At 62.5% G+C, this 55,527-nt stretch carries 53 protein-coding genes and 3 pseudogenes; 29 read left to right on the plus strand and 27 right to left on the minus strand.

Features of this window, described 5'->3' with window-relative positions; all coding sequences use genetic code 11:
* Positions 1-376: 376 nt before the first annotated feature.
* Genes cobJ through cobG form a run of 4 tightly spaced genes read right to left on the minus strand, consistent with a single transcriptional unit; the run spans position 377 to position 4,758 of the window.
* Positions 377-2,083: a precorrin-3B C(17)-methyltransferase gene (cobJ, locus tag G7009_RS14535; protein ID WP_181130776.1), complete on the minus strand. Its 1,707-nt coding sequence runs from the start codon at positions 2,081-2,083 to the stop codon at positions 377-379.
* The gene (locus G7009_RS14540; protein ID WP_181130777.1) at positions 2,071-2,802 is read right to left on the minus strand and encodes a precorrin-2 C(20)-methyltransferase; all 732 of its coding nucleotides are present in this window, start codon (positions 2,800-2,802) and stop codon (positions 2,071-2,073) included. Before G7009_RS14540 ends, cobJ begins: the two co-directional genes overlap by 13 nt.
* Positions 2,802-3,428 (minus strand): precorrin-8X methylmutase, encoded by a 627-nt coding sequence (locus G7009_RS14545; protein ID WP_181130778.1) that lies wholly within the window; start codon positions 3,426-3,428, stop codon positions 2,802-2,804. The genes G7009_RS14540 and G7009_RS14545 overlap by 1 nt, the downstream gene beginning before the upstream one ends.
* Positions 3,421-4,758 carry a precorrin-3B synthase gene (cobG, locus tag G7009_RS14550; RefSeq protein ID WP_181130779.1) on the minus strand — a complete coding sequence of 446 codons (1,338 nt, stop codon included), beginning with the start codon at positions 4,756-4,758 and terminating at the stop codon, positions 3,421-3,423. The genes G7009_RS14545 and cobG overlap by 8 nt, the downstream gene beginning before the upstream one ends.
* 100 nt (positions 4,759-4,858) lie before the next feature.
* On the opposite strand from cobG, the gene cbiE reads away from it, so the two are divergent.
* The 5 genes from cbiE to vapC all read left to right on the plus strand — a co-directional run bounded on the left by cbiE (position 4,859) and on the right by vapC (position 8,679).
* Positions 4,859-6,070, plus strand: a complete 1,212-nt coding sequence (cbiE, locus tag G7009_RS14555) for a precorrin-6y C5,15-methyltransferase (decarboxylating) subunit CbiE (RefSeq protein ID WP_181130780.1) — start codon at positions 4,859-4,861, stop codon at positions 6,068-6,070.
* Positions 6,063-7,157, plus strand: coding sequence for a cobalt-precorrin-5B (C(1))-methyltransferase (locus tag G7009_RS14560; RefSeq protein WP_181130781.1), 1,095 nt, complete (start codon positions 6,063-6,065; stop codon positions 7,155-7,157). Before cbiE ends, G7009_RS14560 begins: the two co-directional genes overlap by 8 nt.
* A complete protein-coding gene (locus G7009_RS14565; RefSeq protein ID WP_181130782.1) occupies positions 7,154-7,873 on the plus strand; it encodes a cobalt-precorrin-6A reductase in 720 nt (239 codons plus the stop codon). Before G7009_RS14560 ends, G7009_RS14565 begins: the two co-directional genes overlap by 4 nt.
* A gap of 162 nt (positions 7,874-8,035) precedes the next feature.
* A complete protein-coding gene (gene vapB / locus G7009_RS14570) occupies positions 8,036-8,266 on the plus strand; it encodes a type II toxin-antitoxin system VapB family antitoxin (RefSeq protein WP_181130783.1) in 231 nt (76 codons plus the stop codon).
* Complete coding sequence (gene vapC, locus G7009_RS14575; RefSeq protein ID WP_181130784.1) at positions 8,266-8,679, plus strand: type II toxin-antitoxin system tRNA(fMet)-specific endonuclease VapC; 414 nt, start codon at positions 8,266-8,268, stop codon at positions 8,677-8,679. The genes vapB and vapC overlap by 1 nt, the downstream gene beginning before the upstream one ends.
* 125 nt (positions 8,680-8,804) lie before the next feature.
* Here the strand turns inward: vapC and G7009_RS14580 are convergent, their stop codons facing one another.
* Together G7009_RS14580 and G7009_RS14585 are read right to left on the minus strand one after the other, a co-directional pair.
* Positions 8,805-8,993, minus strand: a complete 189-nt coding sequence (locus tag G7009_RS14580) for a DUF3077 domain-containing protein (RefSeq protein ID WP_181130785.1) — start codon at positions 8,991-8,993, stop codon at positions 8,805-8,807.
* A 25-nt stretch (positions 8,994-9,018) separates the two neighbouring features.
* Complete coding sequence (locus G7009_RS14585) at positions 9,019-9,279, minus strand: hypothetical protein (RefSeq protein WP_181130786.1); 261 nt, start codon at positions 9,277-9,279, stop codon at positions 9,019-9,021.
* Between the two features lie 721 nt (positions 9,280-10,000).
* On the opposite strand from G7009_RS14585, the gene G7009_RS14590 reads away from it, so the two are divergent.
* The 12 genes from G7009_RS14590 (at position 10,001) to G7009_RS14645 (ending at position 23,348) form a co-directional block, all read left to right on the plus strand.
* On the plus strand, positions 10,001-10,393 hold the full coding sequence (locus tag G7009_RS14590) for a DUF2946 domain-containing protein (protein WP_181130787.1): 393 nt from the start codon (positions 10,001-10,003) through the stop codon (positions 10,391-10,393).
* Between the two features lie 47 nt (positions 10,394-10,440).
* On the plus strand, positions 10,441-10,920 hold the full coding sequence (locus G7009_RS14595) for a copper chaperone PCu(A)C (RefSeq protein WP_181130788.1): 480 nt from the start codon (positions 10,441-10,443) through the stop codon (positions 10,918-10,920).
* Positions 10,921-10,939: 19 nt separating this feature from the next.
* The gene (locus G7009_RS14600) at positions 10,940-11,359 is read left to right on the plus strand and encodes a DUF2946 domain-containing protein (protein WP_181130789.1); all 420 of its coding nucleotides are present in this window, start codon (positions 10,940-10,942) and stop codon (positions 11,357-11,359) included.
* 66 nt (positions 11,360-11,425) lie between these two features.
* Positions 11,426-13,489, plus strand: coding sequence for a TonB-dependent copper receptor (locus G7009_RS14605; protein ID WP_181130790.1), 2,064 nt, complete (start codon positions 11,426-11,428; stop codon positions 13,487-13,489).
* A gap of 58 nt (positions 13,490-13,547) precedes the next feature.
* Entirely contained in the window at positions 13,548-14,915 is a 1,368-nt protein-coding gene (locus G7009_RS14610; RefSeq protein ID WP_181130791.1) for a PepSY-associated TM helix domain-containing protein, read from the plus strand.
* 548 nt (positions 14,916-15,463) lie between these two features.
* Complete coding sequence (gene cycA, locus G7009_RS14615; RefSeq protein WP_181130792.1) at positions 15,464-16,879, plus strand: D-serine/D-alanine/glycine transporter; 1,416 nt, start codon at positions 15,464-15,466, stop codon at positions 16,877-16,879.
* A 248-nt stretch (positions 16,880-17,127) separates the two neighbouring features.
* The gene (urtA, locus tag G7009_RS14620) at positions 17,128-18,393 is read left to right on the plus strand and encodes an urea ABC transporter substrate-binding protein (RefSeq protein WP_181130793.1); all 1,266 of its coding nucleotides are present in this window, start codon (positions 17,128-17,130) and stop codon (positions 18,391-18,393) included.
* 209 nt (positions 18,394-18,602) lie between these two features.
* Positions 18,603-20,096, plus strand: coding sequence for an urea ABC transporter permease subunit UrtB (urtB, locus tag G7009_RS14625; RefSeq protein WP_181130794.1), 1,494 nt, complete (start codon positions 18,603-18,605; stop codon positions 20,094-20,096).
* Positions 20,096-21,175: an urea ABC transporter permease subunit UrtC gene (urtC, locus tag G7009_RS14630; RefSeq protein ID WP_181130795.1), complete on the plus strand. Its 1,080-nt coding sequence runs from the start codon at positions 20,096-20,098 to the stop codon at positions 21,173-21,175. Before urtB ends, urtC begins: the two co-directional genes overlap by 1 nt.
* Positions 21,172-22,035 (plus strand): urea ABC transporter ATP-binding protein UrtD, encoded by an 864-nt coding sequence (urtD, locus tag G7009_RS14635; protein WP_181130796.1) that lies wholly within the window; start codon positions 21,172-21,174, stop codon positions 22,033-22,035. The genes urtC and urtD overlap by 4 nt, the downstream gene beginning before the upstream one ends.
* 64 nt (positions 22,036-22,099) lie before the next feature.
* A complete protein-coding gene (gene urtE, locus G7009_RS14640; RefSeq protein WP_181130797.1) occupies positions 22,100-22,798 on the plus strand; it encodes an urea ABC transporter ATP-binding subunit UrtE in 699 nt (232 codons plus the stop codon).
* 31 nt (positions 22,799-22,829) lie between these two features.
* Positions 22,830-23,348 carry a GNAT family N-acetyltransferase gene (locus tag G7009_RS14645; RefSeq protein WP_181130798.1) on the plus strand — a complete coding sequence of 173 codons (519 nt, stop codon included), beginning with the start codon at positions 22,830-22,832 and terminating at the stop codon, positions 23,346-23,348.
* A 283-nt stretch (positions 23,349-23,631) separates the two neighbouring features.
* Here G7009_RS14645 and G7009_RS14650 read toward each other — a convergent pair whose 3' ends face one another.
* Positions 23,632-23,937: a chaperone modulator CbpM gene (locus G7009_RS14650; protein WP_181130799.1), complete on the minus strand. Its 306-nt coding sequence runs from the start codon at positions 23,935-23,937 to the stop codon at positions 23,632-23,634.
* 2 nt (positions 23,938-23,939) lie between these two features.
* Positions 23,940-24,884: a curved DNA-binding protein gene (cbpA, locus tag G7009_RS14655; RefSeq protein WP_181130800.1), complete on the minus strand. Its 945-nt coding sequence runs from the start codon at positions 24,882-24,884 to the stop codon at positions 23,940-23,942.
* A 163-nt stretch (positions 24,885-25,047) separates the two neighbouring features.
* On the opposite strand from cbpA, the gene G7009_RS14660 reads away from it, so the two are divergent.
* Positions 25,048-26,319 carry an Hsp70 family protein gene (locus G7009_RS14660; protein WP_181130801.1) on the plus strand — a complete coding sequence of 424 codons (1,272 nt, stop codon included), beginning with the start codon at positions 25,048-25,050 and terminating at the stop codon, positions 26,317-26,319.
* Between the two features lie 30 nt (positions 26,320-26,349).
* Here G7009_RS14660 and G7009_RS14665 read toward each other — a convergent pair whose 3' ends face one another.
* The 4 genes and pseudogenes from G7009_RS14665 to G7009_RS14680 form a co-directional block, all read right to left on the minus strand.
* Positions 26,350-27,357, minus strand: coding sequence for an AI-2E family transporter (locus tag G7009_RS14665; protein WP_181130802.1), 1,008 nt, complete (start codon positions 27,355-27,357; stop codon positions 26,350-26,352).
* A gap of 100 nt (positions 27,358-27,457) precedes the next feature.
* Positions 27,458-27,649, minus strand: a pseudogene (locus G7009_RS14670) (PsiF family protein); the annotation flags it as partial.
* Between the two features lie 26 nt (positions 27,650-27,675).
* Positions 27,676-27,955 (minus strand): annotated as a pseudogene (locus G7009_RS28240) (PsiF family protein); the annotation flags it as partial.
* A 317-nt stretch (positions 27,956-28,272) separates the two neighbouring features.
* Positions 28,273-29,163, minus strand: a complete 891-nt coding sequence (locus tag G7009_RS14680) for an esterase/lipase family protein (protein ID WP_181130803.1) — start codon at positions 29,161-29,163, stop codon at positions 28,273-28,275.
* Positions 29,164-29,290: 127 nt separating this feature from the next.
* Here G7009_RS14680 and osmE point away from each other — a divergent pair, with 127 nt between their 5' ends.
* Both osmE and G7009_RS14690 read left to right on the plus strand, forming a co-directional pair.
* A complete protein-coding gene (osmE, locus tag G7009_RS14685; RefSeq protein WP_181130804.1) occupies positions 29,291-29,632 on the plus strand; it encodes an osmotically-inducible lipoprotein OsmE in 342 nt (113 codons plus the stop codon).
* A 49-nt stretch (positions 29,633-29,681) separates the two neighbouring features.
* Positions 29,682-30,212 carry a ferritin-like domain-containing protein gene (locus tag G7009_RS14690; protein ID WP_181130805.1) on the plus strand — a complete coding sequence of 177 codons (531 nt, stop codon included), beginning with the start codon at positions 29,682-29,684 and terminating at the stop codon, positions 30,210-30,212.
* Between the two features lie 258 nt (positions 30,213-30,470).
* On the opposite strand, the gene G7009_RS14695 is transcribed toward G7009_RS14690, so the two are convergent.
* Complete coding sequence (locus tag G7009_RS14695) at positions 30,471-32,528, minus strand: AsmA family protein (RefSeq protein WP_181130806.1); 2,058 nt, start codon at positions 32,526-32,528, stop codon at positions 30,471-30,473.
* Between the two features lie 340 nt (positions 32,529-32,868).
* Between G7009_RS14695 and G7009_RS14700 the strand changes: the two are divergent.
* From G7009_RS14700 to G7009_RS14710, 3 genes and pseudogenes are all read left to right on the plus strand, one after another.
* Positions 32,869-33,093: pseudogene (locus G7009_RS14700) on the plus strand (hypothetical protein); the annotation flags it as partial.
* A 128-nt stretch (positions 33,094-33,221) separates the two neighbouring features.
* Positions 33,222-33,854: an HTH-type transcriptional repressor FabR gene (fabR, locus tag G7009_RS14705; protein WP_181130807.1), complete on the plus strand. Its 633-nt coding sequence runs from the start codon at positions 33,222-33,224 to the stop codon at positions 33,852-33,854.
* A gap of 92 nt (positions 33,855-33,946) precedes the next feature.
* Positions 33,947-35,056 (plus strand): AGE family epimerase/isomerase, encoded by a 1,110-nt coding sequence (locus G7009_RS14710; protein ID WP_258197947.1) that lies wholly within the window; start codon positions 33,947-33,949, stop codon positions 35,054-35,056.
* On the opposite strand, the gene G7009_RS14715 is transcribed toward G7009_RS14710, so the two are convergent.
* From G7009_RS14715 to G7009_RS14740, 6 genes are all read right to left on the minus strand, one after another.
* Positions 35,057-35,824, minus strand: a complete 768-nt coding sequence (locus tag G7009_RS14715) for an SDR family oxidoreductase (RefSeq protein ID WP_181130809.1) — start codon at positions 35,822-35,824, stop codon at positions 35,057-35,059. It lies immediately after the preceding gene.
* Positions 35,825-36,719: 895 nt separating this feature from the next.
* Positions 36,720-37,436 carry an ABC transporter ATP-binding protein gene (locus G7009_RS14720; protein ID WP_181130810.1) on the minus strand — a complete coding sequence of 239 codons (717 nt, stop codon included), beginning with the start codon at positions 37,434-37,436 and terminating at the stop codon, positions 36,720-36,722.
* Positions 37,433-38,308: an ATP-binding cassette domain-containing protein gene (locus G7009_RS14725; RefSeq protein ID WP_181130811.1), complete on the minus strand. Its 876-nt coding sequence runs from the start codon at positions 38,306-38,308 to the stop codon at positions 37,433-37,435. The genes G7009_RS14720 and G7009_RS14725 overlap by 4 nt, the downstream gene beginning before the upstream one ends.
* A complete protein-coding gene (gene livM, locus G7009_RS14730; RefSeq protein WP_181130812.1) occupies positions 38,305-39,588 on the minus strand; it encodes a high-affinity branched-chain amino acid ABC transporter permease LivM in 1,284 nt (427 codons plus the stop codon). The genes G7009_RS14725 and livM overlap by 4 nt, the downstream gene beginning before the upstream one ends.
* A gap of 2 nt (positions 39,589-39,590) precedes the next feature.
* Positions 39,591-40,505, minus strand: a complete 915-nt coding sequence (locus tag G7009_RS14735; RefSeq protein ID WP_181130813.1) for an ABC transporter permease subunit — start codon at positions 40,503-40,505, stop codon at positions 39,591-39,593.
* 154 nt (positions 40,506-40,659) lie between these two features.
* Positions 40,660-41,796 (minus strand): branched-chain amino acid ABC transporter substrate-binding protein, encoded by a 1,137-nt coding sequence (locus G7009_RS14740; protein ID WP_181130814.1) that lies wholly within the window; start codon positions 41,794-41,796, stop codon positions 40,660-40,662.
* Positions 41,797-42,254: 458 nt separating this feature from the next.
* Between G7009_RS14740 and pncB the strand changes: the two genes are divergently transcribed.
* Positions 42,255-43,460, plus strand: coding sequence for a nicotinate phosphoribosyltransferase (pncB, locus tag G7009_RS14745; protein WP_181130815.1), 1,206 nt, complete (start codon positions 42,255-42,257; stop codon positions 43,458-43,460).
* Positions 43,461-43,463: 3 nt separating this feature from the next.
* On the plus strand, positions 43,464-44,291 hold the full coding sequence (nadE, locus tag G7009_RS14750; RefSeq protein ID WP_181130816.1) for an ammonia-dependent NAD(+) synthetase: 828 nt from the start codon (positions 43,464-43,466) through the stop codon (positions 44,289-44,291).
* 125 nt (positions 44,292-44,416) lie between these two features.
* Here the strand turns inward: nadE and azu are convergent, their stop codons facing one another.
* Positions 44,417-44,866: an azurin gene (azu, locus tag G7009_RS14755; RefSeq protein ID WP_181130817.1), complete on the minus strand. Its 450-nt coding sequence runs from the start codon at positions 44,864-44,866 to the stop codon at positions 44,417-44,419.
* Positions 44,867-45,214: 348 nt separating this feature from the next.
* Between azu and G7009_RS14760 the strand changes: the two genes are divergently transcribed.
* On the plus strand, positions 45,215-45,802 hold the full coding sequence (locus G7009_RS14760) for an LOG family protein (RefSeq protein ID WP_181130818.1): 588 nt from the start codon (positions 45,215-45,217) through the stop codon (positions 45,800-45,802).
* Between the two features lie 51 nt (positions 45,803-45,853).
* Here the strand turns inward: G7009_RS14760 and G7009_RS14765 are convergent, their stop codons facing one another.
* From G7009_RS14765 to G7009_RS14780, 4 genes are all read right to left on the minus strand, one after another.
* Positions 45,854-46,864 carry a zinc-dependent alcohol dehydrogenase family protein gene (locus G7009_RS14765; protein ID WP_181130819.1) on the minus strand — a complete coding sequence of 337 codons (1,011 nt, stop codon included), beginning with the start codon at positions 46,862-46,864 and terminating at the stop codon, positions 45,854-45,856.
* A gap of 86 nt (positions 46,865-46,950) precedes the next feature.
* Positions 46,951-47,541, minus strand: coding sequence for an HAD family hydrolase (locus G7009_RS14770; RefSeq protein WP_181130820.1), 591 nt, complete (start codon positions 47,539-47,541; stop codon positions 46,951-46,953).
* Positions 47,538-48,407 (minus strand): acyl-CoA thioesterase II, encoded by an 870-nt coding sequence (gene tesB, locus G7009_RS14775; protein WP_181130821.1) that lies wholly within the window; start codon positions 48,405-48,407, stop codon positions 47,538-47,540. The genes G7009_RS14770 and tesB overlap by 4 nt, the downstream gene beginning before the upstream one ends.
* Before the next feature lie 97 nt (positions 48,408-48,504).
* Positions 48,505-49,074 carry a GNAT family N-acetyltransferase gene (locus G7009_RS14780; protein ID WP_181130822.1) on the minus strand — a complete coding sequence of 190 codons (570 nt, stop codon included), beginning with the start codon at positions 49,072-49,074 and terminating at the stop codon, positions 48,505-48,507.
* A 117-nt stretch (positions 49,075-49,191) separates the two neighbouring features.
* On the opposite strand from G7009_RS14780, the gene G7009_RS14785 reads away from it, so the two are divergent.
* Together G7009_RS14785 and G7009_RS14790 are read left to right on the plus strand one after the other, a co-directional pair.
* Complete coding sequence (locus G7009_RS14785; protein WP_181130823.1) at positions 49,192-50,106, plus strand: histone deacetylase family protein; 915 nt, start codon at positions 49,192-49,194, stop codon at positions 50,104-50,106.
* A gap of 148 nt (positions 50,107-50,254) precedes the next feature.
* The gene (locus tag G7009_RS14790) at positions 50,255-51,526 is read left to right on the plus strand and encodes a TIGR03862 family flavoprotein (RefSeq protein ID WP_181130824.1); all 1,272 of its coding nucleotides are present in this window, start codon (positions 50,255-50,257) and stop codon (positions 51,524-51,526) included.
* A 505-nt stretch (positions 51,527-52,031) separates the two neighbouring features.
* Here the strand turns inward: G7009_RS14790 and G7009_RS14795 are convergent.
* Both G7009_RS14795 and yedA read right to left on the minus strand, forming a co-directional pair.
* Positions 52,032-53,363: a DEAD/DEAH box helicase gene (locus G7009_RS14795; RefSeq protein ID WP_181130825.1), complete on the minus strand. Its 1,332-nt coding sequence runs from the start codon at positions 53,361-53,363 to the stop codon at positions 52,032-52,034.
* A gap of 54 nt (positions 53,364-53,417) precedes the next feature.
* On the minus strand, positions 53,418-54,332 hold the full coding sequence (gene yedA / locus G7009_RS14800) for a drug/metabolite exporter YedA (protein ID WP_181130826.1): 915 nt from the start codon (positions 54,330-54,332) through the stop codon (positions 53,418-53,420).
* 153 nt (positions 54,333-54,485) lie between these two features.
* Between yedA and G7009_RS14805 the strand changes: the two genes are divergently transcribed.
* Positions 54,486-54,944 carry an Lrp/AsnC family transcriptional regulator gene (locus G7009_RS14805; protein ID WP_181130827.1) on the plus strand — a complete coding sequence of 153 codons (459 nt, stop codon included), beginning with the start codon at positions 54,486-54,488 and terminating at the stop codon, positions 54,942-54,944.
* Between the two features lie 45 nt (positions 54,945-54,989).
* Here G7009_RS14805 and G7009_RS14810 read toward each other — a convergent pair whose 3' ends face one another.
* Positions 54,990-55,469, minus strand: coding sequence for a LabA-like NYN domain-containing protein (locus G7009_RS14810; protein WP_181130955.1), 480 nt, complete (start codon positions 55,467-55,469; stop codon positions 54,990-54,992).
* Positions 55,470-55,527 lie beyond the last annotated feature (58 nt).

Consider the following 55,527-nt stretch of genomic DNA (forward strand, 5'->3'; position numbering starts at 1 on the left):
GCGATTGCCCCGGCCGGATCAGCTGCCACTTTCGTAGGGCCAACCTCAGCGCCGGGCCGGCCGATCAAGGAACGGGCATTCGGGGTTCGATACTAGTAACTTGGCCTTCGGCTTCTGGAATCTTTTGTGATGCTGATGGCCCTATCGCGGGACAAGCCCGCTCGCCACCCGATGCGCGGCGCAGCGGTTAAATCCCAGTGGCGAGCGGGCTTGTCCCGCGACGAGGCCATCAGCATCACTGACGATTCAAGGCTGAAAGATAACCTCATCACTTGAAGATCGAACGCTTTTCATCACATAACCGGCGTCAAAACAGATCCGCCTGACGTACCGCAGCGGCACCGGGTAATTCCGATGCGCTGCTGTCCCATCCGGCTCAGGGCTTGTTGCCGTACCAGCGCGGGGTGTAGACCCACTGTCCACCGCCTGCCCGGCCGAAGGTGCAGGTAGTCGAGGAACCGACCAGGACCATGGTGCGCATGTCGACCATGTCCGGCTGCAGCTCACCCAGGGTGACAACCTTCAACGTCTGCCCCGGCCTGCCGATGTCGCGGCCGAGCACTACCGGCGTATGCGCTTCGCGATGGCGACGCACGATATCCAAGGCTTGCCCGAGCTGCCATGGGCGGGACCGCGAGATGGGGTTGTAGAACGCTAGCACCAGATCGGCCTGGGCGGCCAGGTCCAGACGTTTCTCGATGATCGACCATGGCTTGAGGTTGTCCGACAGCGACATCACGCAGAAGTCGTGCCCCAGAGGCGCGCCAGCCTGGGCGGCCGTGGCCAGGGAAGCCGAGACGCCGGGCAGGATCTCGAGCTCGACTCGATGCCAGGCAGGATCGGTAGATTCGTGAAGCGCCTCGAGCACGGCGGCGGCCATGGCGAACACGCCTGGATCGCCGGACGAGACCACCACGACCGAGCGGCCCCGCGCCGCAAGCTCGAACGCGTGGCGAGCGCGTTGCATCTCTTCGCGGTTGTCAGTGCAGTGCTGTACCTGATCGTCACGGAATGGCCCGGCCATGCGTACGTACGTTTCGTAGCCCAGTATGTCCTCGGCGCGCGCCAGTTCAGCCTTGACCGCAGGCACCATCAGCTCGGCGGCACCCGGTCCCAGGCCGATGACCGCCAGGCGACCCCGACCCCGGCCGATCCTCGCGGGAACGATCGGTTCAGGGGCGATGGCCATGGCCAGGCCGGATTGGGTCCGCACCTCGGCCCCTCCAAGCATGTGGGCAGCCATGTGCTCCAGGCTTGTTGCTTCTGGGGCGAAGCGCAGCGCTACGCCCAGTTCGCGCGCAGCCTCATGCAAACTCGGCTCTGCCATCTGCGTCTCGCAGGCCAGCAGGCAGGCCAGCGATTGCTGGGCGATGCCGGCGGCATGCAACGCTTCGTGCACGAGGTCGGCAAGGGCCGGGGCTGCCGCATCGACGGCCACCAGCACGGAACGTGGATAGATCCGCAACTCGTCACGGCTGGACGGGCGTAGTGAGCAGCCCACATGAATGGTCCGTTGCGCGGTGTCGCTGGCGGGCAGTTGCGCTGCGTCCAGCCAAGGCGCCGAGCCTTCGATACGTACCATCTCTCCGGCCAGCAGGTCGGACACGAAGCGCTTGCCCTGCTCAAGATCGTCCAGGGCATATCCCTGGGGCGGATTGAGCAGGCAGGTACCGAAACGCAGTTCGCCGCTGGTAGTGATCGCGGGCACCACGTCCAGCGCCTCAGCCATCTCGCGAGCCATAAGGTTCACCCCGGCCAGGCCACCGAGCAGCGGCACGACCGCGCTACCGTCTTCGGCGACTGCCAGGACCGGCGGCTCGACACCTTTTTCCGTGAGCAGCGGCGCCAGCGTGCGGATGACGATACCTGCCGCGCACAGGGCGATGATCGGGGTGTCCTGCTGATACAGCGCACGCAGGGTATCGCCAAAGGATTCGTACTGGCGGTCGACCTGTTCGGTTCGTCCTGCCAGGCCATGGATCGACGCCTGCGGGTACAACGCCTGGATGCGCCGCGCCGTGGCCAGGCTGCCAGGCCCGAGAACGACGATGGCGGGTGCCTTGCGCATGCTCATCCCTGCCATTTTTCACCCGGTACGATGATCAGCGAGAAATACGGAGAAGACTGTGGATCGACATCGTCCAGCGGCACGATCTTCTGGTTGCCCATGGTCGCCCGCTCCACATAGAGCGCACGCTTGTCCAGGCCGAGTTCGGTCAGTGCCTGACGAACCTTGGGGAAGTTGCGCCCCAGCTTCATGACCACCGCCGCATCGGCGTCGGCCAGGCGGCGCTTGAGTTCTTCCGGGGGCAGTACGCCCGACAGCACCGACAGGCTCTGGTTGCGGTAGACCAGCGGCGCGCCGAGGACGGACGCGCCACCGAGCATGGAGCAGACCCCAGGGATCACTTCGGTCTCGAAGCGCTGGGCCAGGCGATCATGCAGATACATGTACGAACCGTAGAAGAACGGGTCGCCTTCGCAGATCACCGCCACATCGCGGCCAGCGTCCAGATGGGCCGCGACGCTCAGGCTGGCTTCGTCGTAGAAGTCACTGATCACCTGCTCATAGGACAGCGGTGCCGGAAGCACCTCGGTCGTCACCGGATAGACCAGCGGCAGCAGGATCTGCTGGCTCTGCAAGTGCGCCTCGATGATGCCAAAGGCGTTGCCACGCTTGCCCTTGGCGACGAAATACGCCACCACCGGTGCCTCGCGCAGCAGGCGCAGGGCCTTGACCGTGATCAGCTCCGGATCGCCGGGACCCACGCCCAGACCGAACAGACGTCCACGTGGCTGCATCACTCCACCTCCGTGGCCAGGGCATTCACCGCGGCAGCCGCCATTGCGCTACCACCGAGACGGCCCTGCATGATCACGAAAGGAACACCTCGGCTGTCGGCGGCCAGCATTGCCTTGGACTCGGCGGCGCCGACGAAGCCGACCGGGAAGCCCAGGATCAAGGCCGGCTTGGGCGCACCGGCGTCGAGCATTTCAAGCAGGTAGAACAAGGCCGTCGGCGCGTTGCCGATCACCACGACGCTGCCTGCCAGGTGCGCACGCCACAGCTCGAGCGCCACCGCCGAACGGGTATTGCCCGCCTCGACGGCCAGGCCCGGCACGCTTGGATCACGCAGGGTGCAGATGACCGGATTGTTCGCCGGCAGACGAGCTCGGGTGACCCCTTCGGCCACCATGTGCGCGTCACACAGGATCGGCGCGCCCTTGGCCAACGCTTCGCGACCGGCAGTCCCGGCACCTGGCGAGAACTGCAGGCCGTCGATGGCATCGACCATGCCGCAGGCGTGGATCACGCGCACGGCGAGTTTTTCCAGATCGGCGGGGATGCGGTCGAGCCGGGCCTCCTCGCGAATGATGCGGAAGGAATTGCGATAGATCTCCTGACCATCGCGGATGTAGTCAATCATCAAGGTGCTCCGTCGGCAGGTCGAGCATGGCGCCTGCTTCTTTCAAGGTAAGGTCGCGCGCGCGCAGGGCACCGAAGCCGGGCTTGCTGGCGTCGCGCAGATACAGGTCGTAGCGGCCCGGGGCGCGGGCCAGCAAGGTCGCCGGGGCGACATGGGCCACGGCGCAGGAACGTTGGCAGCCACTGAGGTGGACGCTGGCGGGTGCGCCGGGCTGAAGCAGGCTCGACAGGATCAGGGCATCGCCCTTGGTATCGGCCAGCCCCTTGGCGCAGCCACTGGACCCCGTACAGGCGACCATGCGAGCGAGGGGTTGCTCATGCTCGCAGAGCAAGCCCAGCGCAGTCATCTGTGCCTGCACCGTCATTGCTGATGCGGGCTCGAGATTGACCAACATCAGGCTCTGCCAAGGAGTGATCCGCAGGCTGCCGTCGCCAGATTCGCGGGCCAGGCGCGCGCCCCCCCTGAGCATCGCAGGCGTCAGCCGGCCCAGAGGTGGAGCGGCGCCGAGCGCGACACGCCGGGGTTGAAGCTGGGGCAACACGCCCAGCCAGGGGCTGGTGGCCGTGGGACGACGATAGGCGAGCACGGCGGCATCGCGGCGCACGTCCAGGCCAAGGCCCTCGATGAAGTGTCCTGGTGGACAGCTTGCCAGCAACTGGCGCATGCGCGATTGCTCCACGCTGGCCAGGTCGAGGAATCGCTCCAGCACCGCCTGTACGAGGCTCACGCCCTCGGCGGCGCGCACCGCGCCAAGGGCCTGGCTCTGCGCCGGGCAGCCCGCCAGGCCGAACGCCAGCCAATCCTGCCCGTCCAGGCGCATCACGGACAGCCACAGGTCATGGGGGTGTTCGAGCATGGCCAGATCTTCGCCGGCATCCAGTTGAACGGCGAACTTGGCCGATAGTTGATGAAAGCGCGGCGTGCCTTCGAGCAGCTCGAGAATCTCCCTGGCCAATGGCCGGGCATCGAAACGCATGGCGCGATCAAGGCCGGCAAGCGGGCTGAGCATGAGGTTGCGCACATCATCGCCAGCAGCATCGCGCGGGCCCAGGCCGGCCACGAGCAACCGCTCGACCAGGGCGCGGTGGTCTGCGCCGATACCGCGGATCTGCAGGTTGCCCCGGTTGGTCGCCTCGATGGTTCCCGAGGCGTGGCGTTCGGCGGCGTCGGCCACGGCATCGGCCTGGTCGGCCAGGAGTACGCCGCCAGGCAGCTTGATCCGGCAGATGCCGCCATCGCGCGCGGCGACGATGCGCCACAACCCCGGACAAGCGGAGGGGCGAGGAGCAATATCAGGGGTGATGGCCTGCTTCAAGACGGTATCCGGCAATCGTGAAAGAGCGCTTCAGTGTAGAAGGCGCGGTATTATGCCTGCTTTGTCCGACAGCATGAAAAGTCTGCGGTCGAACAGCGGTGAATGAGGAAGTGGCATGGCGCCCTGGCTGACAGTAGTGGGTATCGGTGAAGACGGTTTCAGCGGCCTGGGCAAACCTGCCCGGCGCGCGCTGCTGGGCGCTGGAAGGATCGTCGGTAGCCCGCGCCAGCTGGCACTGTTACCTCGTTGCATCACAGGCGAGCGCCTGCCCTGGCCCAGCCCGTTCTCCCTGGCGCCAGTGCTGGCCCTGCGCGGTGAAGCGGTGTGCGTGCTGGCCAGCGGCGACCCGATGTTCTACGGCGTCGGCGCCAGCCTGGTGCGGCAGGTGGCCGCCGAGGAAATGCAGGTATTGTCCACGCCGTCCTCCTGCTCGCTGGCCGCCGCGCGCCTGGGCTGGCCGCTACAGGACGTGCAGGTGGTGTCGCTGGTGGCGCGTCCATCGGCCGCGCTCAATGCTCACCTCTACAGCGGCGTCCATCTGCTGGTGCTGAGCAACGATGGCGACAGCCCCGCGCAGATCGCCGCCTTGTTGCGTGAGCGCGGCTTCGGACCCAGCCGGATGCAGGTGTTCGAGCACCTGGGCGGAGCGCAGGAACGTCGCCTGACGGGTAGCGCCGACGACTGGCCGCATTCCCCGGCGGCCGCGCTGAACCTGGTCGCCATCGAATGCCGCGCTTCAGCGTCCGCGCAGCGCTTGTCCCCTGTGGTCGGCCTGCCGGACAGCGCCTTTCGTCACGATGGCCAGCTGACCAAGCGCGACGTGCGCGCCATCACCCTCGCGCGCTTGGCGCCACGACCGGGCGAGCTGCTCTGGGACGTCGGCGCGGGCTGTGGCTCGATCGGGATCGAGTGGATGCGTGCTCACCCCAGTTGCCGCACGCTGGCGATCGAAGCCGACGCGGGCCGCCAGGCGATCATCGAGCACAACCGCGACAACCTGGGTGTTCCTGGCCTGCAGCTGGTGCGTGGCAAGGCCCCGCAAGCCTTGCAGGGGCTGGAGCGACCCGATGCGATTTTCATCGGTGGCGGCGTGACGCGCGAGGGCATGCTGCAACAGTGCTGGGATCACCTGCTACCGGGTGGGCGGCTGGTCGCCAATGCCGTGACCCTGCAAAGTGAACTGGCCCTGATGAACTGGCGCGAGCGCCATGGCGGCGAGCTGACCCGGATTCACGTTGCCCAGGCCCAGCCTTTGGGAGCCTTCGATACCTGGCGCCAGGCCTTGCCCATCACCCTGCTCGAAGTGATCAAGCCCGCCGATGCGTGAAGAAACCCGCGAACAGGCCGCCCCGCTGCGTAGCGGCCTGACCACCGGCAGCTGCGCCACCGCCACGAGCCTGGCGGCAGCGCGCCTGTTGCTCACTGGCCAATGCGACGATGCCGTGCAGATCATTCTGCCCAAGGGCAAGCAGGTGCAGATGCGCCTGGAGTTCTGTCGTCTTGACGGCGAGCGCGCCGAGGCCGGTACGCTTAAGGATGCCGGTGACGATCCCGATGTCACCCATGGCGCCCTGCTCTACAGCCAGGTACGCCTGCTCGAACAGCCCGGTGTCCGTTTTGTCGCAGGCCAGGGCGTGGGTACGGTGACCCGCCCAGGGTTGGTACTGCCCGTCGGTGAGCCCGCCATCAATCCGGTGCCTCGGCGGATGATCGGCGAACACTTGCAGGCCTTGGCGGACGAATGCGCCTACAACGGTGGCTTCGAAGTCACGGTCAACGTGCGCGACGGTGAACAGCTGGCGCTCAAGACCATGAACCCGCGTCTGGGCATACTCGGCGGCCTGTCGATCCTGGGTACCAGCGGTATCGTCAGGCCGTTCTCCTGCGCCGCCTATATCGCCTCGATCCAGCAGGGCATCGATGTCGCCCATACCAACGGCTATACGCACATCGCCGCCTGCACCGGCAATGCCAGCGAAGACACCATGCGCCAGGTCTACGGACTGCCGGAAATCGCCCTGATCGAGATGGGCGACTTCGTCGGCGCCGTGCTCAAGCATCTGCGCAAGGTGCCCGTACCGCGCCTGAGCCTGTGTGGCGGCTTTGGCAAGATCAGCAAGTTGGCTGCCGGGCACATGGACCTGCACAGTCGGCACTCCAGCATCGACCTGCCACAGCTGGCGGGCTGGGCCGCGGATATCGGCGCCGACCAGGTTCTGCAGAATGCGATCAAGGCAGCCAATACCAGCCAGCAGGCCCTCGCATTGGCGCATGTTGAAGGTATTGCCTTGGGTGATGCCGTGTGCGCGCATGCGCTGGCTTTCGCCCGTAGCATCGTCCCGGCGCAGGTGCAGGTCGAAGTCTTCGCCATCGATCGCCAGGGTGGCATCGTGGGTCGGGCAGCCGCGCAATGAACGGGCGAATCCTGTTGCTCGGAGGTGTCACCGAGGCGTTGGCAATCGCACGGCGTCTGGGCCCGGAGCATGTCTACAGCCTCGCCGGGATCGGTCGCGTGCCTCGGGACCTGGCGTGCCAGGTTAGGGTCGGAGGTTATGGGGGCGCCGAAGGCTTGGCCGAGTACCTGCGTGAGGCGGGTATCGGGCTGTTGATCGACGCTACCCATCCCTACGCGGCACAGATAAGCCGCAATGCCGCTTCTGCTGCCGCAGCGGTGGGTATCCCCTGCTGGACCCTGCGCCGTCCTGTCTGGCAGGCGCAGCCAGACGACGACTGGCGTGAGATCGAGAATTGGGCCGGGCTGTTGCAAGCCTTGGCACCCTTCCAACGACCGCTGTTCACTCTGGGTCGTGAACCGTTGCAGCACCTTGACGAGATCCCGGCGCATCAGTTCTGGACCTTGCGCGCGCTGGAGGCCTGTCCGGGCAATGAGCGTTGTGAAGTGATAGGCGCCCGAGGTCCATTCCTGCTCGAGGACGAGCGCGCATTGTTCGAGCGTGGCCGGTTCGACGTGCTGGTGAGCAAGAACAGCGGCAGTACGGCTACCGAGCCGAAACTGGTCGTGGCACGCGAACGCGGGGTCCCGGTGCTGGTGCTCAAGCGGCCGGAGCTGCCGCGGGTGGATCGAGAGTTCGGTTCTGTAGAAGGGCTGTTGGGGGCGCTTGAGATCTAAAGAGTGGTCAGGCAAAGCGCTGATAGATGTGCTGCTGTGTAATGGGACGAACCTGCCAGTCAGGAGTGGCATCCAACGGCTTTGCAGCGTATATCCCATTGTCATATACATTGTTCAACCTAAACTCTAGACATACATTATCGCTTCCAAAGGAGGTATTTCATGGAGCAAGGTGCTGTCTTCAAAAGCAACCGTAGCCAGGCCATCCGATTGCCAAAATCCGTTGCCCTTCCCGATGACATAACACGAGTCGATATTGTGGCGGTCGGTCGTACCCGCATCATTTCGCCTGCTGGCGAGGCGTGGGACAGCTGGTTTGACGGCGATAGCGCAAGCTGTGATTTCATGGCGGCCCGAGAGCAGCCTGACGATCAGGAGCGAGAAGGATTCTAATGCTCAGGTACATGCTGGACACGAACATCTGCATTTTCACCATCAAAAACAAACCGCAAATCATGCGTGAGGCGTTCAATCGCTATTGTGGCCAGTTGGCAATCAGTAGCGTTACCCTGATGGAACTGATGTTCGGTGCCGAGAAATCCGCTGCCCCTCAACGCAACCTGGCCATAGTCGAGGGCTTTGCCGTCCGGCTTGAAGTCCTCGACTATGACAGCCAGGCCGCAGTACACAGTGGGCAGCTCCGGGCAGAATTAGGCAGGGCGGGAACACCGATTGGCCCTTATGACCAGATGATCGCCGGGCATGCCCGTGCTCTTGGTCTGGTGCTTGTGACTCACAATATGCGCGAGTTCGAGCGCGTCCCGGGCCTGCGACTGGAGAACTGGGTTTTGCCGGACCAAGGCTGACTGCCGAATGTTGGCCGCCAGCCCAGGCCTCCTGAGTCTATCTATTGATGCTTGTTCATCGTGAGCTCCATGTCATTGACGATCGCATTGGCAAATGCTCTCAGATATTGAGCGGCGCCAGGTGCTTACTGGTCCCCTTCGATGGCGCCCTCCCGCACCCGGTGGCGAACGCGTCCCAGAAGGATGGGGAGCTGCTCCAGCGCACGATGAAAGGGCACACCGGCCTGAATGCGAAACAGCTCCTCAGCCGGATCCTGGCTCGTGGAAAATGTTTCAGCGCCAGTGGTAACCAGAGTCTCTGGGTCGTTGAGCATTTCATCACTCCTCGACTTCTTGAGCTCACAGCCTGGAAAGCGAATGCTCGATCAGTGCCTGGGCCATTTCGACCGAGTCCATCGCATTGCCCAGCATGTACTTGCCTGATTCACCGGCATGGCTGCGGCAGTACTCGTCGAGTGTTTCCTCGAGGCCTCTGATCAACTCGCTGGCATAGGCCAGGGCGTCTGGAGGGATCATTTCGGAGTGGATGGAGAAGTAGGGTGTGGCGATGATTTTCAGAGGATTAACGGAGTGCGGTGGATCAGGGACGATCTTTTTCATGGCATAGCTCCTATATCTCTTAAGGATCTGCCTCCGACATCCCTCTCACAGAAGTGGGTGGCAGCCATACGCGGGGTGAGAGACCGGTAGATATAGGAAACCCGGCCAGACCGAAGCCTGCCCGCGCACAGCTGCCATAACTAGCTGCATCGCTATCTACACGGGCTCTCACAGCCGGTCGTCGATTTAACGACTTGGGGAAATTAGCCCGGTAGTGTTTTCATAACAATACAGAACCGGCGGCAACGTGCGTAGGATAATTCTCAAGCATCGAAGACATGAAGGACTTGGTTGCAATTTCAGAAAAGCCTGATGCTTGCACCGAAATGCACCCCGATCCAAACATGCGGCCTGTTGCACTGCCATTCGGATACCCCGCGCCGCCTTCATGCTGAACTACAGAGGAATTCACGGTAGTTGCCGCCTCAGCTCTCTCGCCATCACGGTAGATGTTCCTCAGGTGAAGGCCGATGTTGTCGCGAAGAGCTCAGCCATTTGTCACTGAGTAAGCCATACGGTGTCCCCATGTAGTCTAACTTCCACATCGCGATCGCCCTGACGATAAAGGGGGACTGATTCATGCCGCTTCCTTTAACTCGATGGGCAAAGCCAACCCATTTGAGGCTGCAACGACGCCGGGTGTGTGGCACTTCACCGCACCCCGGCATTTTTGCCTATACTCGGCGCTACAATAGCCCCTGATTCCTGACCGGATCTCTCCATGTCCCCACATCGGCCCACCTTGGCGTGGATCGCCTGCCTGGCAGTGCTGTTCAATCTGCTGGCCATGCCGTTGTCCTCAGCCGCCTCCAAAGGGCCGGCCGAGCAGCTGCTGTGGGGCGCTTTCTGTTCCGGCCTCGCGGGCAAGGCCAAGATCGATGTCCAGGCGCTGGCCAAGATCGACCTCGGCCAGCACGGCGACGATCACGCCAGCCCGCAGCATTGCTGGTGCTGTTCCGGCGCCGCGTCGCTGCTTGGGTTGCCTGGCCATGCCCCACAACTGCGCTGGCCGCCAGCATTCGAGCACGGCACCCTGCCCCGCCTGGCATTCCACGATTCCTCGCCACGCCAGCAATGGCCACCGCTCAATCCACGTGCTTCCCCGATCGCCTGAGTTCGTTGCGCCGCTTCCCACGAACCTGAACAGATCGGAGTTCCATCATGCTCAAGCATGCCCTCGTCGTGGCCGTCCTGCTGCTGCCCGGCGCCTTCGCCAATGCCCATGAATACACCCAGGGAGATCTGCATATCGCACACCCCTGGTCCCTGGAACTGCCACCGAACGCGCCCAATGTCGCGGCCTATTTCATCGTGCACAACAATGGCTCCGAGGATGACCGCCTGCTCGGCGTCGACAGTCCGATCACCGACGATGCGCAACTGCACGAGCATGTGAAGACGACCTCCGGCCTGATGAAGATGCAGCCGGTGTCGAGCGTCGAGGTTGCCGCTGGCCAGGACCTGACGTTCATGCCCAGTGCCTATCATGTGATGCTCATGCAGCCCAAGGACCGTAGCCTGCTTCGCGAAGGCAAACGCTTCCCGCTGACCCTGCACTTCGAGAAGGCCGGCGACATCACGGTGGACGTCGCGGTGCAGAAGCAGGCGCCTCCCGCTCAGGGCCACGACCACGCGCATTGATCGGTAGGCGAATTTCGTCATGAGCCTCTTGCGCGGCCGCAGCGCCTCCACCCACCCCCCACGGCACAGGCGCGCCGGTGGAGGATGGCTGAGCCTGTTCGCCATGTGGATGATCTTCATCGGACCACTGGTTTCCCAGTCGATGCCGATGGAGCACCACGCCGGCATGAACATGCCGATGGCGGAGGGCCACCACCACGATGAAAGTGGCCCTCCTGCGCCTGCCGACGATGGACAACTGCACGTACTGTGGGAAAAGTGCGGTTATTGCAGCCTGCTGTTCAACTGTCCGGCGCTGCCGGAAACCCTCAGCCCCCTGGCCATCGGTGCAGTCGTTGCAACTGCCATCAGCCTGCCTTCTCCGTTACCAGGCCACGCGCGCCAGGCGGTCTTCCCTGGCGCCCGCAGTCGCGCGCCGCCCCTGTCGATCAGCGTCTGAGCATCTTTTACCCGCCAGAGGCCACAGGCCTTTGTGCGTACTCATGACTGATCGACTGGAATCACTATGTCCGGCTGCACGCTCCTGCTTCGTCTTTCCCTGCGAGGGTCCATCGCTACCCTTTGCGGAACGTTGTTCACGCCCCTGGCCCTGGCCTCCGAGCCGAGTCACGAAGGCCATGATCCTGAACTGGCCGAATTGAGCCCGACCGTCATCACCGCCGTCGCTCCAAGCTCGCCCCTGACCATCGTCACCAACCCCAAGGATCCACGCCAACCGGTCCCGGCCAGCGACGGCGCGGACTATCTCAAGACCATCCCTGGCTTTTCGGCCATCCGCTCGGGCGGCACCAATGGGGATCCGGTGCTGCGTGGCATGTTCGGCTCGCGCTTGAACATCCTCGCCAACGGCGGCGTCATGCTCGGCGCCTGCCCGAATCGCATGGATGCCCCGACCTCTTACATCTCCCCGGAAACCTATGACCGTCTGACCGTCATCAAAGGCCCGCAAAGCGTCATCTGGGGGCCAGGTGGCTCGGCCGGGACCATCCTCTTCGAGCGCGAGCCGGAGCGATTCGGGGAGCTCGGCAGCCGGCTCGACGCCAGCGTGCTGGTCGGCTCGAACGGGCGCTTCGACAAGGTCCTGGACACCGCTGTCGGCAACAGTCAGGCCTACGCACGCTTCGTCGGCAATCAGTCACGCTCGGACGACTACGACGACGGCCGCGGTGACGACGTGCCCTCGCGCTGGGACAAGTGGAACGGCGACGCGACGCTGGGCTGGACGCCCGATGCCGACACCCTGCTCGAGCTCACCGCAGGCAAGGGCGATGGCGAGGCCCGCTATGCCGGACGCGGCATGGATGGCTCGCAGTTCAAGCGTGAAAGCCTGGGCCTGCGCTTCGAGAAGTCGAACCTGGGCGAGGTGCTGGACAAGGTCGAGGCGCAGGTCTACTACAACTACGCCGATCACGTGATGGACAACTACAGCCTGCGTACGCCCTCCGGTAGCGGCATGATGGGCATGCCCATGGTCAGCAACGTCGACCGCCGCACCCTAGGCGCGCGAATCAAGGCCACCTGGCGCTGGGCCGACGTGCAATTGATCAGCGGTATCGATGCGCAGACCAATGAGCATCGCAAACGCGGCGGCATGGGCGTCGATGCGCACAAGGGCCAGGCGTGGACCAAGGACGCCGACTTCCATAACTACGGAGCGTTCGGCGAACTGACCTGGTACGCCAGCGCCGAGGACCGGGTGATCACTGGTGCGCGCCTCGACCGCGCCTCTGCCCGCGACTTCCGACAAGGTATCGCCACTGAAGGCGATACGCGTGCGGACACCCTTCCCAGCGGTTTCGTGCGCTACGAGCACGACATGCCGTCGATGGCTGCCACTACCTACATCGGCCTTGGCCACGCCCAGCGCTTTCCCGATTACTGGGAGCTGTTCTCGCCCAGCCAGGGTCCCGCGGGTTCGACCAATGCCTTCGACGGCATCAAGCCGGAGAAGACTACCCAGCTCGACCTGGGCATCCAGTACCGTGGTGAACGCCTGGAAGCCTGGGCGTCCGGCTATGTGGGGCAGATTCGCGATTACATCCTGTTCGACTACCGGCCCGGCATGATGGGCGTGACTTCGCAGGCGCAGAACATCGATGCCCGGATCATGGGCGGCGAACTGGGCGCGGCATACAAGCTGAGCGAGCACTGGAAAGCGGATGCGACCCTGGCCTACGCTTGGGGCAAGAACAGCAGTGATGGCAATGCGCTGCCACAAATGCCGCCACTGGAAAGCCGCCTGGGCCTGAGCTACAGCCGCGAGGCCTGGAGCATGGGAGCCTTGTGGAGGCTGGTCGCGGCACAGAACCGTGTTGCCGAGAACCAGGGCAATGTCGTGGGCAAGGACTATGAAAAAAGCGCGGGCTTCGGTGTGTTCTCGCTCAATGGCGCCTACAAGGTCAACAGGCACCTCAAGCTCAGTGCCGGTGTCGACAACTTGTTCGACAAAGCCTACGCGGAGCATTTGAACCTGGCCGGAAATGCCGGGTTCGGCTATCCGGCAGCCGACCCTCAAGCGGTCAACGAGCCGGGACGGACCTTGTGGACCAAGGCCGACCTGAGTTTCTGATCCTACTTCGGGCGCGGCCTGCAGGTCGCGCCTCACTTGGCTGATATGGGAGTGCTCCATGAGCGGACCACGGATTTCCTTCTACAACCTTGCCTGGCGCTGGCATTTCTACGCCGGGCTGTTCGTCGCCCCTTTCATGATCCTGCTGGCGCTGACCGGGATCGTCTATCTGTTCAAGCCGCAGCTTGATCCATTGCTGTACCGCGACCTGATGGTGGTCGAGGCCGGCCATCACCGACAGAGCGCCGACAGCCTGATGCAACAGGTTCACCAGGCTTATCCCAAGGGCCATGTGGGCCAATACCTGCCCGCAGTGAATGCCCAACGCAGCGCCCAGTTCGTGGTGCATGATGCGGGCCGCGAGCTCAACGTCTTCGTCGACCCCTACAGCGGCAAGGTGCTTGGCGAGCAGGATGCCAAATACAACCTTCAGGCCGTGGCGCGAGCACTGCATGGCGAGCTGATGATCGGGACGGTCGGCGATCGACTGGTGGAACTGGCTGCGGGCTGGGGCATTGTGCTCGTGGTATCGGGCGTCTACCTCTGGTGGCCGCGAGGACGAAAGACTGGCGGGGTCTTCTGGCCACGCTTCAATGCCCGTGGACGCCTGCTCTGGCGCGACCTGCACGCGGTGAGCGGATTCTGGGGCGCTGGGTTGCTTCTGTTGATGCTGCTCAGCGGCATGACCTGGACCGGCCTATGGGGCAAGCAGTACGCCGACTTGTGGAATCGCTTCCCGGTCGCCATGTGGAACGATGTGCCGCAGTCCGACCAGCAGGCACGCGAGCTGAACGAGGCACACCGCCAGACCGTGCCCTGGGCGATGGAAAACACGCCCATGCCGCAGTCCGGCGCCCATGCCGAGCATGCCGGCCATCACATGATGTCCAGCGCACCGGCCGCGCCGCAGATGAGCCTGCAACAGGTCGAGGACATTGCCAATGTGCGCAAGGTCGAGCCTGGCTACAGCATCACGATGCCCACTACCGCCGAGGGCGTCTTTACGATCGCGGTCTTCGCCGACGATCCGCGCAACGACGCGACCCTGCACGTTGACCAGTACACCGGCAAGGTCCTGGCCGACGTGCGCTGGCAAGACTACGGTCCTGTCGCGCGGGCTACCGAGATGGGGGTGATGCTGCACGAGGGCAAGATGTTCGGGCCGGTGAACCAGCTGATCATTCTGCTGGTGTGTCTGATGATTTTGCTGGGTGCTGTGAGCGGGTTGGTGATGTGGTGGAAACGCCGGCCAGCCAATGGCCTTGGCGTGCCACTGCTGCGTCATGATCTGCCACGGTGGAAGGTTGCCACGGCGGTGATGCTGGTGCTGGGGATCGGCTTTCCGCTGGTGGGGGTGTCGATGCTGGTGATGTGGCTGGTGGATAGCCTGGTGGTGCATCGGCAGCGGGTGTTGCTGCGGGTTTGAGGGGGATTGAGCCGAGTCCTTTCAAAAGGTCTGTTCTGGGCGTTTCGGGGGCTGCGATAGTGGGAAGCGCCTGGATGCCGGTGCTTCCACGACCAGCTGGTTGGAAAGTCGATTGCATTGCCAGGCAAGGCCTGCGGCCTCGATCGCAGGCAAGCCAGCTCCCACTGAGGCCCGAGGTGCCCAAAGTGCAGCGGCGTGTCAGATAGGCCGGCCCTGCGTCTGTAGGCAAGCCCTTCAGAAACTACGACGAACGCAAGCATCAGCATCCACTGACACAGCGCTGCACCTTGGGCACCTCGGGCCCCAGTGGGAGCTGGCTTGCCTGCGATCGAGGCCGCAGGCCTCGCCTGGCAATACAGCCGCGCCTGCACCCCGTTGCTTGCGGGAACGCAGGAATCCAGACGAAATCGTCCCCACACCAAAACCCGTTCAACCCTACGACTTTGTTTCCAATTGAGACGACGTGTCATGCCCTCAGCCGAAACCCACGTGATAGCCTATCCGGCTGTTCCCGCACAACAAGACTGACCCTCAATGGAATGCAGCCAATGACCCGGACCTCATCCACTCCTCCCGATGAGCAACACCTGCAACGCAACCTGACCAACCGCCATATCCAGCTGATCGCCATCGGTGGCGCCATCGGCACCGGCCTGTTCATGGGCTCGGGCAAGACCATCAGCCTGGCGGGACCGTCGATCATCTTCGTCTACATGATCATCGGCTTCATGCTGTTCTTCGTCATGCGCGCCATGGGCGAACTGCTGCTGTCGAACCTGAACTACAAGTCGTTCATCGACTTCTCCGCCGATCTGCTGGGTCCCTGGGCCGGCTATTTCACCGGCTGGACCTACTGGTTCTGCTGGGTGATCACCGGGATCGCCGATGTGATCGCCATCGCCGCCTACTCGCAGTTCTGGTTCCCCGACCTGCCGCAGTGGATACCCGCGCTGACCTGCGTCGGTATCCTGCTGTCGCTGAACCTGATCACCGTGAAACTGTTCGGCGAGGTCGAGTTCTGGTTCGCCATGATCAAGATCGTCGCGATCCTCGGCCTGGTCGCCACCGGCCTGTACATGGTCTTCACCGGCTTCCAGTCGCCAAGCGGCAGCACCGCCAGCCTGGCCAACCTGTGGAACGACGAAGGCATGTTCCCTCATGGCGTGATGGGCTTCTTCGCCGGTTTCCAGATCGCCGTGTTCGCCTTTGTCGGTATCGAACTGGTGGGCACTACCGCCGCCGAAGCGAAGAACCCCGAGCGTACCCTGCCGCGGGCAATCAACTCGATCCCGGTGCGAATCATCGTCTTCTATGTGCTGGCGCTGATCGCCATCATGGCCGTGACGCCCTGGCGCGACGTGGTACCGGGCAAGAGCCCGTTCGTGGAGCTGTTCGTCCTGGCCGGCCTGCCGGCCGCGGCCAGCATCATCAACTTCGTGGTACTGACCTCGGCCGCGTCCTCGGCCAACAGCGGGGTCTTCTCCACCAGCCGCATGCTGTTCGGGCTGGCTCAGGAAGGCGATGCACCCAAGGCGTTCGAGAAACTGTCGCAACGCAGCGTACCGGCCAATGGCTTGTACTTCTCCTGCATCTGCCTGCTGCTGGGGGCAGTGCTGATCTACCTGATTCCGGACGTGGTCGAAGCCTTCACCCTGGTTACCACGGTGTCGGCGCTGCTGTTCATGTTCGTATGGACGCTGATCCTGCTGTCGTACCTGAAATACCGCGCCCAGCGCCCCGCCCTGCACCAGGCCTCCAAGTACAAGATGCCCGGCGGGCGGGTGATGTGCTACGTCTGCCTGGCGTTCTTCGCCTTCATCCTGGTGCTGTTGAGCCTGGAAGACGACACGCGCAAGGCCTTGATCGTCACTCCGGTCTGGTTCGTCCTGCTGGTCGTGACCTATCAGTTCGTGCGTAGCAAACGTCATGCGCGTAGCGTCGTACGCGACACGCAAAACAACTGAGGTCCCCATCCCTGGAGGGATCCATCCCTCCAGCAGACAAACTACAGGCAAACGAGCGCACAGCATCAGCGTGAGCCAATGCTGTGCAATCGGCCCTGGCTGCACCACCATGGATCTTCCTATCCCCCCTGCAGTACCCTTCAACCCCCGCCATCATTGGCCTTGCCCACTTGTACACAAGTCGGCACACCACTTGCACTAGCCCTCTCCCGAGTCGCCACACCCTCGAACAACAACGGAGAGAGCACATGAAGCGTCGCAGTCTGATCAAGGCCGTCACCCTCAGCGCCGGCCTGGCCGCCATGGGGATGAGCTGGACCCTGCAAGCCGCCGAGACCATCAAGGTCGGTATCCTGCACTCGCTTTCCGGGACCATGGCGATTTCCGAGACATCGCTCAAGGACATGGCCTTGATGACCATCGACCAGATCAACGCCAAGGGCGGCGTCAACGGCAAGATGCTCGAGCCGGTGGTCGTGGACCCCGCGTCCAACTGGCCGCTGTTCGCCGAGAAGAGCCGGCAGTTGCTGACTCAGGACAAGGTCGCGGTGGTGTTCGGTTGCTGGACGTCGGTGTCACGCAAGTCGGTGCTGCCCGTGTTCGAGGAGCTCAATGGCTTGTTGTTCTACCCGGTGCAATACGAAGGCGAAGAGCTGTCGCCGAATGTCTTCTACACCGGCGCGGCGCCGAATCAGCAGGCGATTCCGGCGGTGGAATACCTGATGAGCGAGGACGGCGGCGCTGCCAAGCGTTATTTCCTGCTTGGCACCGACTACGTCTATCCGCGCACCACCAACAAGATCCTGCGCGCTTTCCTGCACAGCAAGGGCGTGGCCGACAAGGACATCGAAGAGGTCTACACGCCGTTCGGGCACAGCGATTACCAGACCATCGTGGCCAACATCAAGAAATTCTCGGCGGGCGGCAAGACGGCGGTCATCTCAACCGTCAACGGCGATTCCAACGTGCCGTTCTACAAGGAACTGGCCAACCAGGGCCTGAAGGCTACCGATGTACCGGTGGTGGCCTTCTCGGTGGGGGAAGAGGAATTGCGCGGTATCGACACCAAGCCCCTGGTCGGCCATCTGGCGGCGTGGAACTACTTCGAGTCGGTGGATAACCCGACCAATCAGCGATTCGTCGCCGACTGGAAGGCCTACGCCAAGGCGAAGAACCTGCCGGGCGCCGATAAGGCCGTGACCAACGATCCGATGGAAGCCACCTACGTGGGCATCAACCTGTGGGCGCAGGCGGCGGAGAAAGCCCAGTCCACCGACGTCGACAAGGTTCGCGAGGCCCTTGCCGGACAGAGCTTCAAGGCGCCCTCCGGCTATACCCTGACCATGGACAAGACCAATCATCACCTGCACAAGCCCGTGATGATCGGCGAGATCCAGGACGACGGCCAGTTCAGCGTGGTCTGGGAAACAGAGAAACCGCTTCGCGCGCAGCCTTGGAGCCCGTTCATCCAGGGCAATGACAAGCGTCCGGATTATGCGGTGAAAGGGAATTGAGTAGGCGGGGCCATCTGTAGCGCCCCGATTCGCTGGCAAGCCAGCTCCCACAGGTTCGGTGTCGAGTCCAGGAACACCGCTGTACCTGGGCAGCCCCAAAGGGTTGGAGTGGCGTCCAACTTCCTGGGGCAGTCCCACCTGTGGGAGCTGGCTTGCCAGCGAAGAGGCCAGCACAGGCGACAACAATCCAACCTCTGCCGAGATACCCCATGTCCAAGGCCTTCTACACCCTCCTGCTACTCCTGCTCCTGCCCCTGGCAGCGCAGGCCAGCGAAGGTGAATTCTTCATCACAGCCAAGCCCACCGACCAGGCTCGCCTGCTCCAGAACTGGGCGGCGCAACCCGATCCGGCCCGACTCGCCCTGCTGAGCGCGCTCAAACAAGGCCGGATCGGCGCCGACGACAGCCGCAAGGTCCGCCTGAACAATCGCTTGCGCGGGCTGATCGACAACGCGCTGGCCAGTCACCAACTGCTCAGTGAAGACGTGGCGGTGCGCCTGGCTGCCGCGCAATATCTGCAGAAGAGCGCGCAACCGGCACAAGTCGCCTTCCTCGACCGGCGCCTGGCGAGCGAACCCGACAAGGGCGTCAAGGCAGCGTTGGCCCTGGCGTTGGCCAGCCTGCAACTGGGCGCCAGCGAGCCCAGGGTGCGTTTGGCGGCCGTGCGCCTGCTGGGCGAGACCGGCGACCCACAGGCCCGCACCCGCCTCGAAACGCTGCTCGAACCCGGCGTGGAGAGCGATTCCACGGTGCGCACGGCGGCCCAGACCAGCCTCGCCCAGGTCGAACGCAAGCTGCTGATCGGCGAGCTGCTGGGGCAAGCGTTCAGCGGGCTGTCGCTAGGCTCGATCCTGCTGCTCGCGGCGCTGGGGCTGGCGATCACCTTCGGTCTTCTGGGCGTGATCAACATGGCCCACGGCGAAATGCTCATGCTCGGCGCCTATGCCACCTATATGGTCCAGGTGCTGATGCAACGCCACCTGCCCGGGGCTATCGAGTTCTATCCGCTGGTCGCGCTGCCCGTGGCCTTCGCGACCAGCGGCGGGGTCGGCATGCTGCTGGAACGCACGGTCATCCGCCATCTTTACGGTCGCCCGCTGGAAACCCTGCTGGCGACCTGGGGCATCAGCCTGATCCTGATCCAGGCGATCCGCCTGCTGTTCGGCGCGCAGAATGTCGAGGTGAGCAATCCCGGCTGGTTGTCCGGTGGGCTGCAGGTGCTGCCCAACCTGGTCCTGCCCTACAACCGCCTGGTGATCATCGGCTTCGCCCTGGCGGTGGTGCTGCTCACCTGGCTGCTGCTCAACCGCACGCGGCTGGGCCTGAACGTGCGCGCGGTGACCCAGAACCGCAACATGGCGGCATGCTGCGGAGTGAGCACCGGCCGAGTGGACATGCTCGCCTTCGGCCTGGGCTCCGGTATCGCAGGGCTTGGCGGCGTGGCGCTGAGCCAGGTCGGCAATGTCGGTCCTGACCTGGGGCAGAGCTACATCATCGACTCCTTCCTGGTGGTCGTCCTCGGTGGCGTGGGTCAGCTCGCCGGGAGCCTTTGGGCCGCCTTCGGCCTGGGTATCGCCAACAAACTGCTGGAACCGCAGATCGGTGCCGTACTCGGCAAGATCCTCATCCTTGCGCTGATCATCCTGTTCATCCAGAAGCGTCCGCAAGGCCTGTTCGCCCTCAAAGGACGGGTAATCGACTGATGAACCAGCCTCTGCTTGTCACCGCCACCCGAAAAGCCGGACCACGCCTGTCGCTGGCCATCGGCACCGTCGTCATCCTGGTGCTGCTGGCCTTGCCTCTGCTGTCGCTGTTGCCTGCCGGGCACAGCCTGCAGGTCTCGGCCTATACCCTGACGCTGGTGGGCAAGATCCTTTGCTATGCCATCGTCGCCCTGGCCCTCGACCTGGTCTGGGGCTATGCCGGGCTGCTGTCGCTGGGGCACGGTCTGTTCTTCGCCCTCGGCGGGTATGCCATGGGCATGTACCTGATGCGCCAGGCCGCCGGTGAGGGTCTGCCGGCATTCATGACGTTCCTGTCCTGGACCGAGCTGCCCTGGTATTGGGTCGGCACCCAGCATTTCGCCTGGGCGCTGTGCCTGGTGGTGCTGGCACCTGGCTTGCTGGCCCTGGTATTCGGCTGGTTCGCGTTCCGCTCACGGATCAAGGGCGTGTATTTCTCGATCATGACCCAGGCCCTCACCTTTGCCGGGATGCTGTTGTTCTTCCGCAACGAGACCGGCTTCGGCGGTAACAACGGTTTCACCAGCTTCCGCACCATCCTCGGCTTCGACGTGGCCTCGCCAGGGACGCGAGCGGTGCTGTTCCTGTTGACCGTTACCTTGCTGCTGGCCAGCCTTTACCTGTGCTGGTGCCTGACCCGCAGCAAGTTCGGCAGGCTGCTGACGGCCGTGCGCGATGCCGAGAACCGCCTGATGTTCTGTGGCTACGATCCGCGCGGCTTCAAGCTGCTGGTGTGGGTATTGAGCGCCGTGCTCTGCGGTCTGGCTGGCGCGTTGTACGTGCCGCAGGTGGGGATCATCAACCCCAGCGAGATGTCACCCACCAACTCCATCGAAGCGGCTGTCTGGGTCGCGTTGGGCGGACGCGGCACGCTGATTGGCCCGCTGCTCGGCGCTGGCCTGGTCAACGGCATGAAGAGCTGGTTCACCGTAGCCTTCCCCGAGTTCTGGCTGTTCTTCCTCGGGGCACTGTTCATTCTGGTCACCCTGTACCTGCCCAAGGGCGTGGTCGGCCTGTTGAAAAAAAGGAGCCAGTCATGAGAGGCATCCCCCTGCCCGTCATCCATCCCGAGTTCATGCTCGAACCGGTGCTCGACGACCTGGGTGCCGGCCGCGAAGCCATCGGCCTGGGCCGCCCCCGTGGCAAAGGCCTGGACGCACGCCACGGGACCGTACTGAGCCTGGAAGATATCAGCGTCAGCTTCGACGGGTTCAAGGCCCTCGATGCCTTGGACCTCTACATCGCCTTGGGCGAACTGCGCTGCATCATCGGGCCCAATGGCGCTGGCAAGACCACGCTGATGGATGTGATCACCGGCAAGACCCGGCCCACGACCGGTAGCGCCTGGTTTGGCGATACCCTCGACCTCACGCGCATGAGCGAGGTGCAGATCGCCCAGGCCGGAATCGGTCGCAAGTTCCAGAAGCCCACGGTGTTCGAGGCGTTGACCGTGCATGAGAACCTGGAGCTGGCGCTCAAGACCGACAAGTCGGTCTGGGCGAGCCTGGCGGCGCGTCTGGACGACAGCCAGCGCCAGCGCATCGACGAAGTGCTGGCCACGTTACGCCTGCTGCCAATGGCCCACCGTCAGGCCGGGCTGCTGTCGCATGGGCAGAAGCAGTTCCTGGAGATCGGCATGTTGCTGGTCCAGGAGCCGCGACTGTTGCTGCTGGATGAGCCAGTGGCGGGCATGACCGACGCCGAGACCGAGTTTACCGCCGAACTGTTCAAGGGCCTGGCCGGCAAGCACTCGCTGATGGTGGTAGAGCACGACATGGGCTTCGTCGGCAGCATCGCCGACCATGTCACGGTCCTGCATCAAGGCAGCGTGCTGGCGCAAGGATCGCTGGCGCAGGTGCAGGAGGATTACCGGGTGATCGAGGTGTATCTGGGGCGCTGAGGCGCAACGGGCTACAGAATGAATGGCCAGGCCTGGTACGGCTGGCCGCAACGAGGAATGGCACATGCTTCAGGTCAGTGAACTGCACCAGTATTACGGCGGGAGTCATATCCTTCGCGGAGTCTCCCTGGAGGCCCGGATCGGCGAGGTGACGTGCCTGCTCGGGCGCAACGGGGTGGGCAAGACCACGCTGCTACGGTGCCTGATGGGCCTGGTGCCCGCTCGCGAAGGCAGCGTGCAATGGGAAGGCAGGCCCATCACCTCGTTGAAGCCGCAACAGCGGGTACACGCCGGGATCGCCTATGTGCCACAGGGTCGCGAGATCTTCGCGCGCCTGACCGTCGAGGAAAACCTGCTGATGGGGCTGTCACGCTTCCCTGCCCGCGAAGCCAGAGAGGTACCAACGTTCATCTACGAACTGTTTCCGGTGCTGGAGCAAATGAAACACCGGCGCGGCGGCGACCTGTCCGGCGGCCAGCAGCAACAGCTGGCCATCGGTCGTGCCTTGGCCAGCCGACCTCGCCTGCTGATCCTCGACGAGCCTACCGAAGGTATCCAGCCGTCGGTGATCAAGGAGATCGGCATGGTGATCCGCACGCTGGCCAGCCGAGGCGACATGGCCATCGTGCTGGTAGAGCAGTTCTATGACTTCGCCGCGGAACTGGCCGATCATTACCTGGTGATGGCACGCGGCGAAATCATCCAGAAGGGACGAGGTGAAAACATGCAGAGCGAGGGTGTACGCGGGCTGGTAACCATTTAACCTGCACCCAGTTCCCTTGCGAGAAGCAGTCATGAGCCATTCGATCCGCGACGCCCTGCCCGACGACATGCCGGGTGTCCTCGACATCTACAACGACGCCGTCCTCAACACTACCGCGATCTGGAACGAGAACCCGGTCGACCTGGCCAATCGCCAGGCCTGGTTCGAGGCACGCGCCACACAGGGCTATCCGATCCTGGTGGCGGTGGATGACAGTGGCGTGCTGGGATACGCCTCGTTCGGCGACTGGCGCCCCTTCGAGGGTTTTCGCTTTACCGTCGAGCACTCCGTGTACATCCGTAGCGATCAGCGCGGCAAGGGCCTGGGACCCGTCTTGATGACGGCGTTGATCGAGCGGGCCCGTGCCTGCGGCAAGCATGTCATGGTCGCCGCCATCGAGAGCGGAAACGCCGCCTCGATCAGGTTGCACGAGCGCCAAGGCTTCGTGACCACCGGGCAGATGCCGCAGGTGGGAGTGAAGTTTGGCCGCTGGCTCGACCTGACCTTCATGCAGTTGATGCTCGCTCCTGGAGCGCAGGCTCGGAAATGACTTCCAGCAATCACCTGGTCGGCTAGGCTCGATGCCGGTCGGTCAAGGAAAGCATTCGATTCCTAGAGGCTGACCTTGTCTCTCGGACTCTGAAATCTGTTGCGTTGCTGATGGCCTATCGCGGGGCAAGCCCGCTCGCCACCGGTGCGCAGTGCACCGCTTTAGGTGGCGAGCGGGCTTGCCCCGCGATAGGCCATCAGCAACGCAACAAGTCCCGACCCCGAGCACTGGATGCTTGCTCTTAGCTGACTGGTATTGGACTGTGCCGCGGCGGCAGTCATCTTCACATCTGGGTAAACCTGCCCAGACGCTGGCGCAGCATGCTGTTCTCGGTGCGCAACTGGTGTACTTCCTCCAGCAGCTCCAGGGCCAGCGCCACGCCTTCCCACTCCAGCTCCAGCTCCTGGTGCAGCTTGGCCGCGCGCTTGAGCACCACCGGGGCTCGGTCATCGAAGACCCAGTCTTCCGGCGTTCGCCCCGATGGTTCCAGGATGCCGTGCTCGACGATCTCGATCACGCAGTCGGCCGTGAGATCGGCCTCCTGGCAGAGGGTTCGCATGTCCAGTTGAACGATCAGGGTGCTGCTCATGATCAACTACTCCATTGTGTCCTCGGGTTGAACGCAGCCTTCTCGGAAAGCTTGGTCCAGAGTTCTCGGGTGGCGTCATCCGACTTCGTGGGCATCACCACCTTCAATTGCGCATAAAGATCGCCGCGCTCGCCCTGCTTGTTGGCCAGACCCATGCCCTTGACCCGCAGTCGCTGACCGCTCTGACTGTCCGGGCGGATGGTCAGGTTGATCTTGCCGGTCAAGGTCGGCACCGCCACCTTGGTCCCCAGGGCTGCTTCCCAAGGGGCCAGAGGCACGGTGATGATCAGGTCGTGTCCTTCGACATCGAACAGTGGATGCGGCGCCATGCGAATGGTCAGGAACAGGTCGCCATTGGGACCGCCACCGACGCCCGGCGCGCCCTGGCCCTTGAGGCGAATGCGCTCGCCGTCGCTGACGCCCGCGGGGATCTTGACGTTCAGGGTCTTGGTGCTGAAACCGGTTCGCTGGCCATGGGCATTGTGCTGAGGTACCTGGAAACTGATCTGCTTCGATTCCTTGTTAAGGGTCTCCTCAAGGAAGACCGCCAGTTCAAGTTCCACGTCCTGCCCTCGCCTGCTGGCACTTTGTTGTTGGCCGCGACCGAAGGGGCTGCCGCCACGCGCGCCGAAGATCGAGCTGAAGAAGTCGGAAAAATCGCCGTTCTCGAACCCGCCGCCTGCGCCGCGGCTTTCCCAACCGGGCGGTCCCTGGAACGGGCGGCCATGCTGGCCGTACTTGCGCAGCTCATCGTATTCGGCGCGTTTTTCGGCATTACCCAAGGCCTCGTAGGCCTCGTTGGCCTCCTTGAATTTCTCCTCGGCGTCGCGCTCTTTGCTCACATCGGGGTGATACTTGCGGGCCAGCTTGCGGTAGGCGGCCTTGATGGCCTTGTCATCCGCCGTCGGCTCCACGCCCAGTATCTTGTAGTAGTCTTTGAAGTCCATCTAAGGGCTCGCTATCGAAAATTGTGCAATGCATCTGAAGATAGGGGCCAAGCATAGCCTTTCAAGGTGCGATTGGCTTCGTCGCTGGAAGACAATCGGTCTTGCTTCTGCCGTCCACTGGCATAAACTGCGCGGCCGTTTTGCCTCCGGAAGCCTTTTCCTCATGTCTGACGTATCCTCGGCCCGTGCCTGCGGCATCGATTTTGGCACTTCCAACTCCACTGTTGGCTGGCACCGTCCCGGCGTCGAATCGCTGATCGCCCTGGAAGACGGCAAGATCACCTTGCCCTCCGTGGTCTTCTTCAACATCGAAGAGCGTCGCCCCGCCTATGGCCGCCTGGCGCTGCACGAATACCTGGAAGGCTACGAAGGGCGCCTGATGCGCTCGCTCAAGAGCCTCCTGGGTTCCAAGCTGATCAAGCACGACACCAGTGTGCTCGGCAGTGCATTGCCCTTCAAGGACCTGCTGGGCATGTTCATCGGCGAGCTGAAGAAGCGAGCCGAGAGCGATGCCGGCCGCAGCTTCGATGAAGTGGTGCTGGGTCGCCCGGTATTTTTCGTGGACGAAGACCCGGCCGCCGACCAAGAAGCCGAGGACACGCTCGCCGAGGTCGCCAAGAAGATCGGCTTCAAGGAAGTGTCCTTCCAGTACGAACCGATTGCCGCTGCGTTCGACTACGAGTCGAGCATAAGCCGCGAGGAGTTGGTGCTGATCGTCGACATCGGCGGTGGTACCTCTGACTTCTCGCTGATCCGCCTGTCGCCCGAGCGCCACCTGCTGGCCGACCGCCACGCCGATATCCTAGCCACCGGCGGTGTGCACATCGGTGGTACCGACTTCGACAAGCAGCTCAGCCTGCAGGGCGTGATGCCGCTGTTCGGCTACGGCAGCCGCATGAAGAGCGGGGCCCTGATGCCGACCAGCTACCACCTCAACCTGGCCACCTGGCATACCATCAACGCCCTGTACTCGCAGAAGTCTCAACTCGCCCTGGGCAGCATGCGCTACGACATCGAAGACACCTTGGGCATCGATCGCCTGTTCAAGCTGATCGAGCAACGCGCCGGGCACTGGCTGGCGATGGAAGTCGAAGCCAGCAAGATCGAGCTGACCGAATGCGAGAGCCGCCCCGTCGACCTGACTCGCATCGAGCCGGGCCTGACCGTGGACCTGACCCGATCCCTGTTCGAGGGTGCCATCGAAGGTCTGCTCGAGCGCGTGCGCGGTAGCGTTACAGAGCTGCTGGCCAAGGCCGGCGTCAACGAACGCCAGGTCGACACGGTCTTCTTCACGGGCGGCTCTAGTGGCATCCCTGCCCTGCGCCACAGTGTCGCCGCCATGTTGCCCACTGCCCGCCATGTGGAAGGCAACATCTTCGGCAGCATCGGCAGTGGCCTGGCGATCGAGGCACGCAAGCGCTACGGCACGTGCTGAACACCAAGGCGTCGCTGCAATGGCGACGCCTCAGACCAACTCGACGCGCCTGAGCTCGCTTTTCAGGTACGCATAGTAGATCGGCCCTGCCACCACCCCCGGCAGGCCGAACGCGGCCTCGAAGACCAGCATCGCCAACAGCAGCTCCCAGGATTTGGCACTGATCTGCCCGCCGACGATGCGCGCGTTGAGGAAGTATTCGACCTTGTGGATGACGATCAGGTAGCCCAAGGCTGCCACTGCCACCCAGATCGATAGCGACAGGCCGACGATGGTGATCAGGGTGTTGGACATCAGGTTGCCGATCACCGGGAGCAAGCCGAGCAGGAAGGTCAGGACGATCAGGGTCTTGGTCAGCGGCAGGTGCACGCCGAACAGCGGGAAGATCACCGCCAGGAAGATGCCGGTGAAAAGGGTATTGAGCAGCGAGATCTTGATCTGGGCGAAGACGATGTTGCGAAATGCCTGCACCAGCAGGCTGAGGCGTTCGAACAGGGCGCCGGCAAGCGGCTTGCGCCGGGAGATATCCGGCATGCGCTGCAAGGCGACGATGGCACCGAGGATCATGCCGATCAGCAGGGTCACGAACATGTGCGCCGCGCCCTTGCCCACCAACTGCAATTCGCCCAGATGAGTCTTGAGCCAGTCGCCGATGGCCACCTTGAACTCTGCGGCGCTGGCTGGCAGGTAGACATCGATGAAAGGGGGCAACTGGCCACGCGCCTGGTCCACCAGCACCATGAACTTGTCCAGCGAAGCGCCGGGATTCTCGGCTTCGTGCAACAGGAAACTGAATGCGCCAGCGAACAGCAGCGTCAGGGTACTGACCACGAGTGTCCCGAGCAGCGCCACCGCCAGCCAACGCGCTCGCTGTCCGGCGATGACCGGCTCGAGCCTTGGCGTGAGCATGTTGACCAGCTCGAATACCAGCAGGCCCGCCAGCAGGCTGGGTAGCAACTTGAGTGGCAGAACGAGCAACAGACCGGAAAAGACGATGATCCAGCTGGCCAAGGTGATCTGGCGGGGGGTAAAGGTCATACAGCCTCAATGGCGAACTGCGAGAAAGAACCGCAGTCTGCCAGCCTTCGCCAAGCAGGCATAGCGCCAGTAGCAACCACCTGCTTGGCCCCGAGATGGGTCACTTGCTCTTTAGGCAGTCACTCATGAATACCTTGCGCTCATCGCCCTTGAGCGCTGCCGTCGTCGCGTCGGTGTTGCAGGTTGTCATCTTCTGCTGTTGGGTTGCAGGCTTGGCCTTGAGGCAGGTCCTCATGCAGGCCTTGCGCTCGTCGCCCTTGAGCGCTGCCGCCGTCGCGTCGGTGTTGCAGGTGTCATCTTCTGCTGTTGGGTTGCAGGCTTGGCCTTGAGGCAGGTGCTCATGCAGGCCTTGCGCTCGTCGCCCTTGAGCGCTGCCGCCGTCGCGTCGGTGTTGCAGGTTGTCATCTTCTGCTGTTGGGTTGCAGGCTTGGCCTTGAGGCAGGTGCTCATGCAGGCCTTGCGCTCGTCGCCCTTGAGAAGCTTCGCTGAGGCTTGGGCGTTGCAACTACTTCATTTTCTCCTGCTGCGCAGTAGCCGCGATCACCTGTGCGCCCATTGACAGACCCACTGCAAGCAATGCCATCTGCAGCAGTTTCATGGTGTGTATCCTGATCACCGTGCCGGGTATACGACATGGGATGAGTGTAGCCAGGAATGTCTGCGGGTCCGCCCCCTGTGGGAGTGGGTTTACCCGCGAACAAGAGCGCAGCTCTTGCCATACAGAGAGGGTGGTAGAGAGGACCTCTTCGCGGGTAAACCCGCTCCCACAGGTAGGAGTGGCGTTCCGTCAGGAGCGCAAATGAACTCGGCACCAGAAATCCAGGCGATTTCCATGACTGACTGACACCAGGCTTTGCCGGAGTGCCAGACTACACGCGATGAAAGCAGGTACAGATCGGCGAGCAGTCAATCGTTTCAGAGCCCTGCTGCCTTGAGGCGCGCGGCATGCTCGGTGAATAGGCGCACCGGGTCGGCGCCCCTGCCCACGGCGCCGAACGACTGATTGACGATATCGAGATGGTCTAGAGGGTAGTCGTCCCCAATCACCTGTCCCAGGTGTGAGCTGTACCTGCCGACCATGCCGTCGCACTGACCCTTCTCTTTCACAAAGCTGCGCGCGAACAATCGGCAGAAGCGATTGCTGCCGTCGAAACGATTGCGACCGCGGTCGGTGACCCCCGGCTGCAGCGTGCCGGACCAGGAGTAATAGCGCACACCGTTCACCTCGGCCGGGCCCTCGCCTCCCCAGCGCATGGGCAACCCTTGTGGATAAGCCTGGTTGAACAGCGTCACGCCGGCACTGGTCAGCGAGTGGTGGGACGCATGCACGTCGATAGGCAGGCTTTCTCGGGGCCATCCGGTTTCCAGCCAGCCCATCAGGACCGCGAGCGCATGCAGCAACGTCCTGAGAAGGCGGCCCTGAGGTGACGCGCCGGACGCTTTGCGCTCCAGATGATCGGCCAGTTCCGAACCGTGGTTGGGTCCGGCGATGGAGGTGACCGAGGCGACCCGCTCCGGCCGCTTGGCCGCGGCATAGCGAGCGCTCAGGGCGCCCTGGCTATGCCCCAGGAGATTGACCCTTGTCGCACCGGTGCGACAGCAGATGTCCTCGATGATCAGCAGCAGTTGCTCACCGCGCACTTCGCTCGAATGCAGCGGCGAGACCTGCACGGCGTATACCTGCGCACCGCCGCGCCGCAAGGCACGCACGATGCCGAACCAGTAGGGATAGACGAGCAATCGCACGAAGCCGAGCATGCCTGGCACCAGGACCAGCGGGTATCGCGTCGCCATCGTCTGGTTCATGACCCTGTTTCCTCCTGCCCCGGATGGACGGCCCACACTACAGCGGCGCGAGCGACCACCGCAATCGAACTCCCGACGCTCGCTGCGGTTCCAACCTGATACAGACCCCTGACCAAGGAGTGGGACCATGTACAAGCAGACCCTGGCGATCCTTCTGGCAAGTGCGACCCTGGCCGCCTGCGGCAGCCGTCCGGAAAATCCGGTGGACTATGTCACCTACCGCGACGAGCCCCTGGTGAAGCAGGTCGAAAACGGCATGACCATGCAGAAAGTCATCGCCATCGGCGGCAGCCCGTCGAATGTCATCGATCTGCCCCATGGCGGAACCTGCAACGACTACATCCTCAACCGCGATGGCAGCCAACAGCCTTATTACGTGCGTTTCGACGCCACCGGCCATGTGGATGCCAAGGGCTTCAAGACCTGCAAGCAAAGACAAGAGGACAAGGAAGCCGTTTCCGGCACCTGAGTTTTCGCCTTTACCGTGACCTACCGCCCTGATCTGTTCGGAGATAAAGATGAGCAATGTTGAACTGACCGATATCCAAGTCCTTCGCGAGCGTGCCCGCCAGCATGTCGAAAAGGGCGCCGTGACCGAAGGCTATTCCGCCGACCGCGAACAGATCCTGCGCCTGCTCAATGAGTCGCTGGCCACCGAACTCGTTTGCACCTTGCGCTACAAGCGTCATTACTTCATGGCCAGCGGTATCAAGGCTGGCGTGGCAGCCGACGAATTCCTCGAGCACGCCAACCAGGAGCTCGAGCACGCCGACCGCCTGGCCGAACGCATCGTCCAGCTTGGCGGCGAACCTGACTTCAACCCTGACAACCTGAGCCGCAACTCGCATGCGCAGTATGTCGCGGGCAATACCCTGCGCGAGATGGTTCTGGAAGACCTGGTGGCAGAACGTATCGCCATCGACAGCTACCGCGAGATCATCCAGTACATCGGTGAATCCGATCCGACTACCCGTCGCATCTTCGAAGATATCCTGGCGCAGGAAGAAGAGCATGCCGATGACATGGCGGACCTGTTGAAAGGGCTTTGATGGCCGTTGTTCGACATAGCAATGCAACCTGACGGCTCCTCAGCGAAGTAGAGGAGCCGTCAGGTTGCAACCGCATGTCTGCCTGTCAGGCGCATGCGGTCTGGCTTTTTGAGGTTGTTCAGATCGAGTGCCGCGTGGCTGGCACTCGATTCATCCACGCTCCCGCCTGACCCTGCTCATCACGCCGCGATCCAGCGCAAGGTTCCTACCCGTGGAACAGCGGCCATCCTCCTGCTTCTGGCCGCTCGCCCTCTCCACTCATTCCTTGACAGCTTTAGGTGCCTTCCCAGACTTCATCCGCTGCAGCAAGGGCGCGCACTGATCCGGCACATCATCGCCCGGCGCAATCAATGCCAGCAGACCCGCCGCCGGGCCCAAGGCGGCGCCTAATGCGACCATTCCCGCGCCACGCAATGCCAATGGCACCGCCTTGACACCCGCGCGTGGCTGGCCGAAGGTCCCGCGCACATAAAGAGGCGAGCGCAGGGAGAACAGGCGCAGCCCCTTCGATTCGGGGGTGATCTCCAGATCCAGTTGCTCACTGGCGAAATTGGCCGTGCCATCGATGTAGATGATCGCGTTCTCGGTATCGAAGACGAACAGACGGGTTTTCGCCAGGCCATCCTTGATACCCACATCGGCCGCCGCGCAGTTGATCTTCACCTCTTGGTCACCGAACAGCTTGTCGACCACGTAATTGCCGACGTTCAAGCCTGCAATCTCCATCAGGCTGCGGCTGACCGCCCCGTCATTGATCAACAGGCGCAGATCGCCATTGGAGGTGCCGAGCAGCGCGCCCACGGAGTTGCCGCGACCGGTCAGGCTGGCATCGCCGTTCAGTTCGCCGAAACTGGTCTGCATGGGCGCGAAGGTCGGGAACAGTTGCTTGAGCTTGAAGCCTCGCGCAGTCAATTGCGCGCTGCCCTGCATGGGCGTGCTGCGGCCATCCAGGCGAATCCGTGAGTTCAGGTTACCGCCAGCCACGCCGAAGCGCAGAGGATCAAGGCGCAACACGCCATCCTCCAGCAGGACATGACTGGACAGGTCATTGAACGGCAGTTGCTCACTGTGCACGATCTTCTTGCCACTGAAGGTGACATCGGCATCCATGGCACGCCAGCGTTCGGTGCGGAACTCTTCGACCGGCAGGACCTTGTCGGTCGGTTGCTTGCTGGCGCCACCACGCGCCTTCTGCTCGGCGTTGGAGTCGGCACCGATCAGTGGCGCAAGGTCCTTGAACAGCAACTGATTGGAGACCAGCTTGCCACTCAACTTGGGGCGTGGCTGTCCCGAAACGAACGCCAGGTCGCCGTGGATATCGCTGTCACCGATCTTGCCGTTGAAGCCTTCATAGCGAAAACGTGGCCCTTCGGCTGCCTTCAGGTTGGCGGTCAGATGGCCATCGGTGGAGTAGGCGGGCGAGTCTGGCAGGGTCACTCCGGTCAATGGATAGAGATTGCCAAGGCTGTTGCCGGAAAGGCGCAGGCGCAGGTCCAGCGCGCCGAGGTTGCGTGGGTCGGTCAGCGTACCGGCGAGCACGACATGGGTATCGGCAATTCGTACATCAGCCTGCAACGGGAAGGGTTGGCTGGCATCCTGCAATGCCAGCAGGCCACCGATCTTTCCGGTGCCCGACACCGCCTGGCCCTTGTAGCGCCCCTGGACCTTGAGGCCAAATGCGTAATCCTGAGTGCCGCCGGCCTTGTCGGCACTGGCCTTGCCGACGATCTCACTGAACGGAATAGGCTTGCCCAGCGGGTCGATCTGGACTTTCGCATCGGCCTTGAGCATCTGGTCATCGAAGCCGACGTTGCCTTGGTCGAAACCGATCGCGCCGATGTCCAGCTCCCAGCTGGAGGGCTCGGCGTTTTCGTCCTTGGGCTCGAACTCGAAGTTCCAGTTCGCCCGACCATCGGCCAGTCGATTCAACTGGGCCGTGGGCTTGGTCAGGTCGATGCGCGGGATGACGATTCGGTGGAACAGCAGCGGCACGGGAGATAGACGGAATTCGACTCGCTCCAATCCGACCATCTGCGGATCCTTGAGCCAGTCGGGATTGCCCAGGGTCAAGTCTTCGGCAATGAAACGCGGCCATGGCACCCAACCCCGCCAACCACCCTCCTCGGGCTCGCGCCGCCACTGCACGGCCAGGTTACCGTTGATGGCAAATGGACGATGCAAGGCTTCGGAGACTTTTTCGTTGATGGTCGGCTTGACCCGGTTCCAGTCGAAGGTGGCGATCACCACCACCAGTATTGCCAGCAGCACGAGCAGGCTGGCGAGGATCCAGGTGATGATTCTGGCGGGGCGCGTCATTGCGGGGTTCTCCTGATGACTGCGTAGCAAAAAGCGGGGTGAGACGACGGCATTCTGTATGTCGGACTGATGAAAGCCCGCTGGGTTTAACTCAACAGGAAGATAGTTGGGATTTTCAGTAGCGCTTCCTTGTCATCTTGGGCGTTCGGCAACCTGAAAGCGCGACCGCCAATCCCGGCCATTCGTTATCACTCCCTCCAAAACTACCGTGATAGAGACGTCCAAGGCGTTATCAATGGTATCGATTGTTACCATTAGCCCTATGCACTTCTCTCTCTGGCCACCGGGCGTAGCATTGGCGTCGTACCCACTTGCCCGCCCTCGAAGGAGCGCCGCCATCATGAAACCGTACGTACGATTGACCCTGACCCTGTCCCTCCTCGCTGCCAATGCCCATGCCTTGCAAGCCGATGAAATGCATCTGCGCGGCGAATCGCGCTCCAGCTCGGTTACAGCTGTCTCCTCTCTGAAGACGCTGGCCGAGGGTGGCTCCGACCGCCTGATCGAGCGCAACGACCGTGTAGCCGAAGGTGGTTCCGATCGTCTGATCGAAACCGGCCGCATGGGCTGACAACCATGCCTGAAACCGAGCACCCTCAGTGTCGTGTCTGCTCCCCTCCCAAGCCCGGTCCATTGACCGGGCTTCGTTTTTTTATCTAGAGTGCGGACCCGAACTGTCATCGATACCCGATCATGTCGCCGCGCGCCGAACAGAAGCTCCAGACTCGCCAGGCCTTACTTGGCGCCGCCTGCCAACTGATGGAAAGCGGTCGCGGGTTCGGCAGCATCAGCCTGCGTGAAGTGGCCAGGGCTGCCGGGATCGTCCCCACAGGGTTCTATCGCCACTTCACGGACATGGACGCACTCGGCCTGGCCCTGGTCGATGAAGTCGATGCCACCTTTCGCCACACCATTCGCCTGGTGCGCCAGAACGAGTTCGAAATGGGCGGCATCACCGATGCCTCGGTACGGATCTTCCTGGACGTGGTCGCGGCCCATCGCGCCCAGTTCCTGTTCCTGGCCCGTGAGCAGTACGGCGGCTCGCAAGCCGTGCGACAGGCCATCGCCAGGCTCCGCGAGGACATCAGCTCGGACCTTGCCACCGACCTTGCGCGAATGCGCCGCTGGCACCATCTGGACAGTCCTGCCTTGGCGGTAATGGCCGACCTGGTGGTCAAGACCGTGTTCGCCACCCTGCCCGAGCTGATCGATCGCACCGAGCCGGATGACCGACGGGCTCTGTCACCACAGGAAAAGATTACCCAGCAACTGCGTTTCATCTTCGTCGGCGCCCGCCACTGGCAGGGGCTGGGCAACCGCGACTGATCGCTGCGTCGACCTGGCGCTTTCGCGCTCCAGCGAAGCGATAGCTGAATCCTGCTACCATGACGCACTGCCCGATTGCGACGAGCTTCTTCATGTTCGACCCAAGCCCCGCCGAGTCCGTCCTCGATACCCGTCTCGCCCGCCTGCGCCAACACTTCGCCGAATGCATCGTGCCGTTGTGGCAAGGTCCGGGCTGGAACGCCGACATGGCGTTGCCCTACGAGGCCCTGGACGAACAGCACCGACCGTTGCCCGTGCAACGCTATCGAGCGATGGCCTGCGCCCGTCAGCTGTATCTGTTCAGCAGCCGCATTGGCGAGCCGGGTGCCGCCGAACGCGCCGCCGCCCTGTTCCGCTCGCTGCGTCGGCACTTCCACGATGCCGAACATGGCGGCTGGTTCTACAGCATCGACGCGCAAGGCAAACCGCTGGACCGACGCAAGGATCTCTATACCCACGCATTCATCGTCTTCGCCTGCGCCCATTACTGGGGCAAGGTAAGCGATCCGCTGGTCGAGTCGACGCTGAATGCCGCCCTCGAGGTGATCCATGAGCGCTTCGCGCGCGGCGATGGCTTGTACGAAGCGAATCTTGGCGAGGATTGGGCGGATCTGAACAGTGGCCCTCTGCAGAACCCACTGATGCACCTGGCGGAAGCCTACCTGGCAACCCTGGCCGTGCGGGATGATGCAAAAGTGCAAGAAGCCTTGATTCGCCTCTGCGAGTCCTTGCAGACCCAATTCATCGAGCCGACCCACGGCCTGATGCTGGAAAAACCACGGGGCACCGTGGATAACTGGTTCGAACCCGGTCATCAGTTCGAATGGTACTACCTGCTTGAAACGTCGCCGTTGTTGCGCGGCAGCCCGCTGCATGCATCGATCAGCCGAGCGTTCGAATACTCCGAGCGACACGGCGTCAAGGATTGCGCCGTGCTGGCCATGCTCGACGTGGAAGGGAACGTCATCGATGCCACCCAGCGCATCTGGGCCCAGGCCGAATACCTGCGCGCCCTGGCTCTGCGAAAGCATGCCAGGCAACTGCTCCCGCTTCAGCTGGAGGCCATGCAGCAGCGCTTCATGCATCCCGCCGGCTGGTATGAGTGCCTGGACGCCAATGGCGTGGTCAGCCGACATGACATGCCGTCGACTACCCCTTACCACCTGGCTACCTGCCTCCAGGGCTTGCCAGCGGCAGAGTGATCAACCCTTCGCCGACCGATCGATCGAGAACCCTGCCCAAACCTGGCTCACCGGCATCAGCTCGAGGCTGTTGATGTTGATGTGGGCCGGCTGGTTGAGAATCCAGAAGACGGTCTCGGCAATGTCCTGGGGCTGGATCGGATCAGCTCCGGCGTAGGTGGCGTCGTAGCGTGCCTGATCGCCACCGAAGCGCACCAGGGAGAACTCGCTTTCGCACAGGCCTGGCTCGATGTTGCTGACGCGCACGCCCGTGCCGCGCAGGTCGCATCGCAGGCTCAGGGAAAACTGGCCGACAAAGGCCTTGGTGCCGCCATAGACGTTACTGCCCGGATAGGGATACTTGCCTGCGACCGAGCCGACATTGAGGATAGTGGCGCCCTTGCCGTGGGCGATCAGGCGGGGCAGCAGCAGACGAGTGCTGAACATCAGGCCCTTGATATTGGTGTCGACCATGGTCTCCCAAGCGTCGAGGTCACATTCCTGCGCGGGCTCGGTGCCTAGGGCCAGGCCGGCGTTATTGATCAGGCCACGCAATTTCTCGAACGCGGGCGGCAGTGTGGCAATGGCCGTTTCCATAGCCTTGCGATCACGCACATCGAGTACCAGGCCATGCACCTGGGTCTGCTCCGATAGCTCGGCGCACAAAGCGTCCAGTCGTTCCTGGCGGCGGCCGGTCAGCACCAGTGACCAACCGGCCTCGGCGAAGCGTCGGGCGCATGCCTCGCCAAGCCCGGACGTGGCGCCAGTGATGAATACGGTAGATGTCATGCTGATCTCCTTTGCGATGAATGCCTTGTGCAGATCATCAAAGCATGCCCGCCGCTCGCATGGTCAAGCAAGCTGTTCGCAAATATGATCAAAATATGTACAAAACTCGCAAAGCCTTGTCGCAGAAGCCTTGCGGCGGTCTATACGCATCTTATCCACAAGGCTTTCCCCACTGAATGGGGGCAACTTTGGCGACCTGGGGAACTAAATATGGCTCGAATGTTCCATGGCGGCCTATATCGTAATGGCGCAACGCCTTGATTCATAAGCTTTCCAGGGGTCTATCCAAGGCTTTCCCACAGAGTTACCCACAGGCCAGCGTCCCTAGTTCCAGCGTGTCGAAACACAGAAGTATGCCTGTCGGCAGACATGCAAGAGATTGTTGATCAAATAATGATCACATCTATGAAAGCCTTTGAACTCAAGGCCTCTAGCATTATACGACCATGTTTTCCACAGGCAGCTCCACATTATCCGTGGACAATTACCGGCCTGTGAAAGCAAGGGTTTGCAGCGGATATAGGCAGGTACCCCAATAGTCGCTGCGGCTACTTGTCCACATCAACGGTGGACCACTTCAAAGATGTGGATAAGGGCGACATGGCTTGGTCCTGAGGCCGGTCAGTCATGGGCAACGGGACAGCGTTGCGGCGAGCCCGCTCCCACAGGGGAACGCATGCATTTCAAATTTTGCGCAAGACAGTTGCTTCACATGAGCATCGGTCCCAGGAACTATGCCCTTGGACTGTCCCCAAGGGCTGGATTGGTGTCCAACTTCTTGGGGACAGTCCACCTCTGTGGGAGCGGGCTTGCCCGCGAAGGGCTGCGAAGCAGCCCAATGCAGACTGCGAGGCTTAACCAACTGCTGTTGGGCCCTCCCCGGAAGCGTTCCCGGTCAATGCCCACCCAGGTAGGCATTGCGGACCTCTTCGTTCACCAGCAGCTCTTGCCCGGTACCGGTCATGCGAATCTGACCGTTGACCATGACGTAGGCCCGGTCGGAAAGCTTCAGCGCATGGTTGGCGTTCTGTTCGACCAGGAAGATGGTCATGCCGGTCTGGGCCAGTTCACGCAGGGTGGCAAAGATCTGCTTGACCACGATCGGGGCCAGCCCAAGCGAGGGTTCGTCCAGCAGCAACAGCTTGGGCCGGCTCATCAATGCCCGAGCAATGGCGAGCATCTGCTGCTCGCCGCCCGACATGGTCATCGCCCGCTGGTTGCGTCGTTCCTTGAGCCGCGGGAACAGCTCGTACATGCGCTGCATGTCCTGATCCGCGTATTTGTCACCGATCGGGATCGTCCCCATCATCAGGTTTTCCTCGACGGTCATGTCCGGAAATACCCGCCGCCCTTCCGGCGATTGCGCAATGCCGTTGGACGCGATGTAGTGCGATGACTTGCGCGTGATATCGGTGCCGCGGTAGATGATCTGCCCACTGGCCGCCCGCGGCTGGCCAAAGATCGACATCAGCAGGGTCGACTTGCCGGCACCGTTGGCGCCGATCAGGCTGACCGTCTCGCCTTCGACAATGTGCATCGAAACTTTCTTCAGCGCCTGGATCGGGCCGTAGAACACGTCCAGGTCCCTCAATTCGAGAATGGGTGCAGTCATACCAGTTCCTCTTCGTCGGCACCCAGGTAAGCGGCGATCACCATCGGGTTGTTACGGATATCCTGTGGTGTGCCCTCGGCAATCACGTTGCCGTGGTCGAGGACGACGATATGGTCGGAAATGCTCATGACCATGCCCATATCGTGCTCGATCAGCACCACGGTGATGTCGTGCTCGTCCCGCAGGACGCGGATCATTCGGCTCAGCGCCTCGGTTTCCTGAGGGTTGAGACCGGCGGCGGGCTCATCCAGGCAGATGATCTTGGGCCGGGTGCACATGGCTCGAGCGATCTCCAGCCGACGTTGCTGGCCGTAGGAGAGTTCGCCCGCCAGGCGGTTGGCGCAGTCGACCAGATCGACCACTTCCAGCCAGTAGAAGGCGTGGTCAAGGGCGTCGCTCTCGGCCTGGCGATAGGCCTTGGTATTGAGCACGCCGGCCAGGAGGTTGCGATTGACCCACATGTGCTGGGCCACCAGCAGGTTTTCCACCACCGACATTTCCTTGAACAGGCGAATGTTCTGGAAGGTCCGCGCCAGCCCCGCGCGATTGACGAGATGAGTGCCTCCGAACATCTTGTAGTACACACGGCTGGCGAACTTCGCAGGCGAGGTGAAATCCGCCGCCCGGAAGCGCTCGCCCAACAGCTGGATGACGTTGGTCTGGCCACCGCGCACGTTCAGCTCGATGCGCCCACCGGTGGCCTTGTAGAAACCGGTCAGGCAGTTGAACACCGTGGTCTTGCCCGCGCCGTTGGGGCCGATCAGGGCGAAGATATCGTTGCGCTTGACCTTCAGGCTGACATCGCTGAGCGCCTTGATGCCACCGAACTGCATCATCAGGTTGTCGACCGAGAGAATGATTTCGTCGCTCATGGCGCCACTCCTTTACGCGGGACCACACCGCTGCGGCTGATGCGGATCAACCCGCGCGGTCGCCAGATCATCATCAATACCATGAGCACGCCGAACAGCAGGACGCGGTACTCGGAGAAACTGCGCAGCAGCTCCGGCGCCACGGTCAGCACGAAGGCCGCGATCACCACGCCCACGGTCGAACCCATGCCGCCCAGCACCACGATGGCAAGGATCAGTGCCGACTCGAAGAAGGTAAAGGACGAAGGGTTGACGAACCCTTGGTAGGTGGCGAAGAACACCCCGGCCAATCCCGCCGTGGAGGCACCGAGGGTGAACGCCGAGAGCTTGACCAGCACGTGGTTCAGGCCCATCGAGCGGCAGGCGATCTCGTCCTCGCGCAACGCTTCCCAGGCTCGCCCGACCGGCATGCGGGTCAGGCGATGCTTGATGTAGAGCACGGCCAGAACGACCAGGAACAGCACGATGTAGATGAACAGGAATTTCAGGTTGGGGTTGTAGTCGATGCCGAAGAACTCATGGAAGGGTACGCCGCCATCCTTGGCACGACGGCCGAACTCCAGACCGAAGAGGGTCGGCGATGGCGCCGGCATGCCGTTAGGCCCACCGGTGAACGACAGCCAGTTGTTGAGCACCAGGCGAATGATCTCGCCGAAGCCCAGGGTGACGATGGCCAGGTAGTCACCGTGCATGCGCAAGACCGGGAAGCCCAGGATGCATCCGGCCAGCGCCGCGGCGATCGCCGCCAGTGGCAGCACCGTCCAGAAGCCCAGGCCGAGGTACTGGTAGCCCAGCGCCAGGCCATAGGCCCCGATGGCGTAGAACGCCACATAGCCCAGGTCGAGCAGGCCCGCCAGGCCGACCACGATGTTCAGGCCCAGGCCGAGCAATACGTAGATCAGGCCGAGGATGACCACGGTCAGCAGGTACTTGTTGGCGAATATCGGAAAGACGATGGCGATGACGATCAACGCCGGGATGATCCAGCGCAGGCGCGACTTGTAGTCGGGCGCAAGCACATGAACTCCCGAGCCACCGCTGTCGAACCCCTGGAGCATGCGCTGGCCTACCCCACTCTGCAGGTACAGGCTGAGTACGAAGCGCCCGAGCATCACGCCTCCAACCAGCCAGGCGACCCGCCTCGGCTCGGCGTTGAAGCTGTAACCGTCGAGTACCACGCCGACGACGGGACCAAATACGATGAGGGCCAGAAAGCCGGCGACGAGCGTCTCCAGCAAACTGCGTTTGATATCGATACCGGAAGATTTGGCAGCGGACATGTTCACACCTTAGCCACGAGCGGGCGACCCAGCAGGCCTTGCGGACGGAAGATGAGGATCAGTACCAGCAGCGAGAAGCTGAACACGTCCTTGTAGTCGGAGTTGATCAGGCCGGAAAACAGAGACTCGGAAATACCCAGGATGATCCCGCCAAGCATGGCGCCCGGCAGCGAGCCGATGCCTCCCAGTACCGCGGCGGTGAACGCTTTGATACCGATGATGAAACCGGCGTAGAAATCGAAGGTGCCGTAGTTCATGGTGATCAGCACGCCCGCCAGCGCAGCCATCACCGCGCCGATGACGAACACGTAGGAAATCACCCGATCGGTGTTGATCCCGAGGATCGAGGCCATCTTGCGATCCTGCTGGGTGGCGCGGCACATGCGGCCCAGCTTGGTGTACTTGATCACATAGGTCAGCAGCGCCATGCCGGCGAAGGCGGCGATCAGGATGAAGATCTTGGTGTAGGTCAGCTGTACGAACCCGGTGCCGACCTCGACGCGCCAGGCGCCTTCGAGCAGGGTAGGTACGCCTTGTTGACGGGCGCCCTGGCTGATCTGGGCATAGTTCTGCAGGATCAGCGAGATGCCGATGGCGCTGATCAACGGAGCCAGGCGTGTCGAGTTGCGCAAGGGTTTGTAGGCGATGCGTTCGATGGTGAAGCCGTAGACGCCGGTGACGACGATGGTGAACAACAGGGTGCCCAGCATCAGCAGGGGGAAAGATTCGACGCCAAAGTAGGCCAGCAATGCCAGGCTGATTGCCGCGAGGTACGCGGAAATCATATACACCTCGCCATGCGCGAAGTTGATCATGCCGATGATGCCATAGACCATTGTGTAGCCGATGGCGATCAGACCATAGACCGACCCGAGGGTCAGGCCATTGATCAGTTGCTGCAGGAAAATACCATCCATAACGCAATCTCACCTGATTGAGATTGCACGGGCACCGGCCACGCCAGGCCAGGGATGAAGCGGCCGTCGCGGTACGGGACCATGCAGATCTACGAGTAAAGACAGGTACCGCAGGAACAACGGCCCAGGCGCATGCCCGGGCCGGATGCCGTTGTTATTTTTGTTTTTCCAGCTGGTGGTACTTGCCCTTGTCATCCCACTGGTAGACCACATAGTCGGAGACGGTCAGGTCGCCCTTGTCATCCCAATCCTTCTTGCCCATGACAGTGTCGACCTGGTTGGCCTTGAGCCACTTGGCGGCCTCTTCGCCCTTGTTGGACTTGGCACCGTTGAACGCGGCGGCCAAGGCCTGGAGCGACGCATAGGCGTACAGGGTGTAGCCTTCGGGCTCGGTGCCGTTCTTGCGGAACTCCTCGACCACGGCCTTGCTGTCCGGCAGCAGCCGTGGGTCGGCGCCGAAGGTCATGTACACGCCATTGGTGTACTGGGCACCGCCGGCGGTGCTGACCAATTCGTCGGTGACGATGCCATCATCGGACATGAACTTCACATCCTTCAGGCCTGCCTCGCGCAGCTGACGTACCAGCGGACCGGCTTCCGGATGCAGGCCGCCGAAGTAGACGACGTCGGCACCGGCGCCGCGAATCTTGGTGACCACGGCGCTGAAGTCCTTCTCGCCACGGGTCAGGCCCTCGTACATCACAGGCTTCACGCCGCGCTTCTCCAACTGGGCCTTGGTTGCATCCGCCAGGCCTTGGCCATAGGTGTCCTTGTCGTGGAGGACCACGACTTTCTTGCCCTTGAGTACATCGACGATATAGTCGCCCGCGACGATCCCCTGCTGGTCATCGCGACCGCACATGCGGAACATCCCCGAGAGGCCTCGCTCGGTTACCGCAGGATTGGTCGAACCTGGCGTGATGGCGATGATGCCGGCCTCGTCATAGACCTCGGAAGCGGGAATGGTATTGGAAGAGCAGAAGTGTCCCACCACGCCCGCCACCTTGTCCTGATCGACAAGTCGGTTGGCCACGGCTACCGCCTGCTTCGGTTCGCACGCGTCATCGCCAGGGACCAGGACGATCTTTTCGCCGTTGACCCCGCCCGCGGCATTGATCTTGTCGGCCGCCGCCTGGGCACCTTTCATGTATTGCTCGCCAAACGCTGCGTTGGCACCGGTCATCGGGCCCGCTACACCGATCTTGATGTCGGCCTGGACATACGAAGAAATGCCCAATGCCGAAGCCACGGCAAGAGCCAGAAAACCTTTCCTGTAAAACGTCTGCGACATGAGGTGGTGCTCCTAGAGTTTTTTTTGGTTGGCACTACAACTTCAGCCCTCTGCTCCGAGCAAGGGCCGTGCCATCGGTTTTGTCTGCACGGAAAACACCTGATCGAGCGGCAACGATTCGGCCTCAGTCCGCTACGTTACGGAGCGTGCAACCTTGCCAGCCAAGATCGGCGCCACTCGATCCATGAGAGGAGCGCAACCCTTCGGTGCCATCATTGCAACCTCGCCCGGTATCGATGTGCAACCTCCCTGTAACAACAGACGTCACCGAAGTGCACATCGAAGGTGCGCACTTGCTACAACTGGCACCATTGCAAGGCTAGCTTGTGTAGGAAATTTCGCAGCGATAGTGGGCCGAGCACTGAAAATGGTCATGCTGGAGGCAAAGGCTGGCACAATGGCTACCCTTCCCCGCGCTTGCGCTGCCTCGCGGAGCGCCGATGACCTGGAGCCTTTCAATGAGCGAGAGCGCATTCGCCGAGCGCATCGTCGACAATCTGCTCGATACCGATTTCTACAAGCTCACCATGATGCAGGCGGTGCTGCACAACTACCCGAACGTCGATGTCGAATGGGAGTTTCGCTGTCGCAATGGTGAAGACCTGCGCCCTTATCTGGCGGAGATACGCACCCGGATCGAGCAGCTCTGCGAGCTGTGCATGGACGACCAGCAACTAGACTTCCTCGAACGTATCAGCTTTCTCAAGCCCGATTTCCTGCGCTTTCTCCGCCTGTTTCGCTTCAACCTGCGCTATCTCCAGCTAGGGATCGAAAATGACCAGCTGAGTCTGCGGGTACGTGGCCCCTGGTTGCATGTGATCCTGTTCGAAGTGCCCTTGCTGGCGATCATCAGCGAAGTCCGCAACCGTCACCTCCATCCGCACACTCGTCTGGCGCAAGCCCGCGATCAGCTCTACCGTAAGTTCGACTGGCTGCGTGCCCACGCCAGCGACGACGAGCTGGCGCATCTGCAGGTGGCCGACTTCGGAACCCGCCGGCGTTTTTCCGGCAAGGTCCAGGAAGAAGTGGTGCGCGTACTGCGCGATGACTTCCCGGGGCGCTTCGTGGGTACCAGCAACGTCAACCTGGCATGGAAACTGGATCTGAAGCCTCTGGGCACAATGGCTCATGAATGGATCATGGCGCACCAGCAGCTGGGGCCACGGTTGATCGACAGTCAGATCGCCGCATTGGACTGTTGGGTGCGCGAGTATCGCGGCCTGCTCGGTATCGCCCTGACCGACTGCATCACGATGGATGCCTTCCTGGGCGATTTCGATCTGTATTTCGCCAAGCTGTTCGACGGCCTGCGCCATGATTCGGGCGAGCCGGTGCAATGGGCGGAAAAGGCCATCGCGCATTATCGCAAGCTGGGTATCGATCCGATGACCAAGACGCTGGTGTTTTCCGATGGTCTCGACCTGCCCCGATCGCTGGAAATCTTCCGCGCCTTGCACGGTCGCATCAATGTGAGCTTCGGCATCGGCACCAACCTGACGTGTGATATCCCAGGTGTGGCGCCCATGAGCATCGTGCTTAAAATGACCGACTGCAACGGGTCGCCGGTCGCCAAGATCTCCGACGAAGCCGCCAAGACCCAGTGCCGCGACCCCAACTTCGTCGCTTATCTGCGTCATGTATTCAACGTCCCCCACAAGGAGTAACCCATGCAAGCCGTCCAGCGAGAGATTGCGCAACAGCTCAAGGTGCAGCCGCCGTTAGCCGATGCCGCCGCGCTAGAGGCCGAGATCACCCGGCGCGTGACGTTCATCAAGGATTGCCTGAAAAACGCCCGCCTCAAAACTCTGGTACTGGGCATCAGCGGTGGCGTCGACTCGCTGTCGGCCGCCTTGCTCGCCCAGCGTGCCATCAACGAGTTGCGTGCCGAGACCGGCGACGAGGCCTATGCCTTCATCGCGGTGCGCCTGCCACACGGTGTGCAGCACGATGAGCACGATGCACAGGCCTGCCTGGAGGTGATCAAGGCCAATGAAGTGCAGACCGTCGACATCGCGCCTGCCGTCAAGGGCCTGAAGCAAAATGTCACGGTGCTTGAAGGCGAGACCGAGGCCACGGTCGATTTCGTGGTCGGCAATATCAAGGCACGCATGCGCATGGTGGCCCAGTACGCGATCGCCGGTGCTCGTCAGGGGCTGGTGATCGGCACCGATCATGCGGCCGAAGCGGTGATGGGTTTCTTCACCAAGTTCGGAGACGGCGCGTGCGATCTGGCCCCGTTGAGCGGGTTGGTAAAGCATCAGGTACGTGCCATCGCGCGCAGCTTCGGGGCGCCGGAAGCCTTGGTGGAGAAAGTGCCTACCGCCGACCTTGAAGACCTTGTACCTGGAAAGCCTGACGAGGCCGCTCATGGCGTGACCTATCAGGAGATCGATGCGTTCCTGCATGGGGAAAAGGTGGCCGATCGCACTGCCGAGATCATCGTCAGCGCTTACAGGAAGACCCAGCACAAGCGCGAGCTGCCTTTCGCTCCTTGAGCATCAGGCACGTTGCGAGATTGCGGGGGAGACTCAAGGACGTCGGCTCCAAACGTAAACGCGCCAGCACGGAGTCATCACCGTGCTGGCGCGTTCGACACGCTGAGGTCGCCCTCTCTGCTACGTCACTTGACGATGACCTTGCCTTTCATCATGGCGATATGGCCAGGGAAGGAGCAGAAGAAACCGTAGTCACCGCCGGCTTCGAGCTTCGAGGTGTCGAAGGTGACCGAATCTTCCTTTTCCGATGCGCCGATCATCTTGGTGTGAGCGATGATGCGTGCGTCGTCCGCCTTGATGTAGTCCTTGTCCAGACCCTGGCTCATGCCTTCGGTGGCAATGGCCTGCATGTCGGCGGTCTTGCTGATGACCAGGTTGTGGCCCATGACATTCTTGGCAAGCGCGCCGGAGTGGGTAAGTTTTACCGTGAACTCCTTGCAGCTCTTGTCGACGGTGAATTCGTTGGTGGTGTACTTCATCTGATCAGTCGAATCGACGGTGACCGAGCATTCGGCGGCGAAGACTTGAGCGCTGGCGAGGGTCAGCAGGGATACCGCTACAGCTTTCGCAAACATCATGAATCTCCTTGGCAGGGTTTTTATCGTTGCGAGTCTGCCTGAAACCATGGAGCGCCTTGCTGATGTGGGTCAAGTCGCATCCTGGCGCAGCCAGTTAAATTGTTCTATGGATTGTATACAGGAAATCCAAGAGCACATCATGCCTTGATCCAGGACGATGGGACAACCACTCATTTAGGAGTAGACGCAATGTCCCTTGGTAGCTTCATGCGCAGCCTGCTGGCCGCTTACGCCTGTGGTGCCAGTGGCGCGGCCAGTTGCGAGTTCGCCCGTCCGGAATGACCGCGCCTTGGAAAGGACAGGCTTGGCCTTTACTCTGTGCGCCTCGGTTACCGGAGAGAAGCAATGCCTGTACGTTCCGTGTGTGTCTTCTGCGGCGCCAGCACCGGCGCCAACCCTGCTTATCGTGATGCGGCCATCGCCTTGGGCCAGACGCTTGCCCAGCGTGGCCTGACCTTGGTCTACGGTGGTGGCGCCGTGGGCCTGATGGGCATTGTCGCCAATGCCGCCATGGCCGCCGGCGGCGAAGTCATCGGTATCATTCCGCAAAGCCTCATGGATGCGGAGGTCGGCCACAAGGGCCTGTCTCGTCTGGAGGTGGTCGACGGCATGCACGCGCGCAAGGCGCGCATGGCCGAGCTGAGCGACGCCTTCATCGCCCTGCCCGGAGGCTTGGGCACGCTGGAAGAACTGTTCGAGGTCTGGACTTGGGGCCAGCTTGGCTACCACGCCAAGCCGCTGGGTCTGCTGGACGTCAATGGTTTCTACAGCAAGCTGGGCGATTTTCTCGACCATGTGGTGGATGAAGGTTTCGTTCGCCCTCAGCACCGCGCCATGCTCATGCTGGGTAACCAGCCCACGGAGCTGCTTGCCGCCATGGACGAGTTCCAGGCGCCCGTGGTACCCAAATGGGTCGACAGGACGCCTGGCTGACCCTGCCCGAAGGCGCTTGCGATCTTCAAACGGAGGCAGCGACAGAAGGGTTCAGAACGTCAGGCAGATCTTGCCGAAATGCCGGTTGCTTTCCTGATAACGGAAGGCATCGACGATCTGTTCCAGCTCGAAATGCCTGTCGACCACTGGACGCAAGCCTCCGGCTTCGATAGCCCGGATCATCGACTGCTGCTGGGCGCGGCTACCCACCAGCACGCCTTGCAGGCGAATCTGCCGCATCAGTGCCTGCACCAGCGGCAACTGGCCGGAAACGCCGGTCAGGATCCCGATCAAGGACACATGGCCACCAATGCGCGCGGCGATCATCGACTGCTCCAGCGTCGCCGGCCCGCCCACTTCGATCACATGGTCGACGCCGCGATCATCGGTCAGCTCGCGTACCTTCTCGCCCCACCGTGGCGTGCTGCGATAATTGATCAGGTGATCGGCGCCCAGCGACTCGAGCCGTTCCAGCTTGGCATCGCTTGACGACGTCGCGATGACCCTGGCGCCCGCCAGCTTGGCGAACTGCAAGGCGAAGATCGAGACGCCGCCAGTGCCCTGAACCAGAACCGTATCGCCTGGCTTGAGGTGATCGTCGCTCATCAGCACACGCCAGGCGGTGAGGCCGGCAGTCGTCAGGGTCGCGGCTTCGGCGTGGCTGTACCCCTTGGGCGCGAGGGTGAACGATGTCGCTGGCGCCGTCACCTGCTGACGGGCGTACCCATCCACGCCATCGCCTGGGACCGAGGCAAATCCCTCCACATGAGCCTGACCATTCTGCCAGCTCGGGAAGAAGGTACTGACCACCGAATCCCCGACCGTGAACTCACTGACGGCGGAACCGACCGCGATCACTTCACCCGCGCCGTCCGCCATGGGGATACGTCGCTCGCTGGGCCCCCACATGCCGCTGACCACTGCGTAGTCGTGGTAATTGAGCGAACTGGCACGAAGCCGCACGGTGATTTCGTCCGGCTGGGGCGCGGCGGCATCGTGGGTGCCGACCTCGACCTTGTCGTAACCGCCACCGGGTTGCAGATAAATGGCTTTGTTGCTCATGGTGATTCTCCTTGGAAGGGCCGCAGGTTTTCCAGCGAGTGGTCATCAGGATGCGTCGCGCCGACGCTGTCACAGGTCCGGACCTGTCAGTCAAGCAGCTTGCGCAGCGCTCGGCAGTCGGACGCATGCCAGTCGGCAAGCTCCGGCCAGGGATTGTCCGGCAGGTTGACCAGGACCGTCCGCGCCCCAGCCGCCCTGCCGCAGTCGAGGTCGAAGCGGTAGTCACCGACCATGACCAGCTCGCTTGGCGATACCGCCCAGGCGCTGGCGATCTTCAGCAACCCATCCGGGCTGGGCTTGGGCGCCGCTTCGTCGCGGCCAAGAATGTGCTCGACCGCGAAGCAGTCGCCCAGGCCGATGGCCTCCAGGGTGACGTGGGCCAATTCACGCGCATTGCGGGTCAGGATGCCGAGACGACACCCACGCTGGGCCAGGTCGCGCACCAGCTCGACCGCGCCGGTGGCCGGTCGGGAACCCAGCGCCAGTTCGCGCTCGTGCTCCAGCAACCAGGCATGCTTGGCCTTGCCCTCATCGACGGGCAAGGCCGCCAGGTGCGTGAGGATGTCCTCCTCGAGCGGGATTTCGAGGGCAACGCGAATCGCCACGAAATCATGCACTGCCACGGTCAGGGTGCCGTCCATGTCGAACACCCAGTGGCGGATCCCCGAGAGACTCATGTCCAATCCTTGCGATGACGGATCAGGCCTTCCTGGCTGGCCGAAGCCACCAGTTGGCCTGCTCGGTTGTAGATACTGCCTCGGTTGAAGCCACGCGCATTGCCCGCCCATGGACTGTCGGTGGCATACAGCAGCCATTCGTCGGCGCGCAGGTCGCGGTGGAACCACAATGAGTGGTCGAGACTGGCGATCTGCATATCCTGCTGCCAGACCGATTTGCCCTGGGGCAGCAAAGAAGTGGTCAGCAGGCCGAAGTCCGAGGCGTAGGCCAGCAGCCACTTGTGCAATGCCGGAGTGTCCGGAAGATTGCCGTCGGCGCGGAACCAGGCATACTTGACCGGCTCACCCGGCTTGGGATTGAAAGGATCACGTTCGGTGATCGGGCGGACCTCGATAGGCCTGGCACAGAGTACCTTGTCGCGTATGCGCTCGGGCAGCCTGTCAGCCATGGACTGAGCCAGTTCCACCTCGGTGGGCAGGTTTTCCGGCCCGACCACATCCGGCATCTGCGCCTGGTGGTCGAAGCCTTCCTCGTCATACTGGAACGACGCACTGCAGGTGAAGATCGGCTGACCCTTCTGGATGGCCGTCACGCGCCGGGTGCTGAAGCTGCCCCCATCGCGTACCCGATCGACCGAGTACACCACCGGCAGGCTGGCATCGCCAGGGCGCAGGAAGTACCCGTGCAAGGAATGCACGTGGCGCTCCGGCTCGACCGTCTGGCTGGCCGCCGACAACGATTGTCCCAGCACCTGGCCACCGTAGAGCTGGCGGAAGCCCAGGTCCTGGCTACGTCCGCGAAACAGGTTTTCCTCGATGGACTCGAGGCTCAACAGGTCGACCAGGTCATCCAACACATGGCTCATTCAAGGCTCTCCTCGCGGCACTTCGGCACGGCTTCAGCTAGTTTCTGTGGGCGGATGATACAGGGGTTTACCCAGGCTGCCGCGCATGTACCACCATTCAGCCGTGCTGCGTTTGCTGCCAGTGCGCGCGGTCGATCCGGTACAGCACGTGTGGCCGTAGTGGGTGCCCCGGTGGCAGGCGGGGATGCTCGAAACCGCCGTGCGGGTCCTGGACCATGCCGATGGCCTGCATGACTTTCTGCGACGGCAGGTTGGTTTGGCTGGTGAACGAGACCACCTGGTCCAGACGCAATTGCGTGAACGCGCAACGCAGGCAGGTCCAGGCCGCTTCGCTGGCGAATCCCAGGCCCCAGTGACGCCGCGCCAGGCGCCAACCGATCTCCACGGCAGGCGCGAAGTCGGCATCGAAGCTGACGTGAAGAAGCCCGGTCATGCCGATGAAGGCGCCGCTGTCACTGCGTTCCAGAGCCCAGAGTCCAAAACCGTATTCATTGAAATGACCGCGTATGCGACCGATCAGGGCGGCGCTTTCCAGCCGTGTCAGTGGCGCCGGAAAATAACGCATCACCTGGGGGTCGGCAGACATGGCGGCAAACTCGTCCAGGTCGTCGTCCCGCCACTGGCGCAGTACCAGTCGGGCACTTTCCATCCGCAGAATCGGGGTCATGGCGCGGCTCCTGTTTGCCTTCAAGTGTATCTCCGGATCGCCGGGACGGCATCGGAGGATAGCGTCGATGGCCTTACTACTGGCAAGATCGGCACTGGCCCAGACTGCGAAATCATCATGCCGTTGCCGCTGATCTACCACGATGACTACAGCCCGGAGTTTCCGCCCGAGCATCGCTTCCCCATGGACAAGTTTCGCTTGCTGCGCGATCACCTGGTCGACAGCGGCCTGACCACGGACGCTGCGTTGCTGCGCCCGGCGATCTGCCCCGACGATATTCTCGCCCTGGCCCACGATCGCGATTACATCCAGCGTTACCTGCACGGTGAGCTGTCACGCGAAGACCAACGCCGCCTCGGCCTGCCGTGGAGCGAAGCATTGGCTCGACGCACCGTTCGCGCGGTGGGCGGATCGTTGCTGACCGCCGAACAGGCCTTGCGGCACGGCGTTGCCTGCCACCTGGCCGGAGGCACTCATCATGCGCACCATGATCACCCGGCGGGCTTCTGCATCTTCAACGACTTGGCGGTCATCAGCCGCTACCTGCTCGAGGCCGGCAGCGTGCATCGGGTGCTGATCTTCGATTGCGACGTGCATCAGGGCGATGGCACGGCACGCATCCTCCACGACACGCCCGACGCCATTACCGTCTCGCTGCATTGCGAACAGAACTTTCCGGCGCGCAAGGCCCAGAGCGACTGGGACATACCTCTTCCACGCGGTATGAACGACGAGGCCTACCTCAGGGTCGTGGACGACGCGCTCAACTACCTGCTGCCGTTGTACCAGCCAGACCTGGTGCTGTACGACGCCGGCGTGGATGTGCACAAGGATGATGCCTTGGGCTATCTGCAACTGACAGACCAGGGCCTGGCCGCTCGCGACGAAGCGGTCCTGCGTCATTGCCTGGGCCGCGATATCCCTGTCATGGGCGTGATCGGCGGCGGCTACAGCAAGGACCGTCATGCGCTTGCGCGTCGCCACGGTATCCTTCATCACAGCGCAAGCCGGGTAATGGGTTACTCACAATGACTGTGGAACCGCCTGTGGATAACCTGAGCGAAAGAAGCTCAAGCCCTTTAAGTGCCTGACCTCCAGGCTTCTGTACGTTTTTTGTACAGTGCTTTGAAGCACCCGGCTGCGCTAGAATGCCGCCTCTTTTCCACAACCCGCAGCCGCCATGACCGAAGAACGCCCCGTCTCTCCTCCTCGCGCAGTCATCATCGGTGGGGGACCTGCCGGCCTGATGGCGGCCGAAGTCCTGGCAGCGGCAGGCGTTGCGGTGCAGGTATTCGACGCCATGCCTTCGGTGGGGCGCAAGTTCCTGCTGGCCGGGGTAGGTGGGATGAACATTACCCATTCCGAAGGCTATCCGGCTTTTGTCTCCCGTTATGGCGAGCGCTCCGGGGAAATCGACGCGCTGCTCCGGGACTTTGACGCAGATGCGCTGCGGGAGTGGATTCACGGGTTGGGGATCGAAACCTTCGTTGGCACCTCGGGACGCGTGTTCCCACGCGACATGAAAGCCGCGCCCTTGCTTAGAGCCTGGCTCAAGCGTCTGCGCGACAGCGGCGTAGTTATCCACACCCGTCATCGCTGGCTGGGCTGGAACAGCGATGGCAGCTTGCGCTTCGCTTATCCACAGGGTGAGTCGATCGTGCCCGCCGATGCCGTGGTGCTTGCTCTCGGCGGTGGCAGTTGGGCTCGGCTGGGGTCCGATGGCGCATGGCTGCCCCTGCTGGCCGAACGGGGTGTGGATATCTCGCCGTTGCAGCCCAGCAATTGCGGCTTCGAGGTCGCGGGTTGGAGCGACCTGCTCAAGGAAAAGTTCGCGGGCGCCCCGCTGAAGAACATTGCGCTGGCCATGCACGGCAGCGCCTCGCGCAAGGGCGAATGCGTCCTTACCGCCCAGGGTATCGAGGGCAGCTTGGTCTATGCCTGGTCGGCGCAAGTGCGTGAAGCCATCAATCGCGAAGGCAGCGCCACAGTGCTTCTCGACCTGCTCCCTGATCGGCCTGTGGACAAGATCATCCACGCCCTGTCCAAACCACGCGGCTCTCGCTCGCTGGCCAAGCACCTGCAGAGCCAGTTGGGATTGGATGGGGTGAAAGCGGCACTGCTTCGTGAGCTGACCGATCAGACGACCTTCGCCGATCCGGCAGCGCTGGCACGGGCGATCAAGGCCCTGCCGATCGTCCTGGTGCGGCCGCGCCCCTTGGACGAAGCCATCAGCAGCGCCGGCGGCGTGCGGTTCGAAGGCTTGGACCAGGGCTTGATGATCAAGCTCCAGCCTGGCGTGTTCTGTGCCGGGGAAATGCTCGATTGGGAGGCACCCACCGGGGGCTATCTGCTCACCGCCTGCTTTGCCAGTGGGAAACGCGCGGGGACGGCAGCGGCGCGGTGGGTGACGAATTCTGAAACGGATAAGAAATCGTCGTCTGTCCCACTTTAGGCACAGCTGGGGTGAAATGGCGTTATGCAGCAAGCCGATAGGCGCGCTAAACGAAAAGCGGCTATCGGCTGATGCCTGTCAATTAAGGCAATCATTCGATTTTAGAGGCTGAAGCTCATCAGGCACTCCTGAACGCTCTATTAAGCTGATGGCCTATCGCGGGGCAAGCCCGCTCACCACCGGTGCGTGGAGCAGCGCAGACACCCTTCGGTGGTGAGCGGGCTTGCCCCGCGATAGGCCATCACCTTCACAGAGGATTGAAAGCCGAAGGCTAAACTCAAGCCTTGAAATCGAATGATGCTGCTTAACTGGCAGACAATGCGCCTACCAGCAGGCTTTCCCAACACTCTCATCTATTTGCGGGGGGAGCTCTCGTCCACGTTACCCTCGGCTCGTGAGGATCACCTCAAGCCCGTGCCCTCAATTGCCACGCCTCCATTTGCAGCGCGTCTGCGTCGCGTACGTTCCCCTCGTTGCTTTTACGTGGTGTTGTCATAAAAGCCTGTCACGGCTTTCGCTTCTTCGGCCCCCCATTGAAGCTCGGCACCTTGCGGACTGCCTTGACTTGCGGTTCCGAGAGCGTCGGTTCGGCGCTGTCCATCCAACGTCCCAGACCACGTTTGCCGCCGCTTTCCTTTGGTTTCTTGGGCTTCTTCGGTTTTTTCACCACTTGCCCGTTGGCATCGGTCAATGGCACGCGATGCTCCGGGATGTAGTCCGGCTCTTCGTGACGAGGCAGGGTCTGGCGGATCAGGGTCTCGATGGCCGACAGCTGCTGCACCTCGTCGGCGCAGATCAGGGAAATCGCCTCGCCCTTGTTTCCCGCCCGGCCCGTGCGACCGATACGGTGCACGTAGTCCTCCGCTACGATCGGCAGGTCGAGGTTGACCACCAGGGGCAGGTCGTCGATATCGAGCCCGCGGGCGGCCACGTCGGTGGCGACCAGGACCTGGACTTCCCGGGCCTTGAAGGTGTCCAGCGCGCGCTGCCGGGTCGCCTGCGGCCTGTCGCCGTGGATACCGTCGGCATTGACGCCCTCCTCGCGCAGGCGCTCGACCAGTTGGTCGACTCCGTTGCGGGTCTTGGCGAACACCAGCACCTGCTTCCAGCGCTGTTTGCGCAGCAAATGGCAGAACAGGTCGGCCTTGCGCTTCTTGTCCACCGGTACCAGCCACTGCTTGACCGTGCTGGCGGTGACATTGCGCGGGCTGACCTCGATGCTCACCGGGTTGTCGAGCGCCAGGCCCGCCAACATACGGATCTCGTCGGAGAAGGTAGCCGAGAAGAGCAGGGTCTGGCGCTTGGTCGGCAGCGCCGCGTAGACCGCCCGCAGCTCTTCGGCAAAGCCGAGGTCGAGCATGCGGTCGGCCTCGTCGAGCACCAGTACCTGGACTTGGTTGAACTTCAGCGCATTCTGGCGGAACAGGTCGAGCAGGCGGCCGGGCGTGGCAACCAGCAGATCGACGCCCCGACGCAGGCGCATCATCTGCGGGTTGATGCTGACCCCGCCGTAGACGGCATAGGTGCTGACCGGCAGGTGCTCGGCGTATTCGCGGATGTTGGCATGAACCTGCTCGGCCAGCTCGCGGGTGGGCACCAGTACCAGCGCGCGGATCGAATTGCTGGCGACCTTGGCGCCTTCCATCGCCAGGCGCTGCAAGACCGGCAAGGCGAACCCCGCGGTCTTGCCGGTCCCGGTCTGGGCGGCGGCCATCAGGTCGCGTCCGGCGAGCACGGCAGGGATGGCCTGAGCCTGGACCGGGGTCGGCGTGTTGTAGTCCAGGTGTTGCAGAGCGCGCAGCAAAGGTTCGATCAGGCCGAGTTTGGCGAAAGTCATGGCGGTACCGTCAGGGGGTTCAGCAAAGGCGGCAGTTTACCGCAACACCCTGCTTCACTTGCACATTTCGCCCTTCAAGGAGGTAGCGGACGGCTTGCGCCATTGCGGCAGACCGATCAGTACCACGGCCCCGATGATCACCGCCATGGCCAGACATTCCTCCACGCCGATGCGCTCGTTGGCGAACAGTATGCCCAGCAACACTGCCACCGCCGGGTTGACGTAGGCATAGCTGGTCGCCGCCGCGGGGCGCACGTGCTTGAGCAGGTACATATAGGCACTGAAGGCCAGGATCGAGCCCAGGAAGATCAGATAGGCCAACGCGCCCCAACCGGCCGCGGTGGGCATCTGTGTCAGGCGCTCGCCACTGAGGAAGCTGCCCAGCAGCAGCGCAGCGCCGCCCACCAGCATCTGCGCGGCGCTGGCCATGGCGCCCTGGGGCAGCGGCAGGGTCTTGCTCCACACCGAACCGAATGCCCAGGCGGCGGCCGCAAACAGGATGAGTGCCGCGCCCATGGGGCTGGCCTGCAGGTTCGTACCCAGGTTGAGCAGGCCTATCCCCAGCAGCCCCATCAGGATACCGGCCCACTCCAGCCTGGAATTGCGATACCCGAACAGCAAGCCGAAGACCAGGGTGAACAACGGCACCGTGGCGATAGCCAATGCCGCTACACCCGAGGCTATGCCGGCATGCTCGGCCAGTGTCACGCCGCCGTTGCCACAGCTGAGCAGCAGAAAACCGATCGCCCCCGCCGCGCGCCATTGCGGCCAGGTGGGCGCCGGAGCTCCGCGCCAGCGCAGGAAGGCGTAAAGCAGTGCGCCGGCGACCAGAAACCGCGTGGCCGCCATGAGCATGGGTGGCCACGACTCAATGCCGATCCGGATCACCAGATAGGTGGAGCCCCAGACGAAATACAGGGCAAAGAAGGCGCCGATCAGCAGCCAGGGGTAACGAGAAGAGGCAGGCATGGGAAAGTACTCGAAATCCGTTTTCAGGTGACTTAGTTTAGGAAAGGCTTCTACCGAACATAAGCAGCAAAACAACGTTGATACGCCTGTTTGCTTTTCATTGAACGGAAGTTCAGGGGTTTGACCATCGAATGTGCAACGCACCGGAGCACCATGGATAAATATGATCGCCTGCTGCTTGGCGCCTTGTTGGAAAACGGTCGCGCGAGCTATGCGGAACTGGCGCGCAAGGTCAATCTGTCCGCCCCGGCCGTGGCCGAACGCGTTGCCAAGCTCGAGGCCAGCGGTGTCATCACGGGCTACCAGGCCAAGGTCGACCTGGGCAAGATCGGCCTGCCGATTCAGTGCTTGATCGAATTACGCCTGGGCAGCCACGGCAACCCACAGACCTACGAGGCGCTGGCGCGTATTCCCCAATTGACCGAGTGCCACCGGGTCACCGGTGATCCTTGCGTGATCATGCGGGCCGCCGTCGGCTCGATGAACGAGCTGGAGGACCTGATCAACCAGATCGCCCAGTTCGGCTTCAGCAAGACCTCGATCGTGCTCTCCAGCGCCATCGACCGGCGCGTGCCCCTGGATCATCTCGACAATGGTGGAAAAAAGGCCTGAGCCCGCCACTTGGCAAGCCACATGCATCAAGCGCCAGGGGGCGTCTCAGTGACGCAGCAGCAACTGACCTTCGATGGGTACGTAGTGGCTAGCGGCACGGATCAGCGAAAGCGCCGTAAGACCCGGCACGCCATACACCACCGCTTCGACGCCGTGGCGCTGGATCACCCGCTCGAGCAGGACATCGAAATCGCCGTCGCCCGACGCCAGCACCACCTGATCGACTCGCGAGGCCGCGTCGACGACATCCAGGGTAATGCCTACGTCCCAGTCCCCCTTGGCCGAGCCGTCGCTACGCTGGATGAAGGGTTTGAGACGTACGGTAAAGCCAAGGTTGCGCAGGATTTGCTGGAACTGCTGCTGTTTGCTGTCGCCACGATCGATGGCATAGGCCACGGCCTCGACGATTTCCCCCTGGCGACTGACATCGGCCCACAGCGCCGCGTAATTGAAATGACAACCGTGCGCCTGGCGCACGGTGTAATAGAGGTTCTGCACATCGGCGAACAACGCGATCTTCTTCAACACGGGCCCTCGACACTCCGCCCGGCGACAGACTGACGCCGTGATGGCGACCAGTATG

The organism is Pseudomonas capeferrum, from assembly GCF_013523055.1.
Taxonomy (GTDB): domain Bacteria; phylum Pseudomonadota; class Gammaproteobacteria; order Pseudomonadales; family Pseudomonadaceae; genus Aquipseudomonas; species Aquipseudomonas capeferrum_A.

Bases quoted from the DNA above. Each gene is read 5' to 3' on its own strand.
- cobJ (WP_181130776.1), bottom strand. From the start codon at position 2,083: ATGGCAGGGATGAGCATGCGCAAGGCACCCGCCATCGTCGTTCTCGGG.
- G7009_RS14540 (WP_181130777.1), bottom strand. From the start codon at position 2,802: ATGCAGCCACGTGGACGTCTGTTCGGTCTGGGCGTGGGTCCCGGCGAT.
- G7009_RS14545 (WP_181130778.1), bottom strand. From the start codon at position 3,428: ATGATTGACTACATCCGCGATGGTCAGGAGATCTATCGCAATTCCTTC.
- cbiE (WP_181130780.1), top strand. From the start codon at position 4,859: ATGGCGCCCTGGCTGACAGTAGTGGGTATCGGTGAAGACGGTTTCAGC.
- G7009_RS14560 (WP_181130781.1), top strand. From the start codon at position 6,063: ATGCGTGAAGAAACCCGCGAACAGGCCGCCCCGCTGCGTAGCGGCCTG.
- G7009_RS14565 (WP_181130782.1), top strand. From the start codon at position 7,154: ATGAACGGGCGAATCCTGTTGCTCGGAGGTGTCACCGAGGCGTTGGCA.
- vapB (WP_181130783.1), top strand. From the start codon at position 8,036: ATGGAGCAAGGTGCTGTCTTCAAAAGCAACCGTAGCCAGGCCATCCGA.
- vapC (WP_181130784.1), top strand. From the start codon at position 8,266: ATGCTCAGGTACATGCTGGACACGAACATCTGCATTTTCACCATCAAA.
- G7009_RS14580 (WP_181130785.1), bottom strand. From the start codon at position 8,993: ATGCTCAACGACCCAGAGACTCTGGTTACCACTGGCGCTGAAACATTT.
- G7009_RS14585 (WP_181130786.1), bottom strand. From the start codon at position 9,279: ATGAAAAAGATCGTCCCTGATCCACCGCACTCCGTTAATCCTCTGAAA.
- G7009_RS14590 (WP_181130787.1), top strand. From the start codon at position 10,001: ATGTCCCCACATCGGCCCACCTTGGCGTGGATCGCCTGCCTGGCAGTG.
- G7009_RS14595 (WP_181130788.1), top strand. From the start codon at position 10,441: ATGCTCAAGCATGCCCTCGTCGTGGCCGTCCTGCTGCTGCCCGGCGCC.
- G7009_RS14600 (WP_181130789.1), top strand. From the start codon at position 10,940: ATGAGCCTCTTGCGCGGCCGCAGCGCCTCCACCCACCCCCCACGGCAC.
- G7009_RS14605 (WP_181130790.1), top strand. From the start codon at position 11,426: ATGTCCGGCTGCACGCTCCTGCTTCGTCTTTCCCTGCGAGGGTCCATC.
- G7009_RS14610 (WP_181130791.1), top strand. From the start codon at position 13,548: ATGAGCGGACCACGGATTTCCTTCTACAACCTTGCCTGGCGCTGGCAT.
- cycA (WP_181130792.1), top strand. From the start codon at position 15,464: ATGACCCGGACCTCATCCACTCCTCCCGATGAGCAACACCTGCAACGC.
- urtA (WP_181130793.1), top strand. From the start codon at position 17,128: ATGAAGCGTCGCAGTCTGATCAAGGCCGTCACCCTCAGCGCCGGCCTG.
- urtB (WP_181130794.1), top strand. From the start codon at position 18,603: ATGTCCAAGGCCTTCTACACCCTCCTGCTACTCCTGCTCCTGCCCCTG.
- urtC (WP_181130795.1), top strand. From the start codon at position 20,096: ATGAACCAGCCTCTGCTTGTCACCGCCACCCGAAAAGCCGGACCACGC.
- urtD (WP_181130796.1), top strand. From the start codon at position 21,172: ATGAGAGGCATCCCCCTGCCCGTCATCCATCCCGAGTTCATGCTCGAA.
- urtE (WP_181130797.1), top strand. From the start codon at position 22,100: ATGCTTCAGGTCAGTGAACTGCACCAGTATTACGGCGGGAGTCATATC.
- G7009_RS14645 (WP_181130798.1), top strand. From the start codon at position 22,830: ATGAGCCATTCGATCCGCGACGCCCTGCCCGACGACATGCCGGGTGTC.
- G7009_RS14650 (WP_181130799.1), bottom strand. From the start codon at position 23,937: ATGAGCAGCACCCTGATCGTTCAACTGGACATGCGAACCCTCTGCCAG.
- cbpA (WP_181130800.1), bottom strand. From the start codon at position 24,884: ATGGACTTCAAAGACTACTACAAGATACTGGGCGTGGAGCCGACGGCG.
- G7009_RS14660 (WP_181130801.1), top strand. From the start codon at position 25,048: ATGTCTGACGTATCCTCGGCCCGTGCCTGCGGCATCGATTTTGGCACT.
- G7009_RS14665 (WP_181130802.1), bottom strand. From the start codon at position 27,357: ATGACCTTTACCCCCCGCCAGATCACCTTGGCCAGCTGGATCATCGTC.
- G7009_RS14680 (WP_181130803.1), bottom strand. From the start codon at position 29,163: ATGAACCAGACGATGGCGACGCGATACCCGCTGGTCCTGGTGCCAGGC.
- osmE (WP_181130804.1), top strand. From the start codon at position 29,291: ATGTACAAGCAGACCCTGGCGATCCTTCTGGCAAGTGCGACCCTGGCC.
- G7009_RS14690 (WP_181130805.1), top strand. From the start codon at position 29,682: ATGAGCAATGTTGAACTGACCGATATCCAAGTCCTTCGCGAGCGTGCC.
- G7009_RS14695 (WP_181130806.1), bottom strand. From the start codon at position 32,528: ATGACGCGCCCCGCCAGAATCATCACCTGGATCCTCGCCAGCCTGCTC.
- fabR (WP_181130807.1), top strand. From the start codon at position 33,222: ATGTCGCCGCGCGCCGAACAGAAGCTCCAGACTCGCCAGGCCTTACTT.
- G7009_RS14710 (WP_258197947.1), top strand. From the start codon at position 33,947: ATGTTCGACCCAAGCCCCGCCGAGTCCGTCCTCGATACCCGTCTCGCC.
- G7009_RS14715 (WP_181130809.1), bottom strand. From the start codon at position 35,824: ATGACATCTACCGTATTCATCACTGGCGCCACGTCCGGGCTTGGCGAG.
- G7009_RS14720 (WP_181130810.1), bottom strand. From the start codon at position 37,436: ATGACTGCACCCATTCTCGAATTGAGGGACCTGGACGTGTTCTACGGC.
- G7009_RS14725 (WP_181130811.1), bottom strand. From the start codon at position 38,308: ATGAGCGACGAAATCATTCTCTCGGTCGACAACCTGATGATGCAGTTC.
- livM (WP_181130812.1), bottom strand. From the start codon at position 39,588: ATGTCCGCTGCCAAATCTTCCGGTATCGATATCAAACGCAGTTTGCTG.
- G7009_RS14735 (WP_181130813.1), bottom strand. From the start codon at position 40,505: ATGGATGGTATTTTCCTGCAGCAACTGATCAATGGCCTGACCCTCGGG.
- G7009_RS14740 (WP_181130814.1), bottom strand. From the start codon at position 41,796: ATGTCGCAGACGTTTTACAGGAAAGGTTTTCTGGCTCTTGCCGTGGCT.
- pncB (WP_181130815.1), top strand. From the start codon at position 42,255: ATGAGCGAGAGCGCATTCGCCGAGCGCATCGTCGACAATCTGCTCGAT.
- nadE (WP_181130816.1), top strand. From the start codon at position 43,464: ATGCAAGCCGTCCAGCGAGAGATTGCGCAACAGCTCAAGGTGCAGCCG.
- azu (WP_181130817.1), bottom strand. From the start codon at position 44,866: ATGTTTGCGAAAGCTGTAGCGGTATCCCTGCTGACCCTCGCCAGCGCT.
- G7009_RS14760 (WP_181130818.1), top strand. From the start codon at position 45,215: ATGCCTGTACGTTCCGTGTGTGTCTTCTGCGGCGCCAGCACCGGCGCC.
- G7009_RS14765 (WP_181130819.1), bottom strand. From the start codon at position 46,864: ATGAGCAACAAAGCCATTTATCTGCAACCCGGTGGCGGTTACGACAAG.
- G7009_RS14770 (WP_181130820.1), bottom strand. From the start codon at position 47,541: ATGAGTCTCTCGGGGATCCGCCACTGGGTGTTCGACATGGACGGCACC.
- tesB (WP_181130821.1), bottom strand. From the start codon at position 48,407: ATGAGCCATGTGTTGGATGACCTGGTCGACCTGTTGAGCCTCGAGTCC.
- G7009_RS14780 (WP_181130822.1), bottom strand. From the start codon at position 49,074: ATGACCCCGATTCTGCGGATGGAAAGTGCCCGACTGGTACTGCGCCAG.
- G7009_RS14785 (WP_181130823.1), top strand. From the start codon at position 49,192: ATGCCGTTGCCGCTGATCTACCACGATGACTACAGCCCGGAGTTTCCG.
- G7009_RS14790 (WP_181130824.1), top strand. From the start codon at position 50,255: ATGACCGAAGAACGCCCCGTCTCTCCTCCTCGCGCAGTCATCATCGGT.
- G7009_RS14795 (WP_181130825.1), bottom strand. From the start codon at position 53,363: ATGACTTTCGCCAAACTCGGCCTGATCGAACCTTTGCTGCGCGCTCTG.
- yedA (WP_181130826.1), bottom strand. From the start codon at position 54,332: ATGCCTGCCTCTTCTCGTTACCCCTGGCTGCTGATCGGCGCCTTCTTT.
- G7009_RS14805 (WP_181130827.1), top strand. From the start codon at position 54,486: ATGGATAAATATGATCGCCTGCTGCTTGGCGCCTTGTTGGAAAACGGT.